Genomic DNA, 54769 nt, shown 5'->3' with positions numbered 1-54769 from the left:
CGAGGCGCGCACCGTCACCGGGCGGCTGTACGACGGGTTCGAGTTGACGCGCCGCGCCGATGGCGTCAAACAGAAGGTTGAACTGACCGATGGCCGAATCGCACCCCGCGACTGCACCCGCACGCAGACCTTGAAGGGCCGCGCGGACCGTTGCTGGGAATGACCTGTATGCCGGGCGGCTGCGAGCTGCCCGGCCATCGCTGGAGAGAAGGATGGACATGCACCGCACGGCGTCCCGGATGGTGATCGCCACGTTCCTGTTGCTGCTGGCCGGTGCCGGCACCGCCACCAACGCGGTGCTGCACCCGTTCCTGGCCGCGCAGCCGAAGGAAGCTCCCGAGGAAGCGAACCTGGCCGTGGAGATTCCGGCCGGCAGTTTCACCAAGTACGAAATCAAGGAGGACGGGCTGGTGCACGTGGACCGCTTCCAGTCGATGCCGGTGGCGTACCCGGCCAACTACGGCTCGATGCCGCGCACCCTGGCCGGCGACAACGACCCCCTCGACGCGTTGGTGTTGACCCGGGAGCCGCTGCATCCGGGGGTGATCGTGCGGTTCCGCCCGATCGGCTACCTGAAGATGGTGGACAACGGCGAGCAGGACGAGAAGGTGATCGGCGTTCCGACCGACAAACTCGACCCGACCTACGCCGGCATCCGTGACCTCGAGGATCTACCGCTGATCGAGCGCCAGCGCATCGAGGCGTTTTTCCGCGTCTATAAAGATCTGCCCGCGGGACGCAACCCGGTGCAGCTCAACGGCTGGGGCACGGCGGCCGAGGCCCGGGCCCTGATCCGCGCGTCCATGCAGCGTTTCGATCTGCAGCAGCAGCGCCGCAAGGGTGACTGAGCCTGCGTCTCTGGACGCACGGGGGGGACGGCGATCCGGGAGCTGCGGCTGTGCGGGCTGGGGGACAACGCAGTATGTGTGTCCGGCGTCATGACGCCACTCAGCAAGGGCCTGTCCGGATGACGCAGGCGCAGCCTCATGCCTGCGTTGCACGGGCTTTCAGCGCGCGTCGCAGGAACACGGTCATCTCCTTCTCCGCCTGCCTGTCGCCATTGTGCGTGGCCACCGCGATGCCGCGTCGCAATGCCTGGGCGGCGGCCGCCGCGTCGCCAGCCGCCAGGCAGGCTTTGCCCAGCAGCTTCCAGCCGGCCGAGTAGTCCGGGTCCTGGGCCACGCACTGCGCCAGGTGCGTGGTGGCCAGGGCCGGATCGCCTGCGTCGAGCAGGCCCTTGCCGAGGCTGAAGCGCAGCAGCGGGCCATCGCGGCCGCGGTCCAGCAGCTGTTGCAGCGCATGGATGTCCATTATGGCGTCCTGAGATGGGCATACCGCCCACGATGGAAGGCAAGCGTATCGCCTGGGGCCGTCTCCACGCGGGCGACCCGGCCCAGGATCATCATGTGGTCGCCGCCGGGCAGCGTCCGCTCCACCGTGCACAGCAGATGCCCCACCGCATCGCGGACCACCGCGATGCCACTGGCATGCGGCGTGATCGCGTCCGGCAGGGGGGTATGACGGAGGCGACCATCGGCAAAGTGACGGGCGATCGCGGTCTGGCCGGCCGCCAGGATGCTGATTCCAAACGGCTGGCCAGGCCGGTACAGCGGCAGGTCCAGCGAGTGCGCGCACAGGCTCCACATGATCAGTGGCGGGTCCAGCGACAGCGAGGCGAACGAATTGATGGTCATCGCCCGCAGTGCGCCGTCTTCGGCGCGGGTGGTGACCACGGCCACGCCGGTGGGGTACTGGCCGAAGGCATGGCGCAGTGCCGCAGCCGTCAAGGTGGCGTCGCCGGGCAGGTCCAGCGCGGGCACGTCCGCGACTGTCCGGCCGTGATCCAGCGCTGGACCTGCGTCCATCAGCGTCCGCCCGCGGCGTGGAAGCGGCGCGTCACTTCGGCCCAGTCGATCAGTTGGAAGAACGCGGCGATGTAGTCGGGACGACGGTTCTGGTAGTTCAGGTAATACGCATGTTCCCAGACATCCAGACCCAGGATCGGCGTGCCGCCCGACAGCCCGGCGACATCGCCCATCAGCGGGCTGTCCTGGTTGGCGCTGCTTTCCACCCGCAGCGTGCCATCGGGCATCAGGGTGAGCCACGCCCAGCCACTGCCGAAGCGGGTCTGAGCGGCCTTGGTGAATGCCTCCTTGAAGGCCGCGTAGCCCCCCAGGTCACGGGCGATCGCCTCGGCCACCGGGCCTTGCGGCTCGCCGCCGCCGCTGGGGCTGAGCACGGTCCAGAACAGGCTGTGGTTGGCGTGGCCGCCGCCATTGTTGCGCACGGCAGTGCGCAGCGCGTCCGGCAGCGCCTCCAGATCGGCGATCAGCGTTTCCACCGGCGTCTGGTCGATACCGGCATCGGCGAGTGCCGCGTTGAGGTTGTTGATGTAGGTCTGGTGGTGGCGTGCGTGGTGGATCTCCATCGTGCGCGCGTCGAAGTGCGGTTCCAGCGCCTCGTAGGCGTAGGACAGGGTGGGGAGGGTGTAGGTCATCGGTACGGCTCCAGAAAGGAGGCGTCACCATAGAACCTCAATGTAAGTTGAGGTCAAGCGTCCGCGTCCGGCACATGGCATCATTCCCGGTCAGGGTCCCGCGTGGACCACCGGACCAGTACGCCGTGCAGCCCCAGTTCCCCCCGGTGTGGTGCTGGCCGGCCGGATCATCAGAGGAACATCGGCGATGAGCATCAGGGATACGCTGCAGGCGCAACGTCGCGTGCTGCTTGATCTTACCTATCGCAACCGGCTGCTGAACCTGCCGAAGAAGCCCTCCAGCCGCTCGCTGGTGTTTCACGACGAGCGCGCCGTGCCGACGCTGCAGACGCTGCTCGATCGCAAGGCCATGACCTTCGCGGCGGTGGGCGGCGATGCCGACGTGGAGGGCATTCCCGAAACGGAATCAGCCGTGGAAGCGGACCTGCCCGCACTGCCGCAGCCCGGCGACGAGCCGGCCGACCCCGCCACGCTGGCCGCGCACCATACCGACTCGCGCCTGCAGACCCGGCTCAAGTCCGAACACCTGCAGAAGCGCCTGCTGGACATGTACTACGAGTACCGCACCATGCTCGAAGAGCAGGGCGTCAACGTGCTGTACCTCGCCTTGGGGCAACTGGCCTTCCGTGAGCCGTCCGCGGCCGCCGACGAGGTCCGCCACGCGCCGCTGGTGCTGCTGCCGGTGGTGCTGGAGCGCAAGAGCGCGCGCGATCGCTTCGCCCTGCGCTGGGCCGAAGAGGACCCGCAGGAGAACCTGTCGTTGCGCGAGAAGCTGCGGGTGGATTTCGGCATCGTGCTGCCACCGTTCCCCGACGCCGATACGTTCGACCTGGCGGCGTACTTCGATGCGGTGCGCGCCTGCGTTGCCGCCCAGCCCGGCTGGAGTGTGCTGGACAACGCACTGCAGCTCGGCTTCTTCTCGTTTTCCAAACTGCTGATGTTTCTCGACCTGGACCCGGAAAAATGGCCGGCCGGCAACCCGATCGATCAGAACCGGCTGGTCCGCGGCCTGCTCGGCGAGGGGTTCGACAGCTGTGACAGCGACCTGCCGGCCGAAGGCCCCGGGTTCCTGGATGCGCTGATTCCCGCAGCCGATCTCAAGCACGTCATGGATTGCGACAGCTCGCAGGCGCTGGCCATCGAAGCCGTGCGTCGCGGCCAGGACCTGGTCATCCAGGGGCCGCCGGGCACCGGCAAGTCGCAGACCATCGCCAACCTGATCGCCACTGCGGTCGGTGATGGGCGCAAGGTGTTGTTCGTCTCGGAAAAGATGGCCGCGCTGGAGGTGGTCAAGCGCCGCCTCGAGAACGTCGGGTTGGGGCCGCTGTGCCTGGAGCTGCACAGCAACAAGGCCAACAAGCGCAGCGTGCTGGAAGAACTCGGCCGCACGCTGCAGATCGGCCGGCCGGAAGCGACGGACGTGGCAGGGGGCGTGGCGCGGCTGGATGCGCTGCGCGACCAGCTCAACGATCACGCCATGCGCATGCACGCTCCGGTCGGAAAGGCCGGGATGACGCCGTTCCGCATTCTGGGCGAGTTGATCCGTGGCCTGCCCCGCGCGGGTCGGCCGCCGTACCGGATCGACGATGCCGGCGCATGGTCGCGGGCCGATCTGGACCAGCGCAGTGCGGTTCTGCGCGAGGTCTGCGCGGTGCTGCCGCGGGTGGGGGATCCGCAGGCGCATGTGTGGCGGGGCGTCGCGCACGGCCCGGTGCTGCGCACCCAGGCGGAGGATATGGTGGCCGCCAACGCGCCGCTGGCGGCGGCCGTCCAGGCTGCGGTGGACGCTGCCGACGGGTTGGGGGCGGCGCTGGGTGTGCCGGCTGCCGCAGACCTGCGCGCGCTGGAGCAGCAATGCCAGGTGGCTGACATGCTGGCGGCCGCGCCGGCTTTCGACCGCAGCACCATCGCCTCGGGTGTGTGGACGGCGGGGCTGGGCTCGCTGCGCGACGCGCTGCAGCAGGGGCAGGTACTCACACGCATGCGCGCCGCCCGCGTCGATCAGGTCATCGACATGGCGTGGTCTGCGGACTGGGTTCCGCAGCGGTTGGCGATCGCCGCGCACGGCGACCGCCTGCTGCGGATCTTCAACGGCAGCTACCGCCAGGCCATCGCCCAGCTGCGCAGCGTGATGAAGGGCCCGCTGCCCAACGGCACGGCCGCGCGCCTTGCGCTGCTGGATGATCTGATCACCGCGCGAGGCGCGGAGGCCGCGCTGACCGCGATCGCGCCCACCGCCACGGCGGCGTTCGGCTCTGTCTGGCAGGGCGCCGCCACGGACTGGGCCCTGGCCGAGTCGATTCTCGGCTGGGTGCAGCAGTCGCCCCCGCTGGGTGGGTTGGACACGCGTGAGCTGGCCGCGGTGCTGCAGGACCGGCAGGGCCTGGCCACGGCGACCGCGCGGGCACGCGCGGCGGTGTCTGCGGTTGCGATGCAGTGGGAGATGTTTGCCACGCGGTTGCAGGTCGATACGGTCCAGGCCGTGGCGGCGCCATGCCTGGAGCAGGCGGCGCTGGACCACCTGCAGCGCCGGTCCGCTGCCTGGGCAGTGGATGTGGACGGCTTGCTGGCCTGGCTGGCCTATGCCGAAGCGGCCCGCCGCGCGGATGCGCTGGGCCTGCAGGCGCCGCTGGCGCTGGCCGTTGTGGAGGGGCATACGCCGGACCAGGCCGAGGCGCTGTATCACTGTGCGTTCCACCTGGCGATGCTGACGCTGGCCACCACGGCTGACCCGGCATTGGCGGCGTTCGACGGGCGGCAGCACGAGACACTGGTGGCCCAGTTCCGCCAGTGGGACCGCACGCGCCTGCGCCTGGCCCAGGTCGAGGCGGCCGAGGCCCACCATGCCGGCCTGCCACGTGGTGGCGTGGACGGCATTGGCGCCCTGGGGACGCTGCGCAGCGAAATCGCCCGCAAGCGCAACCACATGGCCCTGCGTCGCCTGTTCCGTCTGTGCGCCTCGCCGATCCAGACGATCAAACCGGTATTCATGATGAGCCCGCTGTCGGTCGCGCAGTTCCTGGAGCCCGGCGCCATCGACTTCGATCTGCTGGTGATCGACGAAGCCAGCCAGGTCGAGCCGGTGGATGCGCTCGGGGCGATCGCGCGCTGCCGCCAGATCGTGGTCGTGGGCGACGACAAACAGCTGCCGCCCACCTCGTTCTTCGCCCGCCTGGGCGGCGCCGAAGACGACCCGGTCGAGGAAGAGGGCGCACAGGCCAGGGACCTGGAAAGCGTGCTGTCGCTGTGCGCGGCCAAGGGGCTGCCCCAGCGCATGCTGCAGTGGCACTACCGCAGCCGCCACGAATCGCTGATCGCGGTGTCCAACAAGACCTTCTACGAGGGCAAGCTGTTCATCGTGCCGAGCCCGGACCGTGAGCGCAGCCAGTCCGGCCTGCGCCTTCGCTACCTGCCGGAAGGTCGCTTCGACCGTGGCAACACCTACAGGAACGATGTCGAAGCGGCCGCCATCGCCGAGGCCGTGGTCGACCACGCGCGGCACAGCCCGCAGTTGACGCTGGGCGTGGGGGCGATGTCGGTCCGCCAGCGCCAGGCGATCAGCGACGCGCTGGAACTGGCGCGTCGGCAGCACCCCGAGCTGGAAGCGTTCATCGGCCGCCATCCGCATGAGCCGTTCTTCGTCAAGAACCTGGAGAACATCCAGGGCGACGAGCGCGATGTCATCCTGATTTCGATCGGCTACGGTCGCGCCAAGGGCGATGGCAAGCTCTACCAGGGCTTCGGTCCTCTGAACGCCGATGGCGGCCATCGCCGCCTCAACGTGCTGATTACCCGTGCACGCCAGCGCTGCGAAGTGTTCAGCAGCATCACCGCCGACGACATCCGCGTGGATGAGCGCACCCGCCTTGGCGTCGTCGCGCTGAAAGCGTTCCTGCAGTATGCCGAGAAGGGCGACCTGGGCGTGGCCCAGCCCACCGGTCGCGGTGTTGACTCGCCCTTCGAGGCGGCGGTGCAGGAGGCGCTGGCCGCGCAGGGCTTCCAGGTGGACAACCAGGTCGGTGTGGCGGGCTTCTTCATCGATCTGGCGGTGGTCGATCCGGATGCGGCGGGCCGCTATCTGCTGGGCATCGAATGCGATGGCGCGGCTTACCACGCCGCCCCGTCGGCGCGCGACCGCGACCGGCTGCGCCAGGAAATCCTGGAAAACCACGGCTGGAACATCCACCGGATCTGGAGCACCGACTGGTTCCAGCGCCCCGAGGCGGAGCTGCAGCGCCTGCTCGCCGCGCTGGCCGACGCACGCCAACGGCAGGCAGGAGGCGTGTCCACCCGCGCACCGACCGAGATCGAGGCGGCGGTGCCGGTGCCTGCGGTGCAGCGCCGGATCGACGGGGGGACGCTGTCCGGCGGCGCCGACGACGGCGGCGCGGTGGCCTACGTGCAGGCGGATTTCGCGCCGGCACACGCCGCGCTGGCCCCGCACGATGTGCCGCTGGGCAGCATGGCCGCCACCGTCGAACGCATCGTGGAGATCGAAGGTCCGATCCACGAAGACGAGATCATCGCGCGCGTGCGCGACCTGTGGAACCTGCAGCGCGCCGGTTCACGCATCCAGGCTGCGGTCCAGGCGGCATTGGCGCATGCCGGTCGCGGCGGCACGCTTGCGGTTGAAGACGGCTGCTATCTCCGCGACGGCAGTCCCGTGGTGGTGCGCAACCGCATGACCGCCACCTCGCGCTCGCTGCGCCGCCCGGAGATGCTGCCGCCCCAGGAGATCCGCCAGGCGCTGCTGGAGGTGATCGAAGGCGCGCACGGCGCGGGCGCCGATGAAGTGGCCGTGCCGGTGGCGCGGCGGCTGGGTTTCCAGGCACTCAGCCAGCCGCTGCGCGAGCGCATCGCCGCACAGGTGCAGGTACTGCTCGACCACGGTCGCCTGGAAGCGCGCAACGGCGCGCTGTGCGTGACCGCACCCGCGGCCTGATCGATGCGGCTGCCGGGTGGGCCGGCAGCCGGGAAGCGCTGGTTACGGCAGCTCCAGTGCCCAGCACAGGACGGGCCCGGCATCGGCATCCATGCCGTGGCCGACCTGCAGGAACCCGTTGCGCGCCAGCACCCGCTGGGAGGCGATGTTGTCCACCGCGGTTTCGGCGGTGAGCTTTCACAGGCGTCCGTCGCGGGCGCACCAGCGCACCAGCTCGCCGATGGCCCGGGTGGTGATGCCGCGCCCCTGGCGATCCGGCGCGATGCCGTAGCCGATGTTCAGGTCGCCATCGATGGGGATGCGCGTGGCCGAGCACAGACCAACCGGCTGGCCGTCATCGAGTATCAGCCAGGCGGCTGGCACGAATGCCGGCTCGATGCAGGCCGCGAGCCCGGCGAGCAGATGCAGCACCTCCGGCGGGGCGAGGGCGCTGCCCGGATCGAATGGGTGCTGGCAGGCGTCATGGTGCAGTGCGCGCAGCGCAGTGGCCGTAACGGGAAGGATCATGGGTCTCCCGGATCTGGGCAGGCGCTGGACAACGGTCCTTCTGCTGGTGGACCCCGGCGATTCCAGCACATGCCGGGGTGCCGCACGCTAGCGGAGGCGTGCGCGGCCGGGCGCCCGGGGGATCGCACCGGCATGGTGCAGCGCATACCGCAGCAGGGGCCGGATGGCCCAGGTGGCCAGTGCGCACAGGCCGCAGGCCAGCAGCCAGTGGCCGCCGTCGTGCGTCAGGGCATGTTCGATCGCCTGCCACCAGGTCCGGGCATGCGCGGCGGCGGCGGCAGAGAGGGTGACAGCCAGTGCGACGAACAGCGGTGGCAGCAACCAGCGTTCCAGACCGACGCTCCTGCGCGGGGTGACCTGGCGGGCGACCGTGGTGGCGAAATCCGCTGGCGGCGCGCTGCGCGGCAGAGTGCGCAGCGCCTGGGCGATCTGCAGGTAATCGCGGCTGTCCGCATCCATCGGTGCCGCGGGAGGCGCCATCGCTGCCCGCCGGCCGCATTCCTGTGCCTGCCAGTGCGCATCCTCGGCGCCCGTGCGTGGATCGGTGCTCATGCGGGTTCCCCCAGGTGCGAGTGAAGCAGGGTGCGCAGGCGCGCGCGGCTGCGGAACAGGTGGCTCTTGATGGTGCCTTCGGCCAGATCGGTCAGATGGGCGATCTCGGCGATGGACAGCTCGTCCAGATGATAGAGCGTCAGTACGGTGCGCTGCAGGGGCGGCAGCGCATCGATCGCCGCATGCAGCAGGGCATGCACTTCATCCTGCGACGCCATCGCTTCCACGTCCACGCCATCGCTCACCTGTTCGACCCGCCACTGGCCGTCCTCGTCGTCGTGGACGTCGGCGATGGGGATGCGGCGACGCTCCAGATGGCGGCGGGCGACCGAGTATGCCACCTGCGCCACCCAGGACTTCAGCGCGCTGTCGCCGCGGTACTGGTGCAGGGACCGGTGCACACGCTGGAACACCTCCTGGCACAGCTCGCGCGTATCGTCGGGGTGTCGCACCATGCGCTCGACGATATGCCAGCACAGACCCTGGTAGGCCGTCACCAGCTGTTCGAACGCGCCGCGCCGACCGGCCAGCACAGCCTCGACCAGGGCGCGGTCGGCCTGCAGGATCGTTTCGTCGGTGGCCAGGGAAGTGGGCATGACGCTAGAGATACGTCGGCGGGGCGATCGGTTGCAATGGATCGGCTGCAACCGCCGGCCCGCCGGCCGTATCTCCTTGCACACCCCAAACCCGAACGGAGCAGCCACCTCATGGATTTCAACCTCATTCTTCCGATGCTTCTGATTGTGTGCATCGTGTACACCATCAAAACCATCGTCGATGCCGCCACCCGCCGCCGCATCATCGAGGCGCGAGGCTCGGAGGAGCTTGTGCGCTCCCTGCTGGAAGGCGATGCGAACAAGCGCCGGCTGGCCTCGCTGCACTGGGGCTGCGTGCTGCTGCTGCTCGCGCTCGCCCTGGGTCTGATCGACGTGCTCGGCATCACCGAGGTCACCCCTGGTGCGATCGGTCTGCTGCTGGGCGCGACCGGTGTCGGCAACCTGGTCTATTACCTGTTGCAGCGGCGGATCCGCTGACTGCACCACGCCGCGGCGCGCTAACGGCACGCGTGCAGCATCGCATGGCGGTGCGCACGCGCTGCCTTCACCGCAGATGGCTATCATGGCCGCTGTCCAGAAGTGAGGCGATGCGCGTGTCGGTAGCGCTGCTGTGGTTCCGTCGAGACCTGCGACTGCAGGACAACCCCGCATTGCAGGCCGCGCTCGATGCCGGCCACGATGTGGTGCCGGTGTACATCCATGCCCCCCATGAGGAGGGCGACTGGGCGCCGGGCGCGGCGTCCGATGCCTGGCGGCACCGTTCGCTGGCGGCACTGGACGCGGATCTGCGCGCACGTGGCACGTCGCTGGTGCTGCGCGCCGGCGACAGCCTGCCGACCCTGCAGGCCCTGATCGCGCAGACCGGCGCCGAAGCGGTGTACTGGAACCGCAAGTACGAACCGGCCACGCAGCCGCGCGATGCGGCCATCAAACGCACGCTGCGCGAGCAGGGCATCGAGGCGCAGAGCTGCAATGGCAGCCTGTTGTTCGAACCCTGGGACGTGGCCACTCAGCAGGGGCAGCCGTACAAGGTGTTCACCCCATACTGGCGCAACATGCTCAGCCACTGGAGGCTGCCCGCACCGCAGCCGGCGCCGCGCGCGCTGGTGGGGCATCCGGTGGACAGCTTGGCGTTGGACGCGCTGCAGTTGGCGCCCACGCTGGACTGGGATGCCGGCTTCTGGACGCACTGGCAGCCTGGCGAGGCCGGTGCCGAGGAGGCGCTGTCGGTGTTCGTGGAAGGGGCACTGCGCGGCTACCGCGAGCAGCGCGACCTGCCGGACCGGGTCGGTACATCGCGGCTGTCGCCGCACCTGCACTTTGGTGAAATCGCGCCCTGGCGGATCGCGCATGCGCTGGAAGGCCTGCGCAGCGCCGCGACCGACGCCGACATCGACGGCTATCTGCGCCAGCTCGGCTGGCGCGACTTTTCCTACCACCTTCTGCATCACTTCCCGAAGACGCCTACCGACAACCTCAACCCACGTTTCGACCGCTTTGCCTGGACCACGCCCAGCGCCACGCAGCTGCAGGACTGGCAACGCGGCCGCACCGGCGTGCCGATCGTCGATGCCGGCCTGCGTGAGCTGTGGCAGACCGGCTACATGCACAACCGCGTGCGCATGATCGTGGCCAGCTACCTGTGCAAGCATCTGCGCGCCCACTGGTCGCACGGCGCGCGCTGGTTCTGGGACACGCTGGTGGATGCCGATCTGGCCAACAACACGATGGGGTGGCAATGGGTGGCCGGTACCGGCGCCGATGCCGCGCCGTACTTCCGCATTTTCAATCCGGTGACGCAGGCGCAGAAGTTCGATCCGCAGGCGCGCTACATCACCCGTTGGGTACCCGAGCTGGCTGCGCTGCCGGTGAAGGCGCGCTTTGCGCCGTGGCAGTTCCCGACCGAGCTGGCCGCGCTCGCGCCGGGCTATCCGCCCGTGCCGATGGTCGATCTGTCCACCGGGCGCGACGCGGCGCTGGCGGCGTATCGGCAGACAGGCTGACCGGCGGGTCAGCTAGCTGAACACGGGGTTGCTGGCGATGCCGTTCATCATCCCGGCATCGCGCGGGCGTGTTTATTCTTCATGCCGTCCGCACGCCGCCAGCCCGGCACCCTAGGAGATAACACCATGATCCGACCTGCAATCCGTAACGCGACCCTAGCCCTGATGACTGCCGCCGCCCTGTCGGCCTGCGCCACCGGCGGTTCGTACGTGCAGAGCGACCAGTACGGCAACCCGACCGAGCAGCAGAGCCGTACCGGCCGCAATGCGCTGATCGGCACCGCCATCGGTGTCGCTGCTGGCCTGCTGACCGGCGACAGCGCCACTGAGCGCCGCCAGCATGCGATGGTCGGTGCCGGTATCGGCGCACTGGCCGGCGCCGGCGTTGGTGCGTACCAGAACCGCCAGGAAGCCGCGCTGCGCCAGCGCACCGCCAATACTGGCATCGACGTGCAGCGCCAGGGCGACAACATCGTGCTGAACCTGCCGGATGGCATCACCTTCGATTTCGGCAAGTCCGCCCTGAAGCCGCAGTTCTACAGCGCCCTCAACGGCGTCGCGAGCACGCTGAAGGAGTACGACCAGACGATGATCGAAGTGGTCGGCCATACCGACAGTATCGGCAGCGATGCGGTCAACAACCGCCTGTCCAAGGAGCGCGCCGACTCGGTCGCCTCCTATCTGACCGCGCAGGGCGTGCAGAGCGTGCGCATGGAAACGCTGGGTGCGGGCAAGGCCTATCCCATCGCCGACAACAGCACCGATGCCGGCCGCGCGAAGAACCGCCGCGTGGAAATCCGCGTGATTCCGCTGACGCAGTAAAGCGCCCGGACGCGCTTCATCGCCGCGCACCGGCGATGGTGCTGCAACACCGAAATGCCGCCCGAAAGGGCGGCATTTCCGCAGGTGGAGACCGGTGGCGGGACCTGCCGTCGCCCGACCTCAATTGGCGGTCACGGTCTCCAGGATGCGTTTGCCGGTTTCCTGCAGCTCGGCTTCTGCCTGGGTCTGCTGCTGCTTGGCCAGCTTGGCCGCCGGGCACTGCGCCAGCATGTAGTTGGCGTCGAAGTTGAGCTTCTCGACCAGGAAGTCCACGAACGCGCGCACCTTCGGCGAGACCAGCCGGCCACCGGCGAATACCGCGTTGAAATCCACTTCGGGACCGGTCCAGCCGGCCAACACGCGGCGCACCATGCCCGATTCCACGAACGGCTTGGCCATCACATCGCCGGTCAGCAGCAGGCCTTCGCCGCACACCAGCGCACCGTTCAGTGCCGACGGATCGTTGGCCACCAGCAGCGGATTGACCGGGAAATCGCGCAGCTCGCCACCGTTCTCGCCCAACTGCCAGAAGAACCGGTTGTTGTTGAGGTTGCGCGCCTTGCGCATCGCCAGGATGCGGTGGAACTGCAGCTCATCGGGATGCAGCGGCTCGCCGTAGCGCTCGATGTAGGCCGGGCTGGCAAACACCTGCGTTCGCAGGCTGCCCAGCTTGCGCGCCACCAGATTGGAGTCGGGCAGGGTGCCCACGCGCAGCGCCAGGTCGGCTTCCCCGGCGATCAGGTCGAGCTTCTCGTTGCCCAGGTGCATGTCCAGCTGGATTTCCGGGTACTGCGCGTGGAACTGCCCGAGCAGCGGTGCGATCCACGTAATGCCGATCGAGTAGGGCACGGTGAAGCGCAACCAGCCGCGGGGGCCGGACTGCAGCTGGCTGACCGCGCCTTCGGCTTCTTCCAGCTCGCGCGCGATGCGTTGGCAATGCTCGTGGTACACCGAGCCGGCCTCGGTGAGACCGAGGCGACGCGTGGTCCGGTGCAGCAGGCGCGCGCCGAGGCGCGTTTCCAGTTCCTGTACTTTGCGGCTGACCGTGGTCTTGGGCAGGCCCAAGGCGGTGGCGGCGGCGATGAAACTGCCTTGCTCGACCACTTTGACGAAGATCAGCGTGTCGTTGAGATCGTGGGCCATGACGGAGGTCCGTTGTCGGGGGAGGGGACGTCCGGCGGATTGTGCCGGGGACGGGACGATTATTCCCTTTAATCCGGACTAATCAAGTGGGAGTTTGGGGTCTATCGTGGCGCCATTCCCGTTATGCAGGACGACAACCATGTGGTTGCGGAACATTCTTGGCCGCGTGCTCAGCGGCCGCAAAGCCCCGCTGGACCTGGCGATGACCGTTGAAAAGCGCCCCGGCGCCTTCTCCCACAAGGCCTTCCGTGAATTCACCCCGCCTGCCAACCTGCAGCGCGGCGGTGCCTTCCGACTGGCCCCCCGTGCGGGCGACCGACTGGGCCGAATTGGGATTATCCCGGCGACGGGAGTGAAAGTCCCATGAATGGGATATTGGCTCCCGAGGTGCTGGTGCTTGGCGGCACCGGCAACGTCGGCCAGGGCATCGTGGCGGCCCTGCTCGAAGCGGGCAGTCCGGTGCTGGTGGTCGGCCGTGATCCGGGTCGCCTGGCTGCGCTGCGCGACCAGTTCGCTGATGAGCCGGCGCTGGAGACGCTGCTGGGTTCGGTGGCCGACGACGCTTCGGCGCGCACGCTTGCCGAACGCATCGCTGCGCGCCCGCGCCCGCTTGCCGCGGTCGTGGCCAGCCTCGGGGCACCGCTGCGGCGGGGCCGGTTGATCGACCAGCCCTCGTCGTGGCTGATGGAGCGCATCGAGCGCGACCTGGTCCCGCACGTCAACGCCGCCCATCACCTGGTGCCGCTGCTTGCGCAGCGCGTGCCGGGTGCGCGTTATGTGGTCATTGGCAGCCCGTGTGGGCTGCGCCCGTGGTCCGGTCACGGCGATGCCTCGGTGTCGTCCGCCGCCATCCGCATGTTCGTGCAGGTCCTGCACGAGGAAGCGCAGGGCGTCGGCGTACGCGCGCAGATGCTGGAAGTCACTCATCCGGTGTGCACGCCAGGCAATGCCGCCAACGCCTGCGTGGAATGGCCGAGCGCGCTGGCCGTTGGCCGCCGTGTGGTGTCGGTGCTGGATGGTTGCCGCGACATGCGCCCGTTCCTCCGCTGCGACAGCACCGATGCCGCGCTGCCCAAGGGACTGCTGCGCATCGATGCGCCCGCCGTGCCGTGGCGCAACTCGCTGGATATGGCTTGACCTGAACATAAGTTGAGGTCGCAGGATGCCGCACCCCGTTTTTGAACACCTCTGTTTTCCTATCGTCACCACCCCCAGGACATCGTCATGACGCACTCCCCCTCTTCGAAGAACCTTGCCCGGCGCCTCGCGCTCGGGACTGTGACCGCTTTGGCCCTGGCGGTGATTGTCGGTTGCAGTGGTGGCCACGCCGAAACCGCCGGCCCGCCGCCGCCGTCGGTCAGTGCCGCGCCCGTGCTGGTCAAGCAGGTCAGCCAATGGGATGACTTCAGTGGCCGTGTCGAAGCGGTTGAAAGCGTGGAGTTGCGCCCGCGCGTTTCCGGCTACATCGACAAGGTCAACTATGTCGAAGGCCAGGAAGTAAAGAAGGGCGACGTGCTCTTCACCATCGACGCGCGCAGCTACCGCGCCGAACTGGCCCGCGCTGACGCCGAACTGGCCCGTGCGCGTACCCAGGCGCAGGTCAGCCGCAGCGAAGCCGAGCGCGCCCGCCGCCTGTCCGACCAGCAGGCCATCTCCACCGAAACCTGGGAACAGCGCCGTGCCACCGCCGAACAGGCGCAGGCGCAGGTGCAGGCCGCGCAGGCGGCCGTGGATGCGGCGCGCCTCAATGTCGAATTCACCCAGGTGCGTGCGCCGATCAATGGCCGTGCCGGCCGTGCGATGGTCACTGCCGGCAACCTGGTCACCGCCGGCGACAGCGCCAGCGTGCTGACCACGCTGGTCTCGCTGGACAAGGTGTTTGTCTACTTCGACGCCGATGAAGGCACCTTCCTGCGCTATGCGCAGATGGCCCGCAACGGCGAACGCCCCAGCGAGCGCGACAGCGAACTGCCGGTCCGGGTCGGTCTGTCGGGTGAGGAGGGCTATCCGCACAGCGGCAAGGTCGACTTCCTCGACAACCAGGTCACCCGCAGCACCGGCACCATCCGTGTCCGCGCGCTGCTGGACAACGCAGACCGTGCCTTCACCCCGGGCCTGTTCGCCCGCGTGCAGCTGCTCGGCAGCGGCCAGTTCCAGGCCATGCTGATCGATGAGAAGGCCGTGCTGACCGACCAGGACCGCAAGTACGTGTACGTGGTCGACAAGGACGGCAAGGCGCAGCGCCATGACATCCAGCTCGGCCGCACCGCCGATGGGCTGCGCATTGTCGAGCAGGGTCTCAAGGCCGGCGACCGCGTGATCATCGACGGCGTGCAGAAGGTCTTCATGCCCGGCATGCCGGTGCAGGCCAAGGCGGTTGCGATGCAGCCGGTTGCCGCGCCGGCGGCTTCCCCGGCGGTTGCACAGGCCACCGCACTGAAGTGAAGCGCCGCCGGCTGACCATCGTCTCCACATAGCAGCCGACCCACCCTCGGCTCTGCCGTTTCTGCCATCGCCCCATGCAGGGGCACCCCGCCACCGCTGTCGCCTTCGACAGCGGCCGGGGCCCTGCATGCCGGCGTTGGTGAACACCCAGGAATCCACCAATGGACTTTTCCCGTTTCTTCATCGACAGGCCGATTTTCGCGGCGGTGTTGTCGATCGTGATCTTCGCCGCCGGCCTGATCTCCATACCGATGCTGCCGATCGGCGAGTACCCCGAAGTGGTGCCGCCGTCGGTCGTGGTGCGCACCGTCTACCCGGGTGCGAACCCGAAGGTGATCGCTGAAACCGTCGCCACCCCGCTCGAAGAGGCCATCAACGGCGTCGAGGGCATGATGTACCTCAAGTCGGTGGCCGGCTCGGACGGTGTGCTGCAGATGACCGTCACCTTCCGCCCGGGTACCGACCCGGACGAGGCGGCGGTGAAGGTGCAGAACCGCGTCGCCCAGGCGCAGGCACGCCTGCCCGAGGACGTACGCCGGCAGGGTGTCACCACCCAGAAGCAGTCGCCGACGTTCCTGATGGTCGTGCACCTGACTTCGCCCAATGGCAAGTACGACACCCTGTACCTGCGCAACTACGCCCGCCTGCACGTCAAGGACGCGCTGGCCCGGATTCCCGGCGTCGGCGATGCGCAGATCTTCGGCGGTGGCGACTACGCCATGCGCGCCTGGCTGGACCCGGACAAGGTTGCCGCGCGCGGCCTGACCGCGTCGGATGTGGTCGGCGCGATGCGCGAGCAGAACGTGCAGGTCTCGGCCGGCCAGCTGGGCGCCGAGCCGATGCCCAACAGCCAGTTCCTGACCCTGATCAATGCCCAGGGCCGCCTGCGCAGCGAGCAGGAGTTCGGTGACATCGTGCTCAAGAGCGGCGCCGATGGCGAAGTGGTGCGCCTGTCGGACGTGGCCCGCGTCGAGCTGGGGGCGGGCGATTACACCCTGCGCTCGCAGCTGGACGGCAAGAACGCCGTGGGCATCGGTATCTTCCAGGCCCCCGGTGCCAACGCGCTGGAGATCCGTGATGCCGTGATCGGCACGATGGATGAAATGCAGAAGGCCTTCCCGGCCGACGTGAAGTACGAAGCGGTGTACGACACCACCATCTTCGTGCGCGATTCGATCAAGGCGGTGGTTTCGACCCTGCTGGAAGCCATCGCGCTGGTGGTGCTGGTGGTGATCCTGTTCCTGCAGACCTGGCGCGCCTCGATCATTCCGTTGATCGCGGTGCCGGTGTCGATCGTGGGTACGTTTGCCGCACTGTACGTGCTTGGCTTCTCGATCAATACGCTGAGCCTGTTCGGCCTGGTGTTGGCGATCGGCATCGTGGTCGATGACGCGATCGTGGTGGTGGAGAACGTCGAGCGCAACATCGAGGAGGGCCTGTCGCCCACCGCAGCGGCGCATCAGGCGATGAAGGAAGTGTCCGGCCCGATCATCGCGATCGCGCTGGTGCTGTGTGCGGTGTTCGTGCCGATGGCCTTCCTGTCCGGCGTGACCGGCCAGTTCTACAAGCAGTTCGCCGTCACCATCGCCATCTCCACGGTGATCTCCGCGATCAACTCGCTGACCCTGTCGCCGGCCCTGGCCGCGCGCCTGCTCAAGCCGCACGGTGCGCCCAAGGATGGCCCGAGCCGTCTGATCGACCGCCTGTTCGGGTGGGTGTTCCGTCCGTTCAACCGCTTCTTCAAGTCCAGCTCTGAAAAGTACGAGCGTGGCGTGTCCAAGATCCTCGGCCGTCGTGGCGCAGTGTTCGTGGTGTACGCGGTACTGCTGGTGGGTACCGGCTTCATCTTCAAGCTGGTGCCGCCGGGCTTCATCCCGACCCAGGACAAGCTGTACCTGATCGCCGGTGTGAAGCTGCCGGAAGGTTCCTCGATCGCGCGTACTGATGAAATGCTGCGCAAGGTCGCCAAGATCGCCCAGGAAACCGACGGCGTGGCCCACACCATTTCGTTCCCGGGCCTGAACGCGCTGCAGTTCACCAATACGCCCAATACCGGCGTGGCGTTCATTCCGCTCAAGCCCTTCAATGAGCGCCACGGACGCACTGCCGCGGAGATCAACGCCGAGATCAACCAGAAGATCGCCGGGCTGCAGGAAGGCTTCGCCTTCGCGATGATGCCGCCGCCGATCCTCGGGCTGGGCAACGGCAACGGCTACCAGATGTTCATCGAGGACCGTGGCAACCTGGGCTATGGCGCGCTGCAGAACGCCGTGCAGGCGATGCAGGGTGCGGTGGCGCAGACGCCGGGCATGGCCTTCCCGATCACCAGCTACCAGGCCAACGTGCCGCAGCTGGATGCCGAGGTGGACCGCGTCAAGGCCAAGGCCCAGGGCGTGCAGCTGACCCAGCTGTTCGACACGCTGCAGACCTACCTTGGTTCCTCCTACGTCAACGACTTCAACCAGTTCGGTCGTACCTGGCAGGTGATCGCCCAGGCCGACGGCCAGTTCCGTGACAGCGTGGAAGACATCGGCAAGCTGCGTACCCGCAATGACCGTGGCGAGATGGTGCCGATCGGTTCGATGGTGACGGTCAAGCAGACCTTCGGCCCGGACCCGGTGCTGCGCTTCAACGGCTATCCGGCTGCCGACCTGGCCGGCGAAGCCGACCCGCGGATGCTGTCTTCGGCCGAGGCGATGAACAAGCTGACCGAAATCGCCGGGCAGGTCCTGCCGGTGGGCATGACCACCGAGTGGACCGACCTGAGCTACCAGCAGGCCACGCAGGGCAAGGCCGCCTTCATCGTGTTCCCGGTGGCGATCCTGCTGGCGTTCCTCGTGCTGGCCGCGCTGTATGAGAGCTGGTCGCTGCCGCTGGCTGTGATCCTGATCGTGCCGATGACCCTGTTGTCCGCGTTGTTCGGCGTGTGGCTGACCGGCGGCGACAACAACGTGTTCGTGCAGGTTGGCCTGGTGGTGCTGATGGGCCTGGCGTGCAAGAACGCGATCCTGATCGTCGAGTTCGCCCGGGAGCTGGAGATGGGCGGCAAGGGCATCGTGGAAGCCGCGCTGGAAGCCTGCCGCCTGCGACTGCGCCCGATCGTGATGACGTCCATCGCCTTCATCGCCGGCACCATCCCGCTGGTGCTCTCGCACGGTGCCGGTGCGGAGGTACGCTCGGTAACCGGCATCACCGTGTTTGCCGGCATGCTGGGCGTGACCCTGTTCGGCCTGTTCCTGACCCCGGTGTTCTACGTGGCCCTGCGCAAGTTCGTCAGCCGCAACGGCGGCGGCAAGCTGGTGACCCACGGCGAACCCACTCTCCACCATTGATTCCCTACCCCGCGAGGTTGTTCACATGAATACCGCTACCCAACAGATCGCCCTGGTCACCGGTGCCACCCGCGGCATCGGTCTGGAAACCGTCCGTCAACTGGCCCAGGCCGGCGTGCACACGCTGCTGGCCGGGCGCAAGCGCGACGTCGCCGTGGCCGAGGCGCTCAAGCTGCAGGCCGAAGGCCTGCCGGTCGAAGCGATCCAGCTCGACGTCGGCGATGCCGCCAGCATCGCCGCGGCGGTGCAGACCGTGACCGAGCGTCACGGCCGCCTGGACATCCTGGTCAATAACGCCGGCATCCTGCTCGACGACATCAAACTGGCGCCGTCGGCGCAGACCCTGCAGACCTGGCGCGAAACCTTCGACACCAACGTCTTTGCGGTCATCGCCGTCACCCAGGCGTTCCTGCCGCTGATCAACGCGTCGCCGGCAGGCCGCATCGTCAACGTTTCGAGCATCCTCGGCTCGCTGACCCTGCACAGCCAGCCGGGCTCGCCGATCTATGGCTTCGCGGTGCCGGCCTACAACGCGTCCAAGAGCGCGGTGAACGCCTGGACCGTGCAGCTGGCCTACGAGCTGCGCGACAGCACCACCAAGGTCAACACCGTGCACCCGGGCTATGTCAAAACCGACATGAACGGTGGCGAGGGCGAGATCGAGATCAGCGAAGGTGCGCGCTCCAGCGTCGGCATGGCGCTGATCGGTGCAGATGGTCCCAACGGCAGCTTCACCTACCTGGGCGAGGTGCTGCCGTGGTGATCCGCCTGTTGACCGCGGCCGTGACCAGCGCGCTGCTGGCCGGCTGCGTCAGCGTCGGCCCGAACTACAAGGCGCCACCGGCCGAGCCGGTGACCCTGCAGGGGGCCGCCGCGCCGGTGTTCAGCGCCACCTCCCCGGTCGCCAGCTGGTGGGCGCAGTTCGACGATCCGGTGCTGGAGCAGCTGGTGCATGACGCACTGGGTGCCAACCTGGACCTGCGCATCGCGATGTCGCGGGTCCGCGAGGCCCGTGCCGTGTTCGTCGAACAACGCCTGGACCAGCTGCCGCACGTGACCAGCGGTGGCAGCTATGACCGCCGCAAGCAGCCCGACGCCACCGTGGGTGGCGAGCGGGTCTTCAGCGAGACCTACCAGCTCGGCTTCGACGCCGGCTGGGAGCTGGACCTGTTCGGCCGCCAGCGGCGGGCCGCCGAAGCGGCGCGCGCCGATCTCGGCGCCGAGCAGGACAACCTCGCCGATGCGCAGGTCACCGTGGCCGCCGAGGTGGCGCGCAACTACTTCGAACTGCGCGGTACCCAGAAGCGCATCGACGTGGCCAAGCGCACCCTGGTCAACCTGCGTGACACCCAGAAGCTGACCGAAACCCGCTGGGAACTCGGCGCGGGCAGCGAGCTGGACGTGCAGAGCAGCCGGGCGCGCCTGAAGGCGATCGAAGCAGACATCCCGCTGCTGGAAGTGGCCGAGGTGCAGTCGCGCCACCGTCTGGCGGTGCTGCTGGGTCAGCGCCCGGATGCACTGGACAGCGTGCTGCAGCCGCGCGAGGTGCCGGCGTATGCCAAGGCATTGCCGCTCGGCGATACCACCGATCTGCTGCGTCAGCGTGCCGACGTGCGCGTGGCCGAACGTCGGCTCGCCGCAGCGACGGCGCGTGTCGGCGTGGCCACCGCCGACCTGTTCCCGCGGATCAGCCTGAGCGGCTTCGTCGGCTTCCTGTCCGGCGATGCCAGCGGCCTGGTCAACGGCAGCAACAAGGCATGGTCGGTGACGCCGTCGATCAGCTGGGCCGCGTTCGACTTCGGCACGGTCAAGGCCCGTCTGCGGGCCAGCAAGGCCCAAGCCGACGGCGCCGCCGCCGAGTACGAGAAGGCGGTGCTGCTGGCGCTGGAAGACACCGAGAACGCGTTGACCCGCTACGCCAAGCAGCAGGCGCGGTTGTCGATCGTCGCCGAGCAGGCGCAGGCCGCGCGGCGTGCCGAGCAGCTCGCGCAGATCCGCTACCGCGAAGGGTCCGAGGACTTCCTGACCCTGCTCGACGCGCAGCGCACCCAGCTGGCAGCCGATGACGCGCTCGCCGAGGCCGAATCCACGGTCAACGTCAGCGTCGTCGGTGTGTACAAGGCGCTGGGCGGGTGGGGTCAGCAGCAGGCAAGCGCGGCCGTGGCAGTGGTCCCGTCGAACCGCTGAGAAGACCACGACGACCGGGAGCCCCGATGGGCTCCCGGCCGTTGTCGGGCGTAGGAATATGCCGTGATCTTGCGTAGCGGGCGTGCCGATGGCGACAGATGACGGCATTGCCTCTGCCCGCCGTGGGGGCGCCGGTGCTACAAGCCGGTAACCCTTCAGGAGTCGCCGACATGCCGCAGCCGAAACCGTCCTTCTTACAACTGGCCTATGGCGATCCCGGCCTTGCCGACGCCGGGCTGTCTCTGGGTGTGGTGGTCCTGCTGGTGGTGGGTGCCCTGGTGGTGGCCGTGGCGTTCATCCGCATGAACGACGCGCTGCTGGACATGGGGCTGCTCGGCACGGGCGTCTTCCTGGCCATCGGTGCGCGCATCTACCAGGCACGCAACCAGCACCACGCACTGCATCGCCTGATCGAGCGCAGCCTGCAGCGCCGCTGAGCCTCAGGGCCTCAGGGCCACACGGTGGCCGGCGCCCGTCCATCATCGCCGCGCATGCGCACGATGCAGAACCGATGCCCGGTTGGCGCTTCCATCACCCACCAGCGTTTGACGAAACCGATGCGGCGCGCGCCCAGTTTCTCCAGGCGCTCGGCTTCGGCATCGATGTCGTCGCTTTCGATGTCCAGATGCACGCGCGAGGCGTGCGTTACCCGCTGTACCTCGACATTCAGACCGGCCGGTGCCCCTTCCAGGTCGGCATACTCCGCGCCGTCCTCGGCACGGGCGGGGGCGGCGCGGTAGCCCAGCGCCGCCGCCCAGAAGGCGGCGGCGTCATCGGCAGGGCTGTCCTGGCAATCGATGATGAATCCGGCCAGACGGCTGCGATGGGGCATGGTCCTGTCCTCGTTGGAGAATGGGGACCTCTATCGCACCGTCGCCATCGACGCGATGTGATGCCGCTGGACCGCCCGTGGGCCGTCCGGCGGGGGCGTTACCTGCCCGCGGCAGGGTGGGCGCGGCAGCACGCAGCTCCGCCTGCACCGGGTAGTGGTCCGAGGGCAGCACGCCGCCGGGCGTCTGGTCCAGCGTGCTGAAGCGGTCCACGGTGAAGCCGCGCACCAGGATCCAGTCCAGCTCCACCGTCGGCTTGCCGGTGAAGTCGTGGAAAGTCAGGCGCGGGCCATCGACCTTGCCGGCGAGTCTGCGTGCGTCGCCGAGTGCGGCGGTGAACGTCTTGTAGGTGTCGCTGCCGGGCTCGCTGTTGAAATCGCCGGTGACCACCACCGGGATGTCCTTGGGCAGCGACGCCAGCCGCGAAACGATCAGCTTCGCGCCGAGCACCCGGCGCGGCTCATCCTCATCGCGGTAGGGCAGGTGGGTGTTGAACAGATAGAAGCGCTGGCCGTCGGCCTGCCGCTGGAACAGCGCCCAGGTCACCATGCGCGGGAACAGGTTGCCCCAGGTGATGCTGCCCGGCACATCCGGGGTATCGGACAGCCAGAAGTCGCCGGATTCCAGCACCTTCAGGCGCGCCGTGTCGTACAGCACGCCCATGTGTTCGTCGCCGTTGCCGCCGCGGCGGTCCTTGCCGAACAGCGCGTAGCCCGGCAGGTGTGCGACCAGATACTCGCCCTGTTTCCGCACCAGTTCCTGCGTACCGATCACCTCGGGCTTCTGCTCGCGGATCAGCGTGACCATCGCATCGCGACGGTCCTCCCAGCGCTTGCCCGGGTCGGTATCGGCAGGCGTACGGACGTTGAACGACATGACCTTCAACGCGGCCGGGGCCTGCGCCCAGGCAGTGCCCAGCGGGGCGGCGACCATCATCAGCGCCAGCAGCGCGGGCCGACGGAAACGAGACAGCATGTGGAATCCCTCCATTCCATGAAAACGTTCTCAAAGGGTCGCATGGAAGCAGGGAGAAAGGCTATGCGGGACATGGCGGATCGCGGGCGAACCGACCCGGACAGCGCGCATGGCCTCTGCGCCGTATCGCCGCCCACCGCCGATGCGCTCAATTGGAGAGCAGGACCATCCCGATCGTGATGTTGATCAGCGAGCCCAGCACCAGCACCCACGCGGTGGACAGGATCGTGTTCACCCAGGAGCGCTGCAGCGCCACCTTCAGCCACACGGCCTGCACCGCCACATACCAGAGCGCGGCGATCACGCCGACGGTGACGCCGAGCGTGGTCGACAGCGCGCCAGGCAATCGCACGAATACCATGCTGGTGGACAGGGCCACCGCGAACGGTGCGGTCAGATAGCACTGCATGAAGAACGGACGGCGCAGCGACTCGCGGGTCATCGGCAACTGCTTGCGCCGCAGCAGATGCGTGGTGGTTACCAGGGGCCAGATCGCGAAGGTGATCGAGCGGTACAGCAGCAGGCTTTCCTCATTGCCGAACACTGAGCGCGACAGTACCCCGGTCCCCACGATCTGCTGGTGCATCATCAGCTCCACCCCGTGCGCCACCAGCACTGACAGCATCAGGAACATCGGCGGGCTGATCGCATCGTCGAACTGCCGGTCCAGCTTCTGCGTCAGCTCGGTGTTGACGTACTGCGCCATCCGGCGCGGATGCACGACCACCCGATACAGGGTGCGCGGAAAGAACAGAAACCAGGTGCACAGCTCGTACAGGAATTCTTCAAGCGACCGCAGGAGCTTGAGGAAGTCCATCGGCGTCAGCGCACGCCGACGGTCAGCGTGAACGGCACTGTCTCACCCCGACGCCCCGACGCACGCATCTGGTAGACCTGTACCGTGTAGCTGCCGCTGGCGGGCAGGGCGCCGCGCCAGGGCATGCCGACACTGCCCTGGCCCAGGGCTTCGGCGCTGCCGGGCTGTTTGCCGGGCGCGAACACATTGAAGTTGGCATTGCTGCTGCCGGCGATCGATACGGTCATGGTCTGCCCAGCCTTGGCGACCAGCGCGTAGCGCGCATCGTCGCGCCCTGTGAACCGTCCCTTCAACGTGGCGCTGCTGGCGCCCTTGGCGAAATGGATGGGCGTGGCGGTGGGCGCGGAAGTGGGCTGCGCGGACAGCGGGGCGGCGGCAAGCAGAGTGGCGAGGGCGAGCAGGCGAAGGGCGGTCATGGCGGTTCCGGGCAGGTGGCAGGCCGCACCAGCATCATGGGTGGGGCATCAACGGGCTGTGGAGATGCTGCAACGACTGGCCGGTGATGGCGGTCATGCAGGGCACAGCCCAGCCCCCAGCCTTGAGGCTGGCAATGAACAAAGCCGCATTCTCCGTAATCGACATCCGCTGCGATACGCCGCAGGACAAGGCCTAGCGCGGCGATTGATACAGTTGTCCAGCACGAACCTGCCCGCGCGGATCAGATCAACGTGTGGGTGCAGGCCACCGCATCCCACGTGCTGCACCACGTAACGGGGGCCCCGCGTCGTTCACCTGCATGGCTGAACCGACAGGACGCTGGCGGTCACGGCGTCGATGTCCACCCGGTAGTTTGCGTGGTCGCGCCTGCGGCTGCAGATGCAGATGAAGGTACCCGGCGACGCATGCGCCGGGTGCTCGAACCATAGATAGGTGACCGCCTCGGCGTTGCCGTTGATCATGAGTTCGCCCGGCACCCTGGTGAACTTCCGCTTGTCGCCGGCGACGACATACAGCGTCGCGTCGAGCCCTTCGGCATCGTGGTTCCACAAGACAGCCAGGTGCTGGCGATCGGGAGCAACCATGACCAGAAGCCCGAGGTGGTTTGCAAGGCGCAGCAGCTCACCTTCCCAGCGCCAGCACACCTCAATGACCTTGCTGGGTTCCCAGCCCAAGCCGATCATCCGGTCCAGGGTCATGCGTGCATCGATGACCCTGCCGTCTGCCCGGATACGCGCAAGCTCGCTGATCACAACCATTTACTCCAACAGGTGGGGGATCCGGCGGAGATCGATGTCGCCAGGGTCGGCCGGGTGCTACGGTCCAGAACTTTCGTGAGCGCCTCTGCAGCCCCCGTCGTTCCGCGCGGGCAGGCCGCCGCCATAGGGTACGCATGGCGGCCTGTTCTCGATGAATGAGCGTCGTTGCGATGCGATGAGCGATCTCCTTCAACTCGACACGCTTACTCTTCAAGTCCATGAGGTGCCGCTGCGCCGGATGCCGCATGGTCCAGGCAGGATGTTCGTGCAGACGCATGGCTCCGGCAAGCTGCTGATGAACTTTGCCGACGGTGTGAATGAGTGGGGCAAATCTCTGGCACTCACCGAAGCGCAATAGGAAGATTTGGGTCGGCAAGCGTTTCACAACGCACTGCCGGACCTGGAGCGCATCTCAACGGGACGGCTCTCATCCTGGACCAGATGGAAGGCCAATACCCCACAGTACATAGGGCAGCGTCGCTCAGCGGCATAGGGGTATCGGGTTTTGGGGTAGGGCGGACACCCTTTGGATATACCCCCAAGCATCTCATGGGGTGCAACGTACCACCCCGGACAACAAAAAAGCCGGAACCCCTTGTTTGATGAGGGATTCCGGCTTTCTGTGGCCCTTGTGGGACCATCTGATGGTGGAGGTGGGCGGAGCCATTTGCGCCCATTTGCAACCTATTGAAAGCAAACGATATTTAGCTTCCAAAAGGTGCAAATTTTCATACCTCTGATGATACCCGGCATGGGGCCGAGGTGCAAAGCACAACTGCTTAGGAGCAGTTGTGCGCATTGCATCGGTGATGGTGGTGTTGACCATTTGGCTTGGAGCGTGTGGTGAGGCACTGGCGCAGGCCGGTTCAATTCCGCCCGCCGGAACCAAACAGGGTTGGGAGCGCCAGCATCTGGGCGACCATGTCAGCGAACCCGGCGAGGCTTTACCGGATTTCCTCCGACGCACTGGGCGAGTGCTCCACGACTACACCCGCCAGAGCGGGAACGAGGCCTGTGGCGCGATTGCCAGCGACGGCCAGCGTTTTTCCCTGCGCCTCTACACAGATGGCGTGCCACACGGCTGTGTCATACGGACCAGCGAGGTGATGGAAGGTTCTGCTTTCACTGGCGAAACCATCCACAGCCATCCTTGGCAGAAGGTGCTGACGATGACGCCGGCCGCCAGGGCGTGGAGCCATTTCTACAAGGACGGCAATGCCGGGGCCCCGACCCTGCGCAACGACGGAGCAGTAGGGTTCAGCAAGGCCGACCGCGCTAACGGAGATGGTTGGCTGATTGCTGGCGGGCAGTTGCTGCACCTGGTCAACGGAAAGACCGAGCGCCTTGGCCCGGTAGCCCTCTCCACGGAGTGATGCAGGTCGAACGCTTGACAACGCCTTGAACTGCCTTAGATCTGGAACGTCGGCAGTTCACTGCCCTATGGGCAGCTTAGAAAAATTAGAGAAATTGCTTTGCCCGCCGACACCCAAAGCCCTCGCTCGCGCGGGGGCTTTGCTTTTTTGGCTTGGCTTGGCCCGGTCTCCCTCTCCGCGGAGTGAACCAATGGCCGTTTACTGGCATTGGAACTCGAAGGCTGACCAGTCCGATGCGCCCACGGTCTGCCAGTAGAACGCCGAGCCAGCTCCGACCACCTCACAGGCGCACTCTGTCGGCCAACTAACTGGCCCGGTGCTTGGGGAGCCAAATCCAGGCATTGGTGTCAGCTTCTGTTTAAGTGCGGCGACGCAGGTCCGGCGCTCTGGCGTCAATGCCTGTTCTTGAGGCCTCGCGAGGCCACCCGAAAACGTCGCGTCATCGTTGGTATTAACGCTCTGCGTGCAGTGAAATCCGTCAGCGAGGAACTGCGACACCGAGCAGAACACGCCCCAGCCGTAAAGCCCACCGTCGCCCCAGGAAATCCACGATTTCCCGGTGTAGGTCGGATAGGTTCTTGCCGGAGGTGCCGGGGGCGTGCAGGTGTTGGAGGTGGTAACCCAACCACTGGATGCCGTGTAGGTGCCGCTCCAGCTCTCCGAGGTGCTCGACACCGGGGATCCGGTCGCGGCCGGGCAGGACCAGGACGTGGTGCGCGTGCCGTTCTCAACGCGGTTGCGTTGTCGCCAGTGCTGACCTGCCTGCCCGGCCGGGCAACCCACGTTCTGGCTCTCTGCTGGCGCGGCGCGCGTGATTGCAACGCTGGTTGGCGGCGCAGACGTGCATTCGGGAGCACACATACTTGCTGCTGCCGGTAACCAGGCTGACCATGGTCCCGTCAGTGCTGTTGGGCTTGCGAACGGGTCGGGGCATGAATACGTCGTAGTGCGGGTGCGGGTCTGCGGAAAAGAATTGGCGCCACTGATGGTGAGAGTGCCTGAAGGACAAACGCCCGTTTGCGCCGCGCTTTCGCTCAACGGTAAAGGCGCTGAGCAGACGGGTGTGATGACGGGAGGGACAATAGGAGGAGTGACGGCGGGTGGTGCCGGTGGTGCGGTTGGAATTGGAGGTTGAGCGGCGATTGGCACGCATAACGCCAGCGGAGCCCAGCAAGCAGGAGCCGCTACCGAATTCCAAATAAACGAACACGTTTGACCCGCAGGTGTCGTTCCTGTGGCTGGAGCCGTGGGAGCCGCTGCGCAGCCAGGAGATGGAGCCGGTGGAGTAACAGCTACGGGCGGTGGCGCCACCACCGGCGCCGGTGGTGGCGGAGCTGATGTTGGAGGGGGCGTTGGCAGTGCAACGGGTGTGAGAACTTGCGCTGACAGGCCAGTAGCGCCGCCGTAGTATGTGAACGCGAGCTGCGCTGGATTCCTGCATTGTTGAGTCGCGGCTTGGATGTCCAATACAGTCGGACGACCATTGTTGCTTCGATGGAAGACGGATGTATCGCCTATTTCCAGGTCATACATGCCTTCACTTGCTGCAGCAGCTAGCTTTAGGCACGCACGCGTTGGAACCGCGTGGTAAACAATCTTCAACCCTGCGTTGGGGCGACCATCAATGGTGGCAGGCTCAAGAATAACGGGTTGCGCCCATCGGCTCATTAGGCCAACGCCAGAGTTCATTGAAACGGGTGGAACGCGGTCGGCAATAGCCTGAGCGGTTGTCAGTCCCGCATAGGAGCCGAGCGCTCCATACGTCATGTCTGCATTTCGAGCAATGGTGTGAATATTCGCTTGTTCCGCGCGAACATCTGCGTTGTTTGCCGATGACTGATAGATAGCGAAAGCCGCACCGGAAAGTAGTGTCATAGCGCCTACTGCCAGCATCACCTCGATCAATGAGATGCCACGTTGCCGATGTTGGTGTCTCAGTTCACAGAGAACCGCATGATTTAGTTGTGAAGGCTTCATGGTCAGCGCTTCCTTGCACGGGACGCTTCTCGCTCCGCTAGATAAATGCGCCCGCGTGTGCGCATTCCATCTCTTTGTTGAGCGTTTTCCGGTTTTTCAATGCGATCTCGATACGCAAGTAGTAGGCCAACAAGCTCGGCCTCATCCAATGCATCAGCCCCCGCAGCGATGACCGCGCCGCCCAGGAGAATCTTGCGGTGCGCGTCTGCTTTGCGTTCGCTCGCTCTTGTCTTTGCTTTTGATCTTTGCTCGGCCAGCATCTCCCGTGCTTTCAATTTTGCGAGACGCTCAGTGGCGGCGGTTATTTGTTCTTGTATAGAGCGTGTTGCCATTGTTGAGCTCTCCTGATGTCCTGCACCTCATGCAAACAGAAAATCGGCTATTGGCAAGTCATCGACTTGTCATATTGCAATTACCTGCCATCCTGAAATAGAGGGGCACGGGCGAGCGAGAGCGAGCCAGCCCCAGCGGGAAACGCGAGCGAAGCGAGCCCCGGTCTCTTGCCCGAAGCCGTCACGAATAGTGGCGGCAAGGATCAAAGCAAGAGCGCACTTATGGTTTCCCTGCGGGAAACCGTGCGCCGGGGCTCCGCCCCAGACCCCGGCCCGCTTCGCAGGCCGCCCCCGATGCTAGCCCCCTCGGGGGCGTCGCCAAAAACAAGAGCAGGAGCAAGGACAAAAATCGAAATGGCCATTTATCACGCCACCGTCAAAGCCTTTTCGCGCGGCAAGGGTCATTCCTCTACTGCCGCTGCGGCGTATCGTGCGGGCATTGTGATTAATGACGAATTGACCGGTATCAAACACGACTACACAAGGCGCAGTGGCGTTGCCTCGGTTGATATGTTGGCCCCGCAAAATGCCCCCGAATGGGCGCGAGATCCGGTCGCCTGTTTCAATCGCTCGGAAATGGCCGAGACCCGGCTAAACGCCAGGACGGCGCGAGAGCTTGAAGTTGCTCTGCCTGCAGAACTGAACGAAGCGCAGCGTCGTGCGCTCGCGTGCGACTTGGGTCAGATGTTGGTTGACCGCTATCAGGTTGCGGTGCTTGTTGCAGTCCATGAGCCCGATAAGAAAGGGGATGAGCGCAATCACCATGTGCATCTCCTTATGACGCCTCGTCAGATCGGTCCTGATGGCCTGGGTGAACGTGCATGTGCTGAATTTGATGCGCGTGGTGGCGCAGGACCGGAGGCTATCCGCATTCTTCGTGAGGCGGTGGCTGACCGTATCAATTCGCATCTGGAACGAGCACAGGTCGCTGAACGTGTTGATCATCGCAGCCTAGCTAAGCAAGCACATGCCGCCGAAGCTGATGGCTATATCGGGTTCGCAGCCATGCTGGCTCGCGAAGCCACCCAGCACGAGGGTAAGGCAGCAACCGCGATGCGTAGGAGGGGTGAAGATAGCGAGCGGGCCACGGTAAATAACCAGATCCAAAACGCCAATCGCATTGAACTGCGTGACTACCTGGAACGCTTGGAGCAAGAGGGAAGGGTGATGGCGACGCCACGCTCCCATACGCAAGAAGCAGCTCAACGTGAGCGGCTTGCAGCTGTTGGCAAAGAAGAGCGGCAACCGCACCTCGGGCAGGTCGCGCTGGCGCCGCCACGAGCACGAAAAAGGCCAGCATCAGTAGAGCAGCGAGCTGCACGAGTGGGGTCTGCCGCATCGCGCTTTCCGCCAAGTCTCAAGCCAGTATTGATGAAGGCGGCTAGGCGTCTTCGTAGCAAGATTGCGAACAAGCAAGCAGACGAGGCCATGGCTCGTTACGACGCTGAAATAGAGCAGCTGGAGATGGAAGCGAGACGGGTTTGGCTGGAGGATATAGATGCTGCCGTTCGGCAAAGTCTTTCGACGGTCGCCAAGCTCTTTGACATGTCGAGCAGGGCGGGCGCCTACCCCCACAGGGCGTCATATCGAAACGATATGCGCGAGCTTCACAGTTCATTGAAGCAGGTGGCTCGTGACGCCACTCGATGGGAGCGCAGGCTACAAGCCGAAGTTAAGGCAAACATTTCACTCACGGAAGCCCAAATGAAATTGGTGACATGGGAGAGGAAAAATCCCAAGCCGTCGCTCTGGAGCGGTAGCAGGCGCGATTGGGCGCAGCGGCGTCGGAGTGGCGAAGAGCGCATTGAGCGGCGCAGGACGCGGCACGATGCTGCGCGTCTAGCTACAGGCCCGGAAGCACAGGTGAAGTATGCGGCGCAGGCAGCTACGAGTGTAGAAGCTTTGGATAGGCTCGCAGCATCAATGCTGAAGCGCTATCCAATCACTGCTGATACAGCACAGCCGCACAAATCGCAGTGTTCTGGAACTACCCCAACGCGCACGCTTACGGAACAACTGAACGATAGCGAGTTGGAGAAAAAGGACCAAAGAAGATGTCGCGGACCTCGCGTTTGAAGCTAGAAAAACAATGCCCCCGAATATTCTTCGGGGGGCATTGACAGAATTGGCGTTGGCCTCATGCTGTTTTTTAGCGGCAGCTCGTTGATAACAGCAACGGCTGCGAGTAGGTAGAAAGCAGCTCTACACACCCAGGCATCGGCCCCAAGCAACAACATAGCCGACATCGGGAAGAGCGCAACCCCTCGCAACCCAGCTGGAACCAATGGCTATCGCACGGAGGTCCGATTAGTTCGCGCCCGGTGACAATCCGGGGCTATCCATCTCCTACGGATAGCGGCCTTAAACCGTGGAGGAATACGTCCACATCCGGCAGCATGGCTTCTGCGTCGCGGAGGTTCCAAGGCATGGGTTCCCTAGCTGGCCTTGGATTGTGTGCCCCGTCTCGGGTCGGCCATGTATGCGAAGGGCAAGATTGGAGAGCGTCAGGCGACAGCCTGATCACGGGGCAAAGCCCATGGGAGAGACGCCAGTGAATGCTGGTGGCAGGACCCCAGCCCCGGCGCCATGTCAGGCGTGAACCTGCCGCAGCTGTGTATTGACAGTGATCACAGCGCCGACGATGGTCCTCTGCCTAGGCAAGAGTAGGCCGGCCCGGCAAAGGTCCCCAGGCTCGCTTATTGCGGGTTGGGGGAGACTTTGCCTCGGTCGGTCGGCGGTTAGAAGCAAAGACCGAGGCAAAACAGCGGGCCCATAGTGTCCTGAGTCAGCAGGAAGATGTGTCCTGAATCGGGGGCGGAGGTGGCCTTGTCCGTAAAGGAGCACTTGGAGTTCTACAGCAGAAAAACGGAGCGGACCGAAAATTTCCGGGCGCCGACGAATGTTTCAATGTTCGGTCAAAGGCACATCAGATTTGACCCCAAGGAAGGAAGAAGCGTCGTCCTACCTTTAGGCCGCGAATTCGAGCTTGCCAGTCACTGATCTGTTTTATGAAGCTATCGACGGGATGCGCCGAGTGCTTACATGCTGCTATGGAATTTAGAAGCTCATTGCTAACTTGCATCAAGGAAATTCCGGCGCCCTTGTGCTTGAGAAGGAAGAGCTCGGATGCTATCAGGTGAAGTTCTTCACTCTTATCTGAACTGATGATCTGTGTGTTACTGGCATCGCCCATGTAGTTGATTGATCGAATAGCTCGAAGTGCCTCGTATTTCAGCGCATTGAACTTTGAGAGCTTGGCCATCAGCAAGCCCGAGTAGTATCCAGCGGCCGTGCCGGGAATCAATGCCATCAGGAGGTCGTAGGCGAGGCTTGTCATTAGGGTCTTCCTTGCTGGCACCTAGGCATAGCGTAGGAAGTCGCTAGGCCGTTCGGTGCGCGTCACTTGCTAGCGGGGGCGAGGCTTTTTAGAAGCGCCAGTGCTTCTTTCTGTTTTCGGGCATCAAGCTGTGTCAGCACCAAGATTGCCTCCGCAACCACGTCAGAGGCAGCAAGGAAGTAAGCGGCTGGGAGATCCAGAAGCTCCGCGAGCTTCTCAATGGTCTCCAGATCAGGCTTATGAAGGCCCCTCTCATACCTGCTGATGCGGGGCGCAGTGGTGTTTGGGTCATCCACTCCCATCAATAGTTCCCCTAGCTGGGCCTGAGTCCAGCCCTTGGCTGCGCGTGCGGCGCGGAGGCGTTGGCCAAGAGCAGTGGTTGTTGGTAACGGCGCGGGCATTCGGGGCAGCAAGAAGGGCATTGACTACCCGAAGTGTGCCCGCCTAAGCTTAGCCGGTCATTTGCATTGAACGCAAATATTCGTTGGGCGAGGAGGTGGTTATGGATATGAGGTGCTGGGCATTGGTGGGTCTTCTGGCGTTCACTGCTTCTGCTGACGCTATGCCCAGCCTGTCGTGCCAACTGCAGACTGGCCAGTTCAGGGTGGATGGGGGATGGCGGCCGAAGGTATCCGCTTTCATTTGGGCCACGGGTCATGGCTCCGCGATCCCCACCGGCCCCATCCGAACCAGCATCGGCCGCATCGACTCCGTCGAAGGCCGGGACTACAAACGCGCTATCAAGCTCGATGGAAAGCCGGTTCTGCTGCCTCCCGAAGCGCATAGCGTCATTGGCTTCGGCAAGGTCTATGACTTCAAGGATGCCGTCGCTCTGGTCTATCTAGGGGAGCGTGAGGAGGACTCCTCTGCGCGGCCTAGTCAGATCGTGATCGTCATCAACAAGGCCGGGTCACTGATTGATAGCGAAGTCCTACCTGGCACTGCAACGAATCCGGGCAATCACTGCCTACTCATCGACTGAAGGAACACACATGAAGAAGCTTTGGACGCTTTCCGCTACTGCGCTGCTGGTTGCTTGCTCGGGTGGTCCTGGGAGCGGCGATGTTGAGAAAGCCTTGGCCGTGTATTTCAAGGAGGCGACGGGAACGACGATGACGTTTGAGCACTTGAAGGTAGGAGAGTGCGTGCGTGGGGACAGCCCCGGCTATGCGTGCAGTGTCACCGGAACTGCGCGGTATCAGCTGGGCACTCGCACTGAGCAACAGCAGCTTGTCGGCACTTTCGTCATCGATAAGGTCGATGGCACTTGGACTGTCGTAGACCGTCGCTGACCCAGGTCCTTCCCAACCATCGCTAGGAAGCTCGTATGTGGACCTTGTTCAAGGTAGTCCGCTGGATCATCACCGGTCTTGCACTTTGGTGGCTGTGCGGTGTGGTGTTCGAAAAGGGCACGACGGCTGAGGGTGCCGTGTTCGGGTTGATGCTGTTCGGGCAGCTGGTCTTCTGGCCCCTTGCGCTGCTGTGGGGCTTGCCGTGGCTGTTCCGTCGCCGCGCGCCCAAACTGAAGAAGCATAGGCCTGAAGAGTTTGAGCCCACTGTTTGCCATGACCATATCGCCTTGGACCTGGGCAGGGACACTATCTGGATCCGGGAGCCCGTGAAGGGCGAGCGCTACCTGCGGCGGGCTGAAGTGCTCGCCATCCGCACTGGGGAATACAGCTACAAAGGAGTCATCACCCATCGTCTGGAAGTCCAGGTGCGGGACGTTGTTCACCCGCTCTGGCTGGTTCCTTTCGTGCGCCACTCCGACCGTTGGCTCAAGAGCACAGCTGTCAATGAGACTGAGAGGGATGAATGGTTCGCTAGGATGAAAGCTTGGCTTACTGAAACGCGCACCATCTAAGCAGCCCCATTCCAGCGAATGCAGCTAGGCAGGAAAGCAGAGTGGCCCATCCTCCATGCGCGGAATGATGGGCCTATGTTGCCTCTTAGTCTTCGCTTTCCTCAGGCTCCAACTTGCTCAGTTCTCCCAGTCGCAATAAACCGCGCTCGATCATGCTCTGCGCACAAGCAACACAGTATCGATCCCAGCCCCGGTCTTTTCGCACCCCTAGTCGAATGTCTCCGCGTTCGATCCTATGTTTACTGTTAGCTTGGCAGTTGTGGGCCTTCTTCGCCCTGTCTACCATTGTCGAGACGATCAAGGACTTAGTCGCCATCGAACAGCTTCCTGCAAACGCTTGCTGTAAGGGCATCGAACTGCCCCCGAATGGTGTCCAGTTCCACCTGTGACATCTCACTTCGTTCCCCTGGCTTCCGGCCGACCAAGGTGTTCGCCGCCTCGTTGAGAGTGGTGACTACCACTACGTAGTTGTCGCGACCAAGCCGTCTGTGATCCAACTCTCGCCCGCCATGCTTAATTCCTCGCTCATTGAGAATTCGTCCTGCGTGGAGTTGAATAAGCTCGTTAAGAGCGTCTCTGGCGGCCTGTCGTTTTGCTGCCTTAGGGACAGCGATGGGCTTGAGGGCTTGGGTAGTAGGGTCAAAGTCTGCAGGGATAATTCCGCTCTGCTTCAACAGGCGAATGGCGTCTTCCTCTTCCTGCTTTAGGAGGTGGATTTCCTGCATTTCCACCTCGGACTGCTCTTTGACCTCGGGCTTCCCATTGGTAGTGTCGCGAGGCGCATACTCACGGAACTCCGTGGGATCTGCTGGATCCAAGCCTTCAAGAGGAAGAAGCTGGTCAAAGAAGGATTGGTCATCTTCGCTGAACTGCTGGAAGTCTCCCCACCTGGCGGCAATGTTGCCGCCCGCATGAAAGATCACACTGCCCTGGTTTACAACGTCCCCCGGCGCATCTTGCTTGATTACGCGCATGATTCGCCCAACGAATTGGACGAATGGAGACAGGTTGGAGAACACGCTAAGGACCGCCGCTACCGACAGGAACGGATGGTCAAAACCTTCGCCAAGTTTTCTCACCTGTACGATCACGTCCAGTTGATGATTCGCCAGCCTTTGCATGACTTGGTCATTCTTTTTACTCTCACGGGAATGCACAAAATCGGCCTTCCTTCCCCGTGCGCGATAAGCCTCCACAATCTGAATGCAATGCTCATAATTCAATGCCGAGGCGATTACCTTTAGGCGTGGCTCCCCTGTCAAGTTACGGAGCCGGTCGAGCTCCCGGAGGGACGCATCAACAATGGTATTCAGTGTTTCTTCGGACGTTACGATGCTTCTGCGGAAATCCGCGTCCTCCTCACCTAGGCGTCGGACCTCATCTAGGGAGACTTCAACCTCCGAATCGCCTGGTCGCCTGACATAGCGTAAGGTCTTCGGATTGAGTTGGATTGCTTTGAGCTGTTTAACATAGCCCGCTCTGATCGCCTTGAAGATTGGGTATGAGTAAACGACGGGACCGCTCATCATCTGGCCATCAGCTCTAAGCGGCGTGGCGCTGAAGTTCACGACCGAGGCTGCAGGGAATTTTGCTTTCAGGGCCTCATAGGTTGCTGCAACGCTATGATGGCCCTCGTCGAAAATGATCAGGTCAAAGAAGTCGGCAGGAAGCGTTCGCAACCACTTGTTGCCATCGCCGGAAATCTGCTGGATGTTTGTAATGGCAACGTGTGCGGCGTCAAGGTCACTTCGATTTGCATCGGTGCCTCTTATTTCCACTGGCTCTGGATAATTGGGGCCGTCCATCACATCGCAGCGTGCATAGAATAGCTTCTCGCTACTAAAGTCGAAATCAGCTGCCAGCTGCGTTGCAATCGCAACGCCGGGAGCGATGATCAATGCTCGTTTCGATTTATACGCAAATGGAGTGAGCGTTATAGTTCCTGACTTTCCGCATCCCACGGGCAGTACTACGCTAACTTCTCTTATGTCCGCACCGTCAGCTACATGCTGTGCTAGCGCCTCATAGGCTCCTTGTTGCGGTTCTCTGACCTTCGGATTTCCAGTAATGCGGGGTGCGACATCTTGGAACGGGCTAGACACGCTTGTTCTCCTGGATACGTATTCTGCTCATGCGAAGTTGGGCGGCGCATTATCTGTGCGCCGTATTGGTCAGCAGCGGCTGACGTGAGATGTTCATTGCTCGCGCGGGCGTAGATGTCGGCATATTTATTGGTCGTTTTCATCCCGTGCCACAATTATCATCCCGACAGATACATCTGCCGGGCTTCTTGACGCCTACTGCGAGCTTTTACTTTCCCCCTGAAATTCCCTGGCTGATGCGCCCTTCAGTCATGAGATCCTGCCTCAGGCAACCCATCTATTCAATAGTTTGATGTCTGTCACATTTTTGGCGGGGCGCCGCGTGCCTTTCGGCAGGGCCAGACTTGGCAAGACGCGCCGGGACGGGTGGCAAAGCAGACAGCGAGGCGATAGCAAGAGTCCAGCCCCGAATCTTGGGCACCTGGAGTGGTTGATGGCGTTGCCTAATCATTGTCGCCGCGATCCCCCGGGCGCTACGACGCCTTCGATGGCTTCCTCATCCGACTTGCTGGCGTCGTGGAGTGCGCGCTTTTGGCAAGAGCGACCGCTTTTCGTTCACGTGCAGCTGCATTCACCACCCTCCGCTTCGCTCTGAGTTGCGCTTGCTTGAGAGACTGCGCTGCCTCTCCAGGCTGATAGGCCGGCAGACCTTCGGGAACGGGGAGAAGCGCTACCGCGTCTGCGCGCGATTGGAGCGTGGGCACATCTACATAGGTTCCGAGCTCGCCGGGCATATGCGCCTTGTGCCCCGTAATGGCAGCGGCAATAGAGCTAAGCACCCCCGCATAGAGAAGCCGGGTGCTCGCAGTATGTCGGAACGAGTGGAAGCCCATGCCGGGCTGCATCATGCCCAAGCCAACAAGATAGGCGCGGAACTGATCTCCGAGGGCGTCCCCGTAGCCTGCCTTCTTATGCCAAGGCAGGTGGGGAAACAGGCGCTCATGGCCCGACTGCGCTACATCTTCGACGTAAGTTAAGAAGCCCGCCTCCAACAAGCGTGGGTGGAGTGGGATGAAGCGCAAGGAGTTTGCGTTTTTCAGCTTTTGATCCCGCCGCCCCGCACGAATGTGGATTCCCCAAATGCCATTCACCTCGGCCACATCGTCGGCATAGAGTTGCCCAAGCTCGTTGACCCGCGCCCCAGTGCCCGCTGCTAGCAGGACTCCCCAGTATCGATCAGGCCGCTCCTCTGACCAGGGAAGGAACTTCTCCATATCGAAGAGTTGGTTGATTTCCTCAATGCTGAAGGGGCGACGGGGGAGCGTGGCGATTGCGGTGGCCGAGCTCTGGCGCTTGATTCCATCGAGCGGCGAACGTGTGAGCAGCCCACCGGCTACTTGTGCATTGAGGAAGCTGGCCAGTCGGTCACGATGTTTGCCTAGAGTCCGATCAGACAGGCCCGCGATAACGAGCCCTTTGGCGCGTTGTTGCTTGACCTTGGCGATGATTTGCGCGGCGCTCAGTTCTTTGTATTCTGCCTTCTTGCGCGCATTGCTCGGCCAGTCATGAAGCCCATTTAGGAAGGCGCGCACTTGGGTCTCCCCCACTTGCGACATGAGCAGGTCGAGCCCTGCTATTTCGCGGAAGATGGTGAGCGTGTTTTCACTGTCGAGCAGATTGCCTGGCGATGTCTTAGCGTTCCTAAGGTCTTCCAGGTAGAGACCAACACGCTTTGTCAGGGTGTCCCCGGCTCCGGGCAGCGGTGAACTTTGGGCAAAGCCTGAGCTCGCGAGTCCCTTGATGGTGTCCAGCAGAGCTTTGGCGTCCTCGCGTCCATTCACCTGTAGGTCGGTCAATCTCGCGCCGTTAGGCAGCTCAATGTTCCCGGTCCAGCGGTCAATGGTTCCGGCCAACGCTCTCAGCAGGGCGTCCCGATCCTTCTCGGTCATTGGGCTGCGTCTCATGCGGTCGAATGCTTGAGAGAGTGCCACAGCGGCGCTTGCCGCTGTAAGCCGCATCAGATCGATTGAAGCAGGGGGCAGGCGTCGCACCAGGTAGCGGGAGCCAATAAGAGGCTGTAGATCCGTAGGCACAAAAAAACGGACGTATAGCCCGCTCGGTCGGCGCAGGAAAAATGGCTTTGGCACGGAGTGATACCTACTTTGATACCTGCAGACAGGCTCAGTTCGTGTATCACTCCGATGCCAAAACCCTTGCAAAATCAGCCACTTAGTGATAGATTTTGCAAGCAGTTGGTGGAGGTGGGCGGAATTGAACCGCCGTCCGAAGGCACTCCATCCCCGGTACTACATGCTTAGCTCACCGTTGGATCTCATCCTGTGGCAGCACGGTGTGCAAAGCGCACCCCAGGACCAGCCTGCTTTAGTTAAGTCGTGACTGACAGGCAGCCATCACAACCGGTTCCGTGATAATGACCCTACACCTACGAGCACGGGCACAAGTAGGTTCGGGGGTTCGCCTTAGGCGGCTGTAGAACTAAACGCTAAAGCTGTTTTTAGGCAGCGATTGCGAAGTCGTTCGAACCGTAGTTGTCGTCGTTGGCAACTAGAAGTTTGCTGCTGGATTAACGAGGAAAGCGGCCCCCTCGGCATGCACCAAGTAACTTCACAACCCCCGTCGAAACCAATGCACCCCCGGTTTCTTCAAGAACAGTAAGGCTTTCAAACCTTCGACCTTGTCCGAAGACAGCGCCGCAGGTTCACCTGACACCGCGAATCCTACGCCTATTTGGCTGAACAGTCACGTTGGGCCGTTTCCTTCTACCATGCCCCCAGCTCTTCTCCACTGGACCTCCCATGCTGCTGCCAGGACGCCGGCCCCCCTTCGACGCACGTATCAGCGCGCCGCGTGTGCCTGCCCCGTTGAGTGTGTCCCACCTGGAGCCGGGCGGCATTGTGCTGTCCGAGGGGCTGGCGCGGCAGACGATACCGTTCGATGACCACGGGCCGCGCTGCGACAACCCGGCCTTGTTGGATGCGCTGCGAAAGCTGAACGCAGACGGGATTCCGTTCCAGTACCAGCCGCAGGTGGTGGATGCGCCGGCACGGCTGATGGCGTGGTGGCAGGAGACGGGCCGGCTGGCGGACACCTTCTCGGAAATCGCCTGGCTGTCGCCGGAGCAGTGGCGCATCACCTCCATCCCGGTGCCGGTGCAAGGGGTGATGGGCTGGGACGGACGCGCAGGTCCCTTCGCGGGCTGAGTCAACAGCCGCAGCGCGGGCAGGGGCGTCCCGATGGGCGCACCGCGCGGGGGACCGCCGCGCACGCGCGCGCTCAGTCTTCCTGCAACTGCTCGAAGCGCATGGCGAGGTAGTCGATCAGTGCACGCACTGCCGGCAGCAGGCCCCGGCGTGAGGGGAATACCGCGTGCACGATGCCGTGGTGCGGCTGCCAGTCGGGCAGCAGGCGGACCAGGCGGCCATCGGCCAGTTCGTCGCAGATCATCATCGTGGGCAGCATCAGGATGCCCACGCCGGCGACGGCGGCTGCGCGCAGCGCGACCATGTCGTCGCTGACCATGCGCGGTACGTGGTGGACCAGCGCCACGGCGCCGTCGGCGGCGGTCAACTGCCAGGCATGGACCTGGTGCGCGGCGCTGAGGTCAACGCTGGGGAAGTGCGCAAGGTCGGCCGGTACGGTGGGCACCGGCGTGTGGGCGAACAGCGACGGGCTGGCCGCCACGCACCAGTTGCGGGTGGCCAGTACGCGCACGATCAGGTCGCTGTCGGCCAGCGGCGGCGGCCGGACCCGGATGGCGATGTCCAGGCCTTCGCCGATCACATCCACGCGCCGGTTGGTGGCGTCCAGGTGCAGCGAGACTTTCGGGTGTTCGGCCAGGAAGTCGGCCAGCATCACCCCCATGCGCGCATGCAGGATGGCGACCGGCACCGCGATGCGTACCGTGCCACGCGGCTCGGCGCGCGACAGGGCGATCGCCTCTTCCGCCGCTTCGGCTTCGACCAGCATCGCCTTGCAGTGCGCATAGTACTGCTGGCCCATCTCGGTGACAGAGAAGCGGCGGGTGGAGCGGTGGATCAGGCGGACACCGAGCCGTTCCTCAAGCAGGGCGATGCGACGGCTGAGTTTGGACTTGGGAATGCCCAGCGCCCGCCCGGCCGGGGCGAAGCCGCCATGCTCGACCACATGCGCGTAGTAGGAGAGGTCGTTGAGGTCGAGGGTGCTCATGTCGAGCATCGTTCGTCTGATGGGACGCTGAGGATAGAACCTGCGGGCTACCGGGTCCATCGTTCCGTGAATAGTCTGGATCGCATGGTTCGGCAGCCTGCCGGCCAGCCCCAGACACCCGAGGACCGCCCGATGAGCACCCCCGTCAACTTCAACAATGCCGCCCCCGTGATCGACCCGGCCAATGCGGCCATGCTGTTGATCGACCACCAGAGCGGCCTGTTCCAGACCGTGCACGATATGCCGATGCCAACGTTGCGCGCCCATGCCACCGCGCTGGCGCAGATGGCGACGCTGACGAAGATGCCCGTGATCACCACCGCATCGGTGCCGCAGGGGCCGAACGGGCCGTTGATTCCGGAGATCCACGCCGCCGCGCCGCATGCGCAGTACGTGGCGCGCCGCGGCGAAATCAACGCCTGGGACAATCCCGACTTCGTTGCTGCGGTGAAGGCGACCGGTCGCCGCCAGCTGATCATCGCCGGCACCATCACCAGTGTCTGCATGGCGTTCCCGTCTATCGCCGCGGTTGCCGACGGGTACCAGGTATTCGCCGTGATCGACGCCTCCGGCACCTATTCCAAGATGGCGCAGGAAATCACCCTGGCACGGGTGGTGCAGGCCGGCGTGGTGCCGATGGACACTGCCGCGGTCGCCTCGGAACTGCAGAAGACCTGGCACCGCGAGGATGCGGCGCAGTGGGCGCAGATCTACACGCAGATCTTCCCGGCCTACCAGCTGTTGATCGAGAGCCATGCCAAGGCGCAGGACGTGGCGTTGCGCCAGGAAGTGCTGGATTCGCAGCGCGGGTAGGACCCCGCGCCTGGGTGGGCCTGCCGAACACGGCCGGCCCCGACCGGCTCAGCCGCGCGGGCCGTGCTCGCGCAGGCGGCGGCTGTCCGCCTGGTGACGGGCCTTTTCCTTGCGCACGCGGTTGTGCTCGTTGCGCAGCGCCGATGCCTGCTTGCGGACTTCCGGCTCGGTCTGCTGCATCAGCGTCTGCAGTCGCGCGATCAGGACGGCCTGTTCGCGGCTGGGGGCGGCGTCGCCCAGATCGCGTCGCACGTTGCGCAGCAGGTAGGTCAGCACCTTCAGCAGGGCGGCGGGGTCCATCGTGCGGGTGAGTTCGGAAAACACGAACTCCAGGGCGGCCACATCGGCCGTGAGGTCGGCGACTGCGTCTGCCGGGTGCGCCGAAGCCTGGGTTTGTTCGAGGGTCACGCGCCGTTCCTGTGCTGTATTGAGGATGGATTCTGACACTTGTAAGGCCCGCGCAGGGGATCGGCCTGCACGGTCTCCTGCAACGCCGCCTCAACGGCGCGATTGCCAGCGCTGCACGGCCACGCCGGCCAGCATCACGGGGACGAACCACAGCGCCTCCAGCGCGCCGATGCCCAGCCCGACCAGGGCCGGTCCCGGACAGCAGCCGGTCAGGCCCCGGCCCACGCCGAACAGGGCGGCGCCGGCGGGGTCAGGCGTCGCGGTTGTGGCGGCGCATGGTGCGCGACTTTTCGCGGGCCCAGTCGCGGTCCTTTTCGGCATCGCGCTTGTCGTGGGTCTGCTTGCCCTTGGCCAGGGCGATTTCCAGCTTGATCTTGTTCTTGCTCCAGTACATCGCGGTGGGCACGATGGTGTAGCCGTCGCGCTGGACCTTGCCGATCAGCTTGTCGATCTCGCTGCGGTGCAGAAGCAGCTTGCGCTCGCGCCGGTCGTTGGCCACCACGTGGGTGGAGGCCTGGATCAACGGGGTGATCTGCGCACCGATCAGGTAGATTTCGCCGTCACGCACGTAGGCGTAGGCATCGATGATGTTGCCGCGCCCGGCACGGATCGACTTGACCTCCCAGCCCTGCAGGGCCAGGCCGGCTTCGAAACGGTCCTCGATGTGGTACTCGTGGCGGGCACGCTTGTTGAGCGCGATGGTTTTGTTGGCCGTCGCGTTCTTTGCTTTATCCTTGCCGCTGTTCTTGCTCATGTCCGTATTGTCTCCGATTCGGGCCTCCCCGGTCGATTCATCAGCACACCAGTACCGCCGCATGCCAACTATCCGCCGTAGTGCCCTGGTCGAACATTCGGCTGCCCGTATGTTCGACCTGGTCAATGATATTGACGCCTATCCGCGCCGCTTCCGCTGGTGCTCGGCCTCGCAGATCCTGGAATCCGCTCCCGATCGCCTGGTGGCGCGCCTGGACCTGGGTCTGGGTTCGTTCTCGACCTGGTTCATGACCGAGAACGCGTTGCAGCGACCGTGCAGCATCGACATGCAGCTGCGCGATGGTCCGTTCAAGCGCCTGCATGGGCGCTGGGAATTCCATGCACTTGCCGAGGATGCCTGCAAGGTGACCCTCACGCTGGAGTTCGAACCGAACTCCCGCCTGCTCGGGCCGGCGCTCGCGCTGGGCTTCCAGGGCCTGGCAGACCGCATGGTCAATGATTTCGTTCGTGTCGCCGACGAGCAGGACTGAACGATGATCCGGGTGGAGGTGGTGCTGGCCTGGCCGGACCGTGCCGAGGTCCGCGCGCTGTCCCTGTGCGAAGGGGCCACCGTCGGCGATGCGATCCAGGGGGCGGCGATCGAGGGCAGTGCGCAGTGCCCGGCGGTGGCCGTGCATGGCCTGCTGGCGACCGTCACGCAGGTGCTGCACGACGGCGACCGGGTCGAGCTGCTGCGCCCCCTGCTGGCCGACCCCAAGGACAACCGCCGCCGGCGCGCGGGCGCCGGCCGCTGATTGCCGTGCCGCGGGGCCTCAGCGGCCGCGCTGCTTCTTCTTGTCCTTGGCCAGGTTGCGGCCGAACTGGCGGATGCTGGTGCGGGCGAGTTCGGCGTCCTGGTTCGGGAAGTAGTCGCCCTCCCAGCGGGTCACCAGGTCGTTCTCGAAGAACACCGTGAAGTTCTTCACTTCAGTGTTGCCCAGCCGGTTGATGCGCTGGCTGGCGGTGTAGTCCCAGCGCTGGGCGTGGAACGGGTCGGGAATGGAGGGAGTGCCGAGCAGGGCATTGACCTGCTGCTTGCTCTGACCCACCTGCAGCTGACCGACGGCCTGCTCCCGGATCAGGTTGCCCTGATAGATGGGTTGCTTATAGATGATGCCGCAGCCCGTGGTGGACAGGGCAACGGCGGCGACCAGCAGGAGATTGCGCATCGGGAATGGCGTTTGGGGAAATCGAGTCGATGATACACTCCCGACGTGTCGCCGCGACCCAATCCGAGGCAGCTGGCGCTAAATCGCCAATGAACGGAGAATTATGGAAACCCACGACCTGCGCAAAGTCGGCCTGAAGGTGACCCATCCGCGGATGCGGATCCTTGCCCTGCTTGAGCAGCGCAACGCCCAGCACCACATGACCGCCGAGGACATCTACCGCCAGCTGCTCGAGCACGGCGACGAGATCGGCCTGGCGACGGTGTACCGGGTGCTGACCCAGTTCGAGGCCGCCGGCCTGGTCCTGAAGCACAATTTCGAGGGCGGCCAGGCCGTCTATGAACTTGATCGCGGCGGCCACCACGACCATATGGTCGACGTGGACAGCGGCAAGATCATCGAGTTCGAAAGCCACGAGATCGAGGAGCTGCAGCGCAAGATCGCGGCCGACCACGGTTACGAGCTGGAAGAGCACTCGCTGGTGCTCTACGTGCGCAAGAAGCGCAAGTAACCGCCAGACGGCTGTTACGCGGGTAGCTCCCGCAAGTAGCTCCCGCAAGGCACGGCGCAGGCGTTCCCAACGCCGCTTGCCGGCCGCCCGACCGTCGGCGGCCGTTACGGTGGTCATGCCGTCGGTCGGGGTGCAACGCAGCGACGACCGGGGGTCGTCGCCTGCCGGTTGTCAGGGCCGGTCAGGCCTGCAACAGTTTCCGCGCCGCGGCGCGGGCTTCCTTGGTGACTTCCACCCCGCCCAGCATGCGCGCCAGCTCTTCCTCGCGCGCCCGGGTATCCAGCTTCTCGACCGCGCTCTGGGTCATGCCGTCCACCGGTGCCTTGCTGACCCGGTAATGGGCATGGCCTTTGGAGGCCACCTGCGGCAGATGGGTCACGCACAGCACCTGGCGCTTTTCGCCCAAGGCGCGCAGCTTCTGCCCCACGATGTCGGCCACGGCGCCGCCGATGCCCGAATCCACTTCGTCGAAGACCATCGTCGGCACCGCGTCCAGGCCCAGGGCAGCCACCTCGATCGCCAGCGAGATCCGGGACAGTTCGCCGCCGGAGGCGACCTTGCGCAGGGCGCGGGGAGGCTGGCCGGCATTGGCCGCGACCAGGAACTCGACGCGCTCGGCGCCGTTGGGATCCGGCTTGGCCACGGCCTGGGGCTCGATGTCGATCAGGAACTGGCCCCCGCCCATGCCCAGCTCGCCGATCAGGTCGGTGGTGGTCTGCGACAGGGCGGCTGCGGCCTGCTGGCGGCTGGCGCTGAGCGCGGCCGCCACGGCCTGCCATTGCCCGCTCGCGCGCTGGATCTCGCCTGCCAGGGCTTGCAGGCGCTCGTCCGCGCCCCGCAGCTGTTCGACCTCGGCGTCCAGTGCGTCACGGTGTTCGCCCAGGGCTTCCATCGGCACCCGATGCTTGCGCGCCAGATCGTGCAGGCGGCCCAGCCGGCGTTCGATGTCCTCGAACTGCTCCGGATCGGCGTCGAGGTCGTCATGGACCCGGTCCAGCAGCGACAGGGCTTCATGCAGCTGGATGGACGCGCTGTCCAGCAGCGCGTCCACCTCGCCCAGGCGGGTGTCGTGTTCGGCCACCCGGGCGAGATCATGCCGGGTCTGCTGCAGCAACTGCAGGACGGACACGTCGTCGTCGCCGTTGAGGCGGCCGGCGGCCACATCGCAGGCGCTTATCAGCGCGCTGGCGTGCGCCTGCCGGCGATGGCTGCTGCCCAGCGCCACGATCGAGGCGGGGTCCAGGTCTTCGCGCTGCAGTTCGCCCAGCTGGTGTTCAAGGAATCCGATGCGGTCGCTCACGTCTCCCTGTTTGGACAGGGCCTCGGCCTCGTCCACCAGTGCCTGCCAGCGGGCCGCCGCCTGGCGGACCTGGCTGCGTTCGGCCTCGTTGCGGGCGTAGGCATCCAGCAGGGCCAGCTGCGAGGGCCGCGACAGCAGGGCCTGCTGTTCGTGCTGGCCGTGGATCTCCACCAGGGTGGCGGCCAGTTCGGTGAGCTGTGACAGGGTGACCGGCCGGCCGTTGATCCAGGCCCGCGAGCCGCCGTCGGCACGGATGATCCGGCGCAGCTGGCACTGGTCCTCGTCGTCGAGCTCGTTGTCGCGCAGCCACTGCCGCGCCGGCGCATCGGCCGGCGGGGCGAATTCGGCCGACAGCTCGGCGCGGGCGGCGCCGTGGCGGACCACGCCGCTGTCGGCGCGCAGCCCGGACAGGAAGCCCAGCGCGTCCACCATCAGCGACTTGCCCGCGCCGGTTTCGCCGCTGACCACGGTCATGCCCGGCCCGAATTCGAGTTCGGTAGCGCGGACGACTGCAAAATCCTTGATCGATAGATGTCTAAGCATGGTCTGAGGTTCGTGAGCCGCGCAAAGCTAGCATGGGCGAGGGGCGGCTCCAATGACTTGCCAACGCCGGGTCCAGCCATTATCTAAGGGGGCGTCTCACAGGCTGATTCCATGCACCCTTCCTCTCCCCATCTTGCGCCCCGTGCCCGCCATCTGCTGCGGACGCTGATCGCGCGCCATATCCAGGATGGCGAGCCGGTGGGGTCGCAGACCCTGGCGCGGCATGCGGGGCTGGATGTCAGCCCGGCCACCATCCGCAACATCCTGGCCGATCTGGAAGACCTGGGCCTGCTCAGTTCGCCGCACACCTCGGCAGGCCGGGTGCCGACCGCGAACGGCTACCGGGTGTTCGTGGACAGCCTGGTCAAGATGCAACCGCCAGGCGAGGGCGAACTGACCCGCCTGCGCAGCGAACTGGCCACCGGTACCGGCACCCAGGCACTGCTGGGCAGCGCCTCGGAGCTGTTGTCGGCGATGAGCCATTTCGTGGGCGTGGTGAGTGCGCCGCGCCGGGAGCAGTTCGCGTTCCGCCACATCGATTTCGTGGCGCTGGACGCGCGCCGGGTGCTGGCGATCCTGGTGTTCGCCGACAACGAGGTGCAGAACCGGGTGATCGAGCCGCGCCGCAGCTGGGAGCCGGGCGAGCTGGAGCAGGTGGCCAATTACCTCAATGCGCAGTGCGCGGGCCGGCCGCTGTCGGAGATCCGCGCGCGGCTGCTGCTGGAGCTGCGCGACGCGCAGTCGGAGATGGAGCAGCTGCTGGCGCACAGCATCGAGCTGGCCGAGCAGGCGCTGGTGCCGCCGGCCGATGACATGGTGCTGGCCGGACAGACCCGGCTGATGGGGGTGCAGGACCTGTCGGACCTGGAGCGCCTGCGCGAGCTGTTCGACGTGTTCGCCAGCAAGCGCGAGATCCTGCAGCTGCTGGAGCGCACCATCCAGGCCCCGGGCGTGCGCATCTTCATCGGCGAGGAGACCGGCGTGATGCCGCTGGAGAGCGTCTCGCTGGTGACCGCCCCGTACTCGGCCGGTGGCCGGGTGCTGGGCGTGCTGGGGGTGATCGGCCCCAAGCGGATGGCCTACGACCGCATGATTCCGCTGGTGCAGGCTACGGCCGAGGTGCTGGGGGCGGCGTTGGAACCGGGTGGACCGGGCGGATTGTCCCGTGAGCGGGCCTGATCGACGGTTCAGCTCTTGAAACCGGTCGGCGCGCCCACATAGGGGTGGGTGGAGGCGGGGAGTCACCGCCAGGGAAACGGAAATGAACCAAGATCAGTCAGATATCGCATCCCAGACGTCGACCGGCGAGCAGGCCCCGGCCGATGCGCTGCAGCAGCAGGTCGAGAGCCTGCACAACGAGCTGGCGCTGCTGAAGGCCGAGTCGCTGCGCGAGCGCGCCGACCTGGACAACCAGCGCAAGCGCGTGGCCCGCGACGTCGAGCAGGCGCGCCGCTTCGCCAATGAGAAGCTGCTGGGCGAGCTGCTGCCGGTGTTCGACAGCCTCGACGCTGGCCTGGCAGCCGCCGGCACCGACCCCAGCCCGCTGCGCGAAGGCCTGGAGCTGACGTACAAGCAGCTGCTCAAGGTCGCCGCGGACAACGGCCTGACCCTGCTGGACCCGACCGGCCAGCCGTTCAACCCGGACCACCACCAGGCGATCAGCCAGGTCGACGCGCCCGGTGCGGCACCCGGCAGCGTGGTCCAGGTGTTCCAGAAGGGCTATCAGCTCAATGATCGCCTGCTGCGCCCGGCCCTCGTCGTGGTCGCACGCGACGCGTGACGCCGGGCGCTCCCCGGCGGACGGGGCCGGTTCCGCCCGGCCCCATCACCGGACGCTGAACGCGTTTGGCAGCCATCGGACACTGTGTTCGGTGGATGGCTTGAAAGTCTTCCCGGCGTCCCACACATCCCATTCATAACCCGGCAGCAGCCGGATGTTCCCAGAACTTTCAGGAGTCTCCCTCATGGGCAAGATCATTGGTATCGACCTCGGCACCACCAACTCGTGTGTGGCGATCATGGACGGCGGCAAGGCCCGCGTCATCGAGAATGCGGAGGGTGACCGCACCACGCCTTCCATCGTCGCCTACACCAAGGACGGCGAAGTGCTGGTGGGCGCCTCGGCCAAGCGCCAGGCCGTCACCAACCCGAAGAACACCTTCTACGCCGTCAAGCGCCTGATCGGCCGCAAGTTCACCGACGCTGAAGTCCAGAAGGACATCGCGCACGTGCCCTACGGCATCCTGGCCCACGACAACGGCGACGCCTGGGTGCAGACCAGCGACGCCAAGAAGATGGCGCCGCAGGAAATCTCCGCCCGCGTGCTGGAGAAGATGAAGAAGACGGCCGAAGCCTTCCTGGGCGAGACCGTGACCGAAGCGGTGATCACCGTGCCGGCCTACTTCAACGACAGCCAGCGCCAGGCGACCAAGGACGCCGGCCGCATTGCCGGTCTGGACGTCAAGCGCATCATCAACGAGCCGACCGCGGCCGCACTGGCCTATGGCCTGGACAAGGGCGACAACAAGGATCGCAAGATCGTGGTGTACGACCTGGGCGGCGGCACCTTCGACGTGTCGGTGATCGAAATCGCCAACGTCGACGGTGAAAAGCAGTTCGAAGTGCTGGCCACCAACGGCGACACCTTCCTGGGCGGCGAAGACTTCGACAACCGTGTCATCGAGTACCTCGTCGACGAGTTCAACAAGGACCAGGGCATCGACCTGCGCAAGGATCCGCTGGCCCTGCAGCGCCTGAAGGACGCCGCCGAGCGCGCCAAGATCGAACTGTCCAGCGCGCAGCAGACCGAAGTGAACCTGCCGTACGTCACCGCCGACGCCTCGGGTCCGAAGCACCTGAACATCAAGCTGACCCGCGCCAAGCTGGAAGCGCTGGTGGAAGAGCTGATCAAGAAGTCGATCGAACCGTGCCGCGTGGCGCTGAATGACGCCGGCCTGCGCTCGAGCGACATCAGCGAAGTGATCCTGGTCGGCGGCCAGACCCGCATGCCGAAGGTGCAGCAGGCCGTGACCGAGTTCTTCGGCAAGGAACCGCGCAAGGACGTCAACCCGGACGAAGCCGTGGCACTGGGTGCGGCCATCCAGGGTGGCGTGCTCGGCGGCGACGTCAAGGACGTGCTGCTGCTGGACGTGACCCCGCTGTCGCTGGGCATCGAGACGATGGGTGGCGTGTTCACCAAGATCATCGAGAAGAACACCACCATCCCGACCAAGGCCTCGCAGGTGTTCTCCACCGCCGAGGACAACCAGTCGGCCGTGACCGTGCACGTGCTGCAGGGTGAGCGCGAACAGGCCCGCTTCAACAAGTCGCTGGCCAAGTTCGACCTGTCCGGCATCGAGCCGGCCCCGCGCGGCATGCCGCAGGTGGAAGTGTCCTTCGACATCGACGCCAACGGCATCCTGCACGTGTCGGCCAAGGACAAGAAGACCAACAAGGAACAGAAGGTCGAGATCAAGGCCGGTTCGGGTCTGTCCGAGGACGAGATCGCGCGCATGGTCGCCGACGCGGAAGCCAACCGCGAGGAAGACAAGAAGTTCCACGAGCTGGTCCAGGCCCGCAACCAGGCCGACGCGCTGATCCACGGTACCCGTACTGCGATCAACGAGCACGGCAGCAAGGTCGGTGGTGATGTGATCGGCAAGGTCGAGTCGGCCCTGTCCGACCTGGAAACGGCGATGAAGGGCGACGACAAGGCGCAGATCGAAGCCAAGTCGAAGGTGCTGGAAGAGGCCGGCCAGTCGCTGTTCGCCGCGGCGGCCGCCGCCGAGCAGGGCGGTGCCGCTGCGGGTGCCGATGCCGGTGCCGGCAACACCAACGGCGCGCATGACGACGTGGTCGACGCCGAGTTCACCGAAGTCAAGGACGACAAGAAGTCCTGATCCGGACAAGACGCGGGACGTTGCGCAGGCAGCGTCCCGTTGTCGTTTCCCCCAGGTCCTGACAGCCGTATCCCGGCCTGTCGGGGCGCCCGACGCAAGAGCGGACCTGGTTCCGCTCTTGCGCGTTGACGAATCCCGACTTCCGGAACCCGATCCAAGTTATGAGCAAGCGCGATTACTACGAAGTGCTGGGCGTGTCCCGCACCGCCAGCGAAGAAGAGCTGAAGAAGTCCTATCGCCGTTGCGCGATGAAGTTCCACCCGGACCGCAATCCGGGTGATGCGGCTGCCGAAGCATCCTTCAAGGAATGCAAGGAAGCCTACGAAGTCCTGTCCGACGCCAACAAGCGCCGCATGTACGACGCCCACGGCCACGCCGCGTTCGAGCATGGCATGGGCGGTGGCGGCGGTCCGGGCGGCCCGGACATGAACGACATTTTCGGCGACATTTTCGGCAACATCTTCGGCGGCGGTGGCGGTGGTCCGCGCCAGGCCCGTCGCGGTGCCGACATCGGCTACGTGATGGAGCTGGACCTGGAAGAAGCGGTGATGGGCGTGGAGCGCCGCATCGAGATTCCGACCCTGGCCGAATGCGGTGACTGCCACGGCAACGGCTCGGAAGACGGCAAGGTGGACACCTGCACCGTCTGCCAGGGGCGCGGCCAGGTGCGCGTGCAGCGCGGCATCTTTGCCATGCAGCAGGCCTGCCACAACTGCGGTGGCCGTGGCCAGATCATTCCCAATCCCTGCAAGACCTGCCACGGCAACGGCCGTGTCGAGGAAGACAAGGTGTTGTCGGTGAAGGTGCCTGCGGGCGTCGATACCGGTGACCGCATCCGCCTGTCCGGCGAAGGCGAGGCCGGTCCGGCCGGTACGCCGGCGGGCGATCTGTATGTGGAAGTGCGGGTGCGCGAGCACGCGATCTTCCAGCGCGATGGCGACGACCTGCACTGCGAAGTGCCGATCCGCATCTCGCAGGCGGCGCTCGGCGACACTGTGCGCGTAGCCACGCTGGGCGGGTACGCCGAGATCCGCATTCCGGCCGAAACCCAGACCGGCAAGCTGTTCCGCCTGCGCGGCAAGGGTGTACGGTCGGTGCGCAGCCGCAGCGAAGGCGATCTGTATTGCCGCGTGGTGGTGGAGACCCCGGTCAACCTCACCACCGAGCAGCGCAAGCTGCTGGAGCAGTTTGAAACCACCTTCACCGGCGAAGAAGCGCGCAAGCACTCGCCGAAGTCGGCCACGTTCATCGATGGTGTGAAGGGGTTCTGGGATCGGATGACGTCATAAGCGGCGTTGGTTCCTGCCTTGTACCGAAGGCCCCCTGGAGACAGGGGGCTTTTTTTTTGTTCCCGTCGCGGTCCGGTGCAGGTCGTCTGCCTTTGGAGTTGATCGCGACAGGCGTGGGTGACTGTGCCTGCAGCGATTACTACCATGCCGCGATGAACACGCTTGCCCGCAACGTCCACGCCGCTGTTCGATCCCTGTTTTGCGCTGTACGCCGCGCATGGCCGGTGGCCGTGGTGACTGCCTCCCTCGCTACAGGCGCGGTGTCCGCCGCGCCGTTGGAGGCATGCAGGCTGGATGCGATCGATGGGACGATCAAGCGTCCTCTGCAGTTGGCGCCTGGTACGCGATGGACGTACTCGATGGGTCCCGACCATCCTGTGTCGTCCCTTCGCCTGGATGGGATGACGGAGCGCCTGACGCGGCTGGCGGTGGGGGACGGTGTGGCGCGGGTTGAACACACCGACACCTATGCGGACGTCAATCCGCTTCGCCAGGGGCGCAAGGAACCCACTGGTCTTCAACGATACCTGGGAGTTCCTGCTGCAGCGTGACCCCCACATCCCGGAACGGGCAGATCCGGCTGCGTAGACGGGCAGGATGCGGCATAGCGGTTGGGGGATAATGGCCATAGAGCCCCCCACCGTGCCGATCCCATGAACGAATCCCTCGAAAGCCACCTGGTCCACGGCCGCCGCCAGCGCCCGGACGGTCCGTCGCCGGTCGATGTCATCTCCGTGCAGTCCCAGCTCGTCTACGGCCATGCCGGCAACAGCGCTGCGGTACCGCCGCTGCGTGCGCTGGGCGTGCGCGTGGCGGAGATCCCGACCACGCTGCTCAGCAACGCGCCGTTCTACGCCACCACGCGTGGCCGCGTGCTGCCCTCGGAGTGGTTCTCGGACCTGCTGCTGGGCACCGCCGAGCGCGGGTTGCCGCAGCGTGCACGGATGCTGGTCTCGGGCTACTTCGGCAGCGTCGGCAACGGCACCGCGTTCGCCGACTGGCTGGACGAGGTGCTGCCGGCATCGCCGCAGCTGCGCTACTGCCTGGACCCGGTGATCGGCGATACCCACACCGGTCCGTATGTGGAGCCTGGTCTGGAAACCGTGTTCGCCGAGCGCCTGCTGCCGCACGCGTGGCTGGTGACGCCCAATGCGTTCGAGCTGGGGCGGTTGACCGGGATGCCGAGCCTGGCCCAGGACGAAGCCATCGCCGCGTCGCAGGCCCTGCTGGCACGCGGGCCCGAGTGGGTGCTGGCGCACAGCGTGGGCGGCGAGCCGGGGCAGCTGGTGACGCTGGCGGTGAGTCGCGATGCGATCTGGCGCTGGACCTCGCCGCACCTGCCGGTGGACGTGGCCGGCACCGGCGACGTGCTGATGTCGCTGCTGGTTGCCTTCCTGCTGCGCGGCGAAGCCTTCGAGCAGGCCATCTCGCGCGCGATCGCCGGTGTGCACGTGGCGTTGGAGACCACGCTGGCCAACGGGCATGAAGAGTTCGACGTACTGGCTGCCGCACCGGCGGCCCTGTCGTTGCCGCAGCGCTTCGTGCCCGAGCGCCTGGCGTGACCCGGATGCCGGTGGTTGGCATCGTCGGCAGTGCCGGAGCCTACGGGCGCTGGCTGCGGCGGTTCCTCCAGCAACGGATGGGCCTGGAGGTACTGGGACACGATCCGGCTGATCCCCGATCGGACAGCCCCGAGGTTCTGGTCGCGCGCGCGGAGGTGCTGATCTTCTCCGCGCCGATCCGCCATACCCCGGCGTTGATCGGCGAGTACGTCGCGCGCTCGGCCGGGCGCGAGGCAGGGCGGCTGTGGCTGGACGTCACGTCGGTGAAGTCCGCGCCGGTGGCGGCGATGCTCGCCTCGCAGGCCGACGTGGTGGGCCTGCATCCGATGACCGCGCCGCCGAAGGCGCCGACCCTGAAAGGCCGCGTCATGGTGGTCTGCGAGGCGCGCCTGTCGCAGTGGCAGCCGTGGGTGCAGGGCCTGTGCGATGCACTGGAGGCCGAATGCGTGCGCGCCACGCCCGAGCACCACGACCAGGTGATGGCGCTGGTGCAGGCAATGGTTCACGCCACGCACCTGGCCCAGGCCGGCGTGCTGCGCGAGTACGCACCGCTGCTCGGCCCCCTGCCGGCGCTGATGCCGTACCGGTCGGCGTCATTCGAGCTGGATACGGCGATCATCGCGCGCATCCTGTCGTTGAACCCGGCCATCTACGAAGACATCCAGTTCGGCAATCCGCACGTTGCGCCGATGCTTGACCGCCTGCTTGCGCACCTGCAGACGCTGCGTAGCCAGGTCGGGCAGGGCGACGACGATGCGCGGGCGGCGTTCCGCCAGCAGCTGCTGCTGGACAATCGTGACAGCCAGGGCGAGGCCGTGCTGGCCGAAGGCAACTATACCTTCGAGCGGGTGGGCTATCTGCTGGCCGACCTGACCGAGCGCAATGCGATCAGCGTGCATCTGCCCGAGGATCGCCCCGGTTCGCTCCGTGAACTGCTGTATGTGTTCGAGCGCCACGCGGTGAGCCTGGCTTCCATCCACTCGTCGCGCACGCCGGCCGGCGACGTGCATTTCCGCGTGGGATTCGTTGCCGGCAGCGACGCACGCGCGCTGCAGCAGGCCGCCGCGGAAATCGACGCGTCCGGCATCGGTCGGGTGCTGTCACGCTGACCTGCTGCACTGCCGCATTCATCCACAGGGGGTGTGGATGAATTGCGGACAACCATGTGGATAACCGCGTCCATCCCTTGGGACAGAACGGTGTCAAGATGGCTGGCGAAAAAATGACCAGCGGTCAGGTGGTCAGGGTAAGTTCGCCGCCCGAGGTGCGGAACTGGCGGCCGTCGCGGACCAGATGACGACCATCGGCCAGCTCGTAACGCGTGGCAGGCGCGGACGACGCGGTGTCGCTGGCAGCCTCCTCCCTGAACTCGATGATGACGTAGTTTTCGCCATTGGCGTCAGTGGCGGGGAACTGTCGGAACGACATGGAACACCTCCTGCAGCGGCACGGACCAGGGTCCGTGCACCATGCATCGCGACGCGTTAGGCGTGTGTCGTCAATCGATGAACTGCAGCTTCGCCAGCTCCGCATACAGGCCACCTTCGGCCAGCAGCTGCGCATGTGTGCCCTGTGCGACGATCCTGCCGTGGTCCATCACGACGATGCGGTCGGCCTTCAGCACGGTGGCCAGGCGATGCGCGATGACCAGCGTGGTGCGGCCGGCCATCAGCCGCTCCAGTGCCTGCTGCACGGCGCGTTCGCTCTGCGCGTCCAGCGCGCTGGTGGCCTCGTCGAGCAGCAGGATCGGTGCATCCTTGAGCAGGGCGCGTGCGATGGCGATGCGCTGCTGCTGCCCGCCGGACAGGCGTGCGCCACGCTCTCCCAGCTCGCTCATGTAGCCCTCCGGAAGGGCCTGCAGGAACTCGTCGGCTTCGGCAGCCGCAGCAGCGCGCTGCACCTCCTCGTCACTGGCCTCCAGTCGTCCGTAACGGATGTTGTCCAGTGCGGTGCTCGCAAACAGGGTGGGCTGCTGCGGCACCAGCGCCATCTGCGCGCGCAGCTGGGCCGGATCGACCTGGCGCACATCCACGCCATCGACCTGGATGCGGCCGGCGGCGGGATCGTGGAAGCGCAGCAGCATCGACAGCACGGTGCTCTTGCCCGCGCCGGAGGGACCGACCAGAGCCACGGTCTCGCCCGGGCGCACGTGCAGGTCGAAATGATCCAGCGCGGCGGTGTCCGGGCGCTGCGGATAATGGAACACCACGTCGTCGAAGCGGATCTCGCCACGCAGCGGCTGGGGCAGCGGCTGCGGATCGGCGGGGCTGGTGATCTCGATGTCTTCCTGCAGCAGTTCGGCGATCCGGCCCATGCCGCCGGAGGCGCGCTGCAGCTCATTCCAGACTTCTGCGAGCGCGCCGACCGACCCGCCGCCGATCAACGCATACAGCACGAACTGGCCCAGCGTGCCGGCGCTCATGCGGCCGTCGATGACATCGTGCGCCCCCAGCCACAGCACCCCGACGATCGCGCCGAACACCAGGACGATGGCGGTGGCGGTGACGATGGACTGAGCGCCAATGCGCCGGCGCGCGGCCTTGATCGATTCGCCCAGCGCCGCGTTGAAGCGGCTGCGCTCGTAAG

The 54769-nt window shown here is 65.3% G+C and carries 56 protein-coding genes, 1 other RNA gene and 1 pseudogene (2 of these 58 only partly in view); 31 read left to right on the top strand and 27 right to left on the bottom strand.

All coding sequences use genetic code 11. The features are described 5' to 3' along the window. Together ACPEH1_RS02775 and ACPEH1_RS02770 are read left to right on the top strand one after the other, a co-directional pair. Window positions 1-163, top strand: the end of a protein-coding gene (locus ACPEH1_RS02775; protein ID WP_423715194.1) for a metallophosphoesterase. Its footprint begins 1217 nt before the window's first position; the window shows 163 of its 1380 coding nt (coding positions 1218-1380); the start codon falls outside the window, past its left edge; it ends in the stop codon at window positions 161-163. A gap of 49 nt (window positions 164-212) precedes the next feature. Further along, complete coding sequence (locus ACPEH1_RS02770) at window positions 213-848, top strand: inorganic diphosphatase (RefSeq protein ID WP_136005882.1); 636 nt, start codon at window positions 213-215, stop codon at window positions 846-848. A 136-nt stretch (window positions 849-984) separates the two neighbouring features. On the opposite strand, the gene ACPEH1_RS02765 is transcribed toward ACPEH1_RS02770, so the two are convergent. The 3 genes from ACPEH1_RS02765 to ACPEH1_RS02755 are packed head-to-tail and all read right to left on the bottom strand — an operon-like array spanning window position 985 to window position 2497. Then, a complete protein-coding gene (locus ACPEH1_RS02765) occupies window positions 985-1311 on the bottom strand; it encodes a tetratricopeptide repeat protein (RefSeq protein ID WP_423715192.1) in 327 nt (108 codons plus the stop codon). After that, complete coding sequence (locus ACPEH1_RS02760; RefSeq protein ID WP_166472878.1) at window positions 1311-1865, bottom strand: flavin reductase family protein; 555 nt, start codon at window positions 1863-1865, stop codon at window positions 1311-1313. Before ACPEH1_RS02760 ends, ACPEH1_RS02765 begins: the two co-directional genes overlap by 1 nt. Next, a complete protein-coding gene (locus ACPEH1_RS02755) occupies window positions 1865-2497 on the bottom strand; it encodes a superoxide dismutase (protein ID WP_017355785.1) in 633 nt (210 codons plus the stop codon). The genes ACPEH1_RS02760 and ACPEH1_RS02755 overlap by 1 nt, the downstream gene beginning before the upstream one ends. A 187-nt stretch (window positions 2498-2684) precedes the next feature. Between ACPEH1_RS02755 and ACPEH1_RS02750 the strand changes: the two genes are divergently transcribed. Then, window positions 2685-7439, top strand: a complete 4755-nt coding sequence (locus ACPEH1_RS02750; protein ID WP_423715191.1) for a DUF3320 domain-containing protein — start codon at window positions 2685-2687, stop codon at window positions 7437-7439. 177 nt (window positions 7440-7616) lie between these two features. Here the strand turns inward: ACPEH1_RS02750 and ACPEH1_RS02745 are convergent, their stop codons facing one another. The 3 genes from ACPEH1_RS02745 to ACPEH1_RS02735 all read right to left on the bottom strand — a co-directional run bounded on the left by ACPEH1_RS02745 (window position 7617) and on the right by ACPEH1_RS02735 (window position 9094). Further along, window positions 7617-7946 carry a GNAT family N-acetyltransferase gene (locus tag ACPEH1_RS02745; protein ID WP_423715190.1) on the bottom strand — a complete coding sequence of 110 codons (330 nt, stop codon included), beginning with the start codon at window positions 7944-7946 and terminating at the stop codon, window positions 7617-7619. A gap of 87 nt (window positions 7947-8033) precedes the next feature. Beyond that, window positions 8034-8498 (bottom strand): hypothetical protein, encoded by a 465-nt coding sequence (locus tag ACPEH1_RS02740; protein WP_423715188.1) that lies wholly within the window; start codon window positions 8496-8498, stop codon window positions 8034-8036. Then, on the bottom strand, window positions 8495-9094 hold the full coding sequence (locus tag ACPEH1_RS02735; protein ID WP_423715186.1) for an RNA polymerase sigma factor: 600 nt from the start codon (window positions 9092-9094) through the stop codon (window positions 8495-8497). The genes ACPEH1_RS02740 and ACPEH1_RS02735 overlap by 4 nt, the downstream gene beginning before the upstream one ends. Before the next feature lie 111 nt (window positions 9095-9205). Between ACPEH1_RS02735 and ACPEH1_RS02730 the strand changes: the two genes are divergently transcribed. From ACPEH1_RS02730 to ACPEH1_RS02720, 3 genes are all read left to right on the top strand, one after another. After that, the gene (locus ACPEH1_RS02730) at window positions 9206-9532 is read left to right on the top strand and encodes a hypothetical protein (protein WP_017356096.1); all 327 of its coding nucleotides are present in this window, start codon (window positions 9206-9208) and stop codon (window positions 9530-9532) included. A gap of 116 nt (window positions 9533-9648) precedes the next feature. Continuing rightward, window positions 9649-11058: a cryptochrome/photolyase family protein gene (locus ACPEH1_RS02725; RefSeq protein ID WP_423715216.1), complete on the top strand. Its 1410-nt coding sequence runs from the start codon at window positions 9649-9651 to the stop codon at window positions 11056-11058. A gap of 126 nt (window positions 11059-11184) precedes the next feature. Further along, window positions 11185-11880 carry an OmpA family protein gene (locus ACPEH1_RS02720; RefSeq protein ID WP_017356098.1) on the top strand — a complete coding sequence of 232 codons (696 nt, stop codon included), beginning with the start codon at window positions 11185-11187 and terminating at the stop codon, window positions 11878-11880. Window positions 11881-12000: 120 nt separating this feature from the next. Here the strand turns inward: ACPEH1_RS02720 and ACPEH1_RS02715 are convergent, their stop codons facing one another. Continuing rightward, the gene (locus ACPEH1_RS02715; protein WP_017356099.1) at window positions 12001-13023 is read right to left on the bottom strand and encodes a LysR family transcriptional regulator; all 1023 of its coding nucleotides are present in this window, start codon (window positions 13021-13023) and stop codon (window positions 12001-12003) included. Window positions 13024-13162: 139 nt separating this feature from the next. Here ACPEH1_RS02715 and ACPEH1_RS02710 point away from each other — a divergent pair, with 139 nt between their 5' ends. The 7 genes from ACPEH1_RS02710 (at window position 13163) to ACPEH1_RS02680 (ending at window position 21424) form a co-directional block, all read left to right on the top strand. Continuing rightward, complete coding sequence (locus ACPEH1_RS02710; protein WP_017356100.1) at window positions 13163-13390, top strand: hypothetical protein; 228 nt, start codon at window positions 13163-13165, stop codon at window positions 13388-13390. Next, window positions 13387-14160, top strand: a complete 774-nt coding sequence (locus tag ACPEH1_RS02705) for an SDR family NAD(P)-dependent oxidoreductase (protein WP_423715185.1) — start codon at window positions 13387-13389, stop codon at window positions 14158-14160. Before ACPEH1_RS02710 ends, ACPEH1_RS02705 begins: the two co-directional genes overlap by 4 nt. A gap of 87 nt (window positions 14161-14247) precedes the next feature. Then, window positions 14248-15468, top strand: a complete 1221-nt coding sequence (locus ACPEH1_RS02700; protein ID WP_017356102.1) for an efflux RND transporter periplasmic adaptor subunit — start codon at window positions 14248-14250, stop codon at window positions 15466-15468. Between the two features lie 161 nt (window positions 15469-15629). Beyond that, complete coding sequence (locus ACPEH1_RS02695; protein WP_017356103.1) at window positions 15630-18800, top strand: efflux RND transporter permease subunit; 3171 nt, start codon at window positions 15630-15632, stop codon at window positions 18798-18800. A 25-nt stretch (window positions 18801-18825) separates the two neighbouring features. Further along, window positions 18826-19563 (top strand): SDR family oxidoreductase, encoded by a 738-nt coding sequence (locus ACPEH1_RS02690; RefSeq protein ID WP_017356104.1) that lies wholly within the window; start codon window positions 18826-18828, stop codon window positions 19561-19563. Then, window positions 19557-20987, top strand: coding sequence for an efflux transporter outer membrane subunit (locus ACPEH1_RS02685; RefSeq protein ID WP_017356105.1), 1431 nt, complete (start codon window positions 19557-19559; stop codon window positions 20985-20987). The genes ACPEH1_RS02690 and ACPEH1_RS02685 overlap by 7 nt, the downstream gene beginning before the upstream one ends. Window positions 20988-21157: 170 nt before the next feature. Further along, a complete protein-coding gene (locus tag ACPEH1_RS02680) occupies window positions 21158-21424 on the top strand; it encodes a hypothetical protein (protein ID WP_017356106.1) in 267 nt (88 codons plus the stop codon). Window positions 21425-21435: 11 nt separating this feature from the next. Here ACPEH1_RS02680 and ACPEH1_RS02675 read toward each other — a convergent pair whose 3' ends face one another. The 5 genes and pseudogenes from ACPEH1_RS02675 to ACPEH1_RS02655 form a co-directional block, all read right to left on the bottom strand. After that, window positions 21436-21819 (bottom strand): VOC family protein, encoded by a 384-nt coding sequence (locus ACPEH1_RS02675; RefSeq protein ID WP_312707008.1) that lies wholly within the window; start codon window positions 21817-21819, stop codon window positions 21436-21438. A 133-nt stretch (window positions 21820-21952) separates the two neighbouring features. Beyond that, window positions 21953-22792 (bottom strand): annotated as a pseudogene (locus ACPEH1_RS02670) (endonuclease/exonuclease/phosphatase family protein); the annotation flags it as partial. Between the two features lie 148 nt (window positions 22793-22940). Then, the gene (locus ACPEH1_RS02665; RefSeq protein ID WP_153164249.1) at window positions 22941-23609 is read right to left on the bottom strand and encodes a hypothetical protein; all 669 of its coding nucleotides are present in this window, start codon (window positions 23607-23609) and stop codon (window positions 22941-22943) included. A 5-nt stretch (window positions 23610-23614) separates the two neighbouring features. Further along, window positions 23615-24025: a g-type lysozyme inhibitor gene (locus ACPEH1_RS02660; RefSeq protein ID WP_136005912.1), complete on the bottom strand. Its 411-nt coding sequence runs from the start codon at window positions 24023-24025 to the stop codon at window positions 23615-23617. Window positions 24026-24337: 312 nt separating this feature from the next. Continuing rightward, the gene (locus ACPEH1_RS02655) at window positions 24338-24805 is read right to left on the bottom strand and encodes a hypothetical protein (protein WP_423715184.1); all 468 of its coding nucleotides are present in this window, start codon (window positions 24803-24805) and stop codon (window positions 24338-24340) included. 151 nt (window positions 24806-24956) lie between these two features. Between ACPEH1_RS02655 and ACPEH1_RS02650 the strand changes: the two genes are divergently transcribed. Then, window positions 24957-25163, top strand: coding sequence for a hypothetical protein (locus tag ACPEH1_RS02650; RefSeq protein ID WP_313217795.1), 207 nt, complete (start codon window positions 24957-24959; stop codon window positions 25161-25163). 433 nt (window positions 25164-25596) lie between these two features. Next, entirely contained in the window at window positions 25597-26178 is a 582-nt protein-coding gene (locus ACPEH1_RS02645) for a hypothetical protein (protein ID WP_004153225.1), read from the top strand. A gap of 198 nt (window positions 26179-26376) precedes the next feature. Here the strand turns inward: ACPEH1_RS02645 and ACPEH1_RS02640 are convergent, their stop codons facing one another. Further along, the gene (locus ACPEH1_RS02640; protein ID WP_262986143.1) at window positions 26377-28053 is read right to left on the bottom strand and encodes a type 4 pilus major pilin; all 1677 of its coding nucleotides are present in this window, start codon (window positions 28051-28053) and stop codon (window positions 26377-26379) included. Between the two features lie 104 nt (window positions 28054-28157). After that, the gene (locus ACPEH1_RS02635) at window positions 28158-28487 is read right to left on the bottom strand and encodes a conjugal transfer protein TraD (RefSeq protein WP_076738497.1); all 330 of its coding nucleotides are present in this window, start codon (window positions 28485-28487) and stop codon (window positions 28158-28160) included. Window positions 28488-28841: 354 nt separating this feature from the next. Between ACPEH1_RS02635 and ACPEH1_RS02630 the strand changes: the two genes are divergently transcribed. After that, the gene (locus ACPEH1_RS02630) at window positions 28842-30563 is read left to right on the top strand and encodes a MobA/MobL family protein (protein WP_004153227.1); all 1722 of its coding nucleotides are present in this window, start codon (window positions 28842-28844) and stop codon (window positions 30561-30563) included. An 850-nt stretch (window positions 30564-31413) separates the two neighbouring features. Here ACPEH1_RS02630 and ACPEH1_RS02625 read toward each other — a convergent pair. Both ACPEH1_RS02625 and ACPEH1_RS02620 read right to left on the bottom strand, forming a co-directional pair. Continuing rightward, complete coding sequence (locus ACPEH1_RS02625) at window positions 31414-31824, bottom strand: hypothetical protein (RefSeq protein WP_024958273.1); 411 nt, start codon at window positions 31822-31824, stop codon at window positions 31414-31416. A 62-nt stretch (window positions 31825-31886) separates the two neighbouring features. Then, window positions 31887-32225 carry a helix-turn-helix domain-containing protein gene (locus ACPEH1_RS02620; protein ID WP_049441679.1) on the bottom strand — a complete coding sequence of 113 codons (339 nt, stop codon included), beginning with the start codon at window positions 32223-32225 and terminating at the stop codon, window positions 31887-31889. A gap of 125 nt (window positions 32226-32350) precedes the next feature. Here ACPEH1_RS02620 and ACPEH1_RS02615 point away from each other — a divergent pair, with 125 nt between their 5' ends. From ACPEH1_RS02615 to ACPEH1_RS02605, 3 genes are read left to right on the top strand one after another with little or no spacing between them, the layout of a single operon-like run. After that, window positions 32351-32806 carry a hypothetical protein gene (locus tag ACPEH1_RS02615; protein WP_232622062.1) on the top strand — a complete coding sequence of 152 codons (456 nt, stop codon included), beginning with the start codon at window positions 32351-32353 and terminating at the stop codon, window positions 32804-32806. A gap of 10 nt (window positions 32807-32816) precedes the next feature. After that, window positions 32817-33116 (top strand): hypothetical protein, encoded by a 300-nt coding sequence (locus tag ACPEH1_RS02610; RefSeq protein WP_024958276.1) that lies wholly within the window; start codon window positions 32817-32819, stop codon window positions 33114-33116. Between the two features lie 35 nt (window positions 33117-33151). Further along, window positions 33152-33688, top strand: a complete 537-nt coding sequence (locus tag ACPEH1_RS02605) for a hypothetical protein (protein ID WP_004153229.1) — start codon at window positions 33152-33154, stop codon at window positions 33686-33688. A gap of 305 nt (window positions 33689-33993) precedes the next feature. On the opposite strand, the gene ACPEH1_RS02600 is transcribed toward ACPEH1_RS02605, so the two are convergent. From ACPEH1_RS02600 to ssrA, 3 genes are all read right to left on the bottom strand, one after another. Then, window positions 33994-35790, bottom strand: a complete 1797-nt coding sequence (locus ACPEH1_RS02600; RefSeq protein ID WP_004153231.1) for a DEAD/DEAH box helicase — start codon at window positions 35788-35790, stop codon at window positions 33994-33996. Window positions 35791-36263: 473 nt separating this feature from the next. Next, entirely contained in the window at window positions 36264-37679 is a 1416-nt protein-coding gene (locus ACPEH1_RS02595; protein ID WP_024958278.1) for a site-specific integrase, read from the bottom strand. Window positions 37680-37983: 304 nt separating this feature from the next. Then, window positions 37984-38386, bottom strand: a transfer-messenger RNA (tmRNA) gene (gene ssrA / locus ACPEH1_RS02590). Window positions 38387-38546: 160 nt separating this feature from the next. Here ssrA and ACPEH1_RS02585 point away from each other — a divergent pair. Next, window positions 38547-38951 carry a hypothetical protein gene (locus ACPEH1_RS02585; RefSeq protein ID WP_423715182.1) on the top strand — a complete coding sequence of 135 codons (405 nt, stop codon included), beginning with the start codon at window positions 38547-38549 and terminating at the stop codon, window positions 38949-38951. Between the two features lie 73 nt (window positions 38952-39024). Here the strand turns inward: ACPEH1_RS02585 and ACPEH1_RS02580 are convergent, their stop codons facing one another. Next, on the bottom strand, window positions 39025-39936 hold the full coding sequence (locus ACPEH1_RS02580; RefSeq protein WP_017356115.1) for a LysR family transcriptional regulator: 912 nt from the start codon (window positions 39934-39936) through the stop codon (window positions 39025-39027). Window positions 39937-40068: 132 nt separating this feature from the next. On the opposite strand from ACPEH1_RS02580, the gene ACPEH1_RS02575 reads away from it, so the two are divergent. Then, on the top strand, window positions 40069-40749 hold the full coding sequence (locus tag ACPEH1_RS02575; protein ID WP_423715181.1) for an isochorismatase family protein: 681 nt from the start codon (window positions 40069-40071) through the stop codon (window positions 40747-40749). Window positions 40750-40797: 48 nt separating this feature from the next. On the opposite strand, the gene ACPEH1_RS02570 is transcribed toward ACPEH1_RS02575, so the two are convergent. The 3 genes from ACPEH1_RS02570 to smpB form a co-directional block, all read right to left on the bottom strand. Beyond that, on the bottom strand, window positions 40798-41157 hold the full coding sequence (locus ACPEH1_RS02570) for a hypothetical protein (protein ID WP_017356117.1): 360 nt from the start codon (window positions 41155-41157) through the stop codon (window positions 40798-40800). Between the two features lie 90 nt (window positions 41158-41247). After that, on the bottom strand, window positions 41248-41382 hold the full coding sequence (locus ACPEH1_RS02565; RefSeq protein WP_312707025.1) for a DUF6691 family protein: 135 nt from the start codon (window positions 41380-41382) through the stop codon (window positions 41248-41250). Window positions 41383-41407: 25 nt separating this feature from the next. Continuing rightward, entirely contained in the window at window positions 41408-41911 is a 504-nt protein-coding gene (smpB, locus tag ACPEH1_RS02560) for an SsrA-binding protein SmpB (protein WP_017356119.1), read from the bottom strand. Between the two features lie 61 nt (window positions 41912-41972). On the opposite strand from smpB, the gene ACPEH1_RS02555 reads away from it, so the two are divergent. After that, window positions 41973-42401 (top strand): type II toxin-antitoxin system RatA family toxin, encoded by a 429-nt coding sequence (locus ACPEH1_RS02555; RefSeq protein ID WP_026070781.1) that lies wholly within the window; start codon window positions 41973-41975, stop codon window positions 42399-42401. A 3-nt stretch (window positions 42402-42404) separates the two neighbouring features. Then, entirely contained in the window at window positions 42405-42665 is a 261-nt protein-coding gene (locus ACPEH1_RS02550) for an RnfH family protein (RefSeq protein ID WP_017356121.1), read from the top strand. Window positions 42666-42683: 18 nt separating this feature from the next. Here the strand turns inward: ACPEH1_RS02550 and ACPEH1_RS02545 are convergent, their stop codons facing one another. Then, entirely contained in the window at window positions 42684-43079 is a 396-nt protein-coding gene (locus tag ACPEH1_RS02545; protein WP_136005931.1) for an outer membrane protein assembly factor BamE, read from the bottom strand. A 103-nt stretch (window positions 43080-43182) separates the two neighbouring features. Between ACPEH1_RS02545 and fur the strand changes: the two genes are divergently transcribed. Next, window positions 43183-43590 (top strand): ferric iron uptake transcriptional regulator, encoded by a 408-nt coding sequence (fur, locus tag ACPEH1_RS02540; protein WP_005409235.1) that lies wholly within the window; start codon window positions 43183-43185, stop codon window positions 43588-43590. A 181-nt stretch (window positions 43591-43771) separates the two neighbouring features. On the opposite strand, the gene recN is transcribed toward fur, so the two are convergent. Continuing rightward, the gene (gene recN / locus ACPEH1_RS02535) at window positions 43772-45433 is read right to left on the bottom strand and encodes a DNA repair protein RecN (RefSeq protein ID WP_136005934.1); all 1662 of its coding nucleotides are present in this window, start codon (window positions 45431-45433) and stop codon (window positions 43772-43774) included. A 111-nt stretch (window positions 45434-45544) separates the two neighbouring features. Here recN and hrcA point away from each other — a divergent pair, with 111 nt between their 5' ends. From hrcA to ACPEH1_RS02500, 7 genes are all read left to right on the top strand, one after another. Then, on the top strand, window positions 45545-46612 hold the full coding sequence (gene hrcA, locus ACPEH1_RS02530; RefSeq protein ID WP_017357112.1) for a heat-inducible transcriptional repressor HrcA: 1068 nt from the start codon (window positions 45545-45547) through the stop codon (window positions 46610-46612). An 82-nt stretch (window positions 46613-46694) separates the two neighbouring features. Continuing rightward, window positions 46695-47213, top strand: coding sequence for a nucleotide exchange factor GrpE (gene grpE / locus ACPEH1_RS02525; RefSeq protein WP_017357111.1), 519 nt, complete (start codon window positions 46695-46697; stop codon window positions 47211-47213). Window positions 47214-47397: 184 nt separating this feature from the next. Further along, the gene (gene dnaK / locus ACPEH1_RS02520) at window positions 47398-49332 is read left to right on the top strand and encodes a molecular chaperone DnaK (RefSeq protein ID WP_017357110.1); all 1935 of its coding nucleotides are present in this window, start codon (window positions 47398-47400) and stop codon (window positions 49330-49332) included. Window positions 49333-49493: 161 nt separating this feature from the next. Beyond that, a complete protein-coding gene (gene dnaJ, locus ACPEH1_RS02515; RefSeq protein ID WP_017357109.1) occupies window positions 49494-50621 on the top strand; it encodes a molecular chaperone DnaJ in 1128 nt (375 codons plus the stop codon). Between the two features lie 92 nt (window positions 50622-50713). After that, complete coding sequence (locus ACPEH1_RS02510) at window positions 50714-51172, top strand: hypothetical protein (RefSeq protein WP_423715180.1); 459 nt, start codon at window positions 50714-50716, stop codon at window positions 51170-51172. A 102-nt stretch (window positions 51173-51274) separates the two neighbouring features. After that, complete coding sequence (pdxY, locus tag ACPEH1_RS02505; protein ID WP_136005936.1) at window positions 51275-52183, top strand: pyridoxal kinase; 909 nt, start codon at window positions 51275-51277, stop codon at window positions 52181-52183. A gap of 5 nt (window positions 52184-52188) precedes the next feature. After that, window positions 52189-53292 carry a prephenate dehydrogenase gene (locus ACPEH1_RS02500; RefSeq protein ID WP_423715214.1) on the top strand — a complete coding sequence of 368 codons (1104 nt, stop codon included), beginning with the start codon at window positions 52189-52191 and terminating at the stop codon, window positions 53290-53292. 124 nt (window positions 53293-53416) lie between these two features. Here the strand turns inward: ACPEH1_RS02500 and ACPEH1_RS02495 are convergent, their stop codons facing one another. Continuing rightward, a complete protein-coding gene (locus ACPEH1_RS02495) occupies window positions 53417-53611 on the bottom strand; it encodes a hypothetical protein (RefSeq protein ID WP_017357106.1) in 195 nt (64 codons plus the stop codon). A 70-nt stretch (window positions 53612-53681) separates the two neighbouring features. Continuing rightward, on the bottom strand, window positions 53682-54769 hold the 3' portion of the coding sequence (locus ACPEH1_RS02490) for an ABC transporter transmembrane domain-containing protein (RefSeq protein WP_017357105.1). The gene runs 679 nt beyond the window's last position; only the last 1088 of its 1767 coding nucleotides appear in the window; its start codon lies off the right edge, out of view; it ends in the stop codon at window positions 53682-53684.

Source organism: Stenotrophomonas sp. NPDC077421, from assembly GCF_049545505.1.
GTDB lineage: Bacteria > Pseudomonadota > Gammaproteobacteria > Xanthomonadales > Xanthomonadaceae > Stenotrophomonas > Stenotrophomonas nematodicola.
Note: the sequence above shows the minus strand (reverse complement) of the source record. Positions and strands in the feature narration are given on the sequence as shown.

Coding starts and splice junctions, on each gene's coding strand:
- ACPEH1_RS02690 (WP_017356104.1), top strand. CDS start 18,826: ATGAATACCGCTACCCAACAGATCGCCCTGGTCACCGGTGCCACCCGC.
- hrcA (WP_017357112.1), top strand. CDS start 45,545: ATGCACCCTTCCTCTCCCCATCTTGCGCCCCGTGCCCGCCATCTGCTG.
- ACPEH1_RS02500 (WP_423715214.1), top strand. CDS start 52,189: ATGCCGGTGGTTGGCATCGTCGGCAGTGCCGGAGCCTACGGGCGCTGG.
- ACPEH1_RS02720 (WP_017356098.1), top strand. CDS start 11,185: ATGATCCGACCTGCAATCCGTAACGCGACCCTAGCCCTGATGACTGCC.
- ACPEH1_RS02580 (WP_017356115.1), bottom strand. CDS start 39,936: ATGAGCACCCTCGACCTCAACGACCTCTCCTACTACGCGCATGTGGTC.
- ACPEH1_RS02635 (WP_076738497.1), bottom strand. CDS start 28,487: ATGGCAACACGCTCTATACAAGAACAAATAACCGCCGCCACTGAGCGT.
- ACPEH1_RS02695 (WP_017356103.1), top strand. CDS start 15,630: ATGGACTTTTCCCGTTTCTTCATCGACAGGCCGATTTTCGCGGCGGTG.
- ACPEH1_RS02755 (WP_017355785.1), bottom strand. CDS start 2,497: ATGACCTACACCCTCCCCACCCTGTCCTACGCCTACGAGGCGCTGGAA.
- ACPEH1_RS02760 (WP_166472878.1), bottom strand. CDS start 1,865: ATGGACGCAGGTCCAGCGCTGGATCACGGCCGGACAGTCGCGGACGTG.
- ACPEH1_RS02610 (WP_024958276.1), top strand. CDS start 32,817: ATGAAGAAGCTTTGGACGCTTTCCGCTACTGCGCTGCTGGTTGCTTGC.
- grpE (WP_017357111.1), top strand. CDS start 46,695: ATGAACCAAGATCAGTCAGATATCGCATCCCAGACGTCGACCGGCGAG.
- ACPEH1_RS02625 (WP_024958273.1), bottom strand. CDS start 31,824: ATGACAAGCCTCGCCTACGACCTCCTGATGGCATTGATTCCCGGCACG.
- ACPEH1_RS02735 (WP_423715186.1), bottom strand. CDS start 9,094: ATGCCCACTTCCCTGGCCACCGACGAAACGATCCTGCAGGCCGACCGC.
- ACPEH1_RS02730 (WP_017356096.1), top strand. CDS start 9,206: ATGGATTTCAACCTCATTCTTCCGATGCTTCTGATTGTGTGCATCGTG.
- ACPEH1_RS02620 (WP_049441679.1), bottom strand. CDS start 32,225: ATGCCCGCGCCGTTACCAACAACCACTGCTCTTGGCCAACGCCTCCGC.
- ACPEH1_RS02545 (WP_136005931.1), bottom strand. CDS start 43,079: ATGCGCAATCTCCTGCTGGTCGCCGCCGTTGCCCTGTCCACCACGGGC.
- ACPEH1_RS02740 (WP_423715188.1), bottom strand. CDS start 8,498: ATGAGCACCGATCCACGCACGGGCGCCGAGGATGCGCACTGGCAGGCA.
- ACPEH1_RS02710 (WP_017356100.1), top strand. CDS start 13,163: ATGTGGTTGCGGAACATTCTTGGCCGCGTGCTCAGCGGCCGCAAAGCC.
- dnaK (WP_017357110.1), top strand. CDS start 47,398: ATGGGCAAGATCATTGGTATCGACCTCGGCACCACCAACTCGTGTGTG.
- fur (WP_005409235.1), top strand. CDS start 43,183: ATGGAAACCCACGACCTGCGCAAAGTCGGCCTGAAGGTGACCCATCCG.
- ACPEH1_RS02680 (WP_017356106.1), top strand. CDS start 21,158: ATGCCGCAGCCGAAACCGTCCTTCTTACAACTGGCCTATGGCGATCCC.
- ACPEH1_RS02605 (WP_004153229.1), top strand. CDS start 33,152: ATGTGGACCTTGTTCAAGGTAGTCCGCTGGATCATCACCGGTCTTGCA.
- ACPEH1_RS02550 (WP_017356121.1), top strand. CDS start 42,405: ATGATCCGGGTGGAGGTGGTGCTGGCCTGGCCGGACCGTGCCGAGGTC.
- ACPEH1_RS02660 (WP_136005912.1), bottom strand. CDS start 24,025: ATGACCGCCCTTCGCCTGCTCGCCCTCGCCACTCTGCTTGCCGCCGCC.
- ACPEH1_RS02595 (WP_024958278.1), bottom strand. CDS start 37,679: ATGACCGAGAAGGATCGGGACGCCCTGCTGAGAGCGTTGGCCGGAACC.
- smpB (WP_017356119.1), bottom strand. CDS start 41,911: ATGAGCAAGAACAGCGGCAAGGATAAAGCAAAGAACGCGACGGCCAAC.
- ACPEH1_RS02675 (WP_312707008.1), bottom strand. CDS start 21,819: ATGCCCCATCGCAGCCGTCTGGCCGGATTCATCATCGATTGCCAGGAC.
- ACPEH1_RS02630 (WP_004153227.1), top strand. CDS start 28,842: ATGGCCATTTATCACGCCACCGTCAAAGCCTTTTCGCGCGGCAAGGGT.
- ACPEH1_RS02650 (WP_313217795.1), top strand. CDS start 24,957: ATGAATGAGCGTCGTTGCGATGCGATGAGCGATCTCCTTCAACTCGAC.
- ACPEH1_RS02750 (WP_423715191.1), top strand. CDS start 2,685: ATGAGCATCAGGGATACGCTGCAGGCGCAACGTCGCGTGCTGCTTGAT.
- pdxY (WP_136005936.1), top strand. CDS start 51,275: ATGAACGAATCCCTCGAAAGCCACCTGGTCCACGGCCGCCGCCAGCGC.
- dnaJ (WP_017357109.1), top strand. CDS start 49,494: ATGAGCAAGCGCGATTACTACGAAGTGCTGGGCGTGTCCCGCACCGCC.
- ACPEH1_RS02715 (WP_017356099.1), bottom strand. CDS start 13,023: ATGGCCCACGATCTCAACGACACGCTGATCTTCGTCAAAGTGGTCGAG.
- ACPEH1_RS02705 (WP_423715185.1), top strand. CDS start 13,387: ATGAATGGGATATTGGCTCCCGAGGTGCTGGTGCTTGGCGGCACCGGC.
- ACPEH1_RS02765 (WP_423715192.1), bottom strand. CDS start 1,311: ATGGACATCCATGCGCTGCAACAGCTGCTGGACCGCGGCCGCGATGGC.
- ACPEH1_RS02555 (WP_026070781.1), top strand. CDS start 41,973: ATGCCAACTATCCGCCGTAGTGCCCTGGTCGAACATTCGGCTGCCCGT.
- ACPEH1_RS02640 (WP_262986143.1), bottom strand. CDS start 28,053: ATGACACTACTTTCCGGTGCGGCTTTCGCTATCTATCAGTCATCGGCA.
- recN (WP_136005934.1), bottom strand. CDS start 45,433: ATGCTTAGACATCTATCGATCAAGGATTTTGCAGTCGTCCGCGCTACC.
- ACPEH1_RS02585 (WP_423715182.1), top strand. CDS start 38,547: ATGCTGCTGCCAGGACGCCGGCCCCCCTTCGACGCACGTATCAGCGCG.
- ACPEH1_RS02655 (WP_423715184.1), bottom strand. CDS start 24,805: ATGGTTGTGATCAGCGAGCTTGCGCGTATCCGGGCAGACGGCAGGGTC.
- ACPEH1_RS02665 (WP_153164249.1), bottom strand. CDS start 23,609: ATGGACTTCCTCAAGCTCCTGCGGTCGCTTGAAGAATTCCTGTACGAG.
- ACPEH1_RS02575 (WP_423715181.1), top strand. CDS start 40,069: ATGAGCACCCCCGTCAACTTCAACAATGCCGCCCCCGTGATCGACCCG.
- ACPEH1_RS02745 (WP_423715190.1), bottom strand. CDS start 7,946: ATGATCCTTCCCGTTACGGCCACTGCGCTGCGCGCACTGCACCATGAC.
- ACPEH1_RS02770 (WP_136005882.1), top strand. CDS start 213: ATGGACATGCACCGCACGGCGTCCCGGATGGTGATCGCCACGTTCCTG.
- ACPEH1_RS02700 (WP_017356102.1), top strand. CDS start 14,248: ATGACGCACTCCCCCTCTTCGAAGAACCTTGCCCGGCGCCTCGCGCTC.
- ACPEH1_RS02495 (WP_017357106.1), bottom strand. CDS start 53,611: ATGTCGTTCCGACAGTTCCCCGCCACTGACGCCAATGGCGAAAACTAC.